We start from the raw sequence: 57,671 nt of genomic DNA on the forward strand, positions 1-57,671 counted from the left end.
TCATGTTGGAACTCAATCGGATTGCGAACCATTTGCTCTGGTTAGGTCCCTTTTTGGCAGATGTGGGCGCTCAGACTCCATTCTTCTATATTTTCCGCGAGCGCGAACTGATCTATGACCTCTGGGAAGCTGCCACAGGTTACCGGATGGTTAACAATAACTATTTCCGCATTGGTGGCGTTGCCGCTGACCTCCCCTATGGCTGGATTGATAAGTGCGAAGACTTTTGCGCCTATTTCTTGCCGAAGGTTGACGAGTATGAACGGCTGATTACCAATAACCCAATTTTCCGTCGTCGGGTTGAAGGAATTGGCACGATTACCCGCGAGCAAGCCATTAATTGGGGTTTATCGGGACCAATGCTACGGGCGTCTGGAGTGAAATGGGACTTGCGGAAAGTTGACCATTACGAATGCTATGACGACTTTGACTGGGATGTGCAATGGGAAACAGCCGGAGATTGCTTTGCCCGCTATCTAGTACGCATTCGTGAGATGCGAGAGTCGGTGAAGATCATTCGTCAAGCCATTAAAGGCTTACCTGGTGGACCTTACGAAAATTTGGAAGCGAAGCGGATGTCTTCGGGTCCTAAATCGGAGTGGAACAGTTTTGATTACCAGTTTATTGGTAAGAAAATCGCCCCAACCTTCAAAATTCCTAAGGGCGAACATTATGTGCGGGTGGAAAGCGGCAAAGGTGAACTGGGTATCTATATCATTGGGGATGATACGGTGTTCCCGTGGCGTTGGAAGATTAGAGCGGCTGATTTCAACAATCTTCAGATCCTGCCTCACATTCTCAAAGGCATGAAGGTGGCAGACTTAATCGCCATCTTGGGTAGCATCGACATTATTATGGGTTCGGTCGATCGCTAGACAATACCCGCAATAAGAGTCATGGCTTAATCCGCCACTAAATTTGATGTGGGTGCTGCACGAAGCGCAGCACCCACATCAAATTTATAGCTCAAATCAGCACCTGTTTAAGTACAATCTGACGTTGACCCTAGTCCCCCTAACGTGTGCAATGGTTTCTCATCACTCTTCTGTGAATTCTCGCTCTTTGCCAGAAACAGAATTTTATACCTGGCGGCGCTATCGCTGTGCCTACGAAGTCTGGCAGAACAATGGTGCTGCTGATTTGCCACCGTTAGTGCTCCTGCATCCGATTGGGGTGGGGTTATCTCGACGATTTTGGCATCGGTTTTGTCTGACCTGGTTGCAGTCTGGGCAACATCATCCCATCTACAGCCCTGATCTATTGGGCTGCGGTGAAAGTGCCATGCCCCATGTGGCATATCATCCCATTGACTGGGCAATGCAACTTCAGTATTTCTTGCAAACGGTGGTGCAAAGACCTGCCATTCTTGTAGTGCAAGGTGCCTTGCTGCCAGTGGCGATCGCCCTGACGCAATTGCAAACTACACCCAATCTGGTCAAAGGCTTGGTGTTATCGGGTCCCCCTGCCTGGGCGGTGATGACCCAGGCAACCTCGGTATCGCAACAAAAATTGAGTTGGAATCTATTTGATTCTTTACTGGGGCAGGGGTTTTATCGTTATGCCCGGCGGCGGCAGTTTTTGCAGTCTTTTTCTGCCAAACAACTGTTTACAGACCCAGCCCATATTGATGCCGAATGGCTGGATATGCTGGTTGCCGGGTCACAAGACCCTGCCAGCCGTCATGCGGTTTTTTCATTTTTAGCTGGCTTTTGGCGACAAAATTACGAACAGGCGATCGCCCAGATGACTCAACCGACTCTGGTTGTGATTGGCGATCAAGCGTCTAGCATCAGCCGTTCGGGGTTATCCGAAACTCCCGATCAACGGATGGCAGACTATCTCAAATACCTGCCCCGGGGTGACGGAATCAAGATGGTCGGTCGAAATGTCATGCCCTACGAAGAAACACAGCCCTTTGTCGAGGCGATCGCTCCTTTTATTCAGGCTCTATGAACGCAAATTCTAAGATTCGGTGTGGCTGGGTTAAGCATGATCCTTTAGACATGACCTATCACGATACGGAGTGGGGTGTGCCGCTGCATGACGATCGCAAGTTATTTGAATTCCTGATTTTAGAAGGTGCGCAAGCGGGTTTGAGTTGGAGCACAGTGCTGAAAAAACGCGACTGTTATCGCCAGGTCTTTGATCAATTTGATGCAGCCAAAATCGCACACTATGGCGATCGCAACGTGGAAGAACTGCTACAAAATTCTGGGATTATTCGCAACAAACTCAAAGTTAAATCAGCAATTTTGAATGCTCAAAGATTCTTAGCCGTGCAGGCAGAATTTGGTAGTTTTGATCGCTATATCTGGCAATTTGTAGACGGTCAACCCCTGCAAAATCATTGGGAATCATTACAAGACATTCCAGCAACCACCAAAGAATCGGATGCGATGAGTAAAGACTTAAAAAAACGTGGGTTTAAGTTTGTCGGCTCCACCATTTGCTATGCCTTTATGCAAGCGGTTGGCATGGTTAATGACCACACGGTGGATTGCTTTCGATATGCGGAATTGTTACCGCAGACATAAGAATTTGGAGGTTGCAGTCTAGCTACAACCTCCAAATCATGCCGATATAGATTACAAATATAGCGCTGTGCAGGTTGATTCAGTACGGTGTTGTGGGGCGCTCCGCGCCCCACAACACCGTTTCTGTACTTAACGAACTTGCACACCGCTATATAGTTCTACGCAATCTAGTTAGGACATCAGGGGGTGGGGGCACCGCCCCCACGCAGGGGTTTCACCCCTGCACCCCGTCCTAACCCTAATGCGTACCGCTATACAAATAGCCGTGAGAGAGCCGCGCGGAGCGCGGCTCTCTCACGACTACTTCACGTTATTATCGAGCCATATTAACGATGATTCCCGATGCGGTTGGCGAAGAATCACCCAGTTCAATCTTGACAGGATGAGCCTTCCAGATCTCCTTACAATATTGCCAAATTGTGCGATCGGAGGAGAATTTACCCATACGGGCAACATTCAAGATCGACATCCGCGTCCAGTGATCTTGATCCAGATAGGCCTGGCTTACTTGCTCCTGGCAATCAATATAAAACTGATAGTCTGCCAGCAGCATGTATTCGTCCTGATGCATCAGAGAATCGACAATGGACTTGAACAACGATGGATCTCTGGGATAGAAGTAGCCAGAGGCAATGCTGTCGATGACATTGCGCAATTCTGCATTGTTTTCGTAATAGTGCCAGGGATGATAGCCATGGGCTTTCATCATCATCACATCTTGAGCCGTCAGCCCAAACAAGAAGAAGTTTTCTGCACCGACCTCTTCCCGGATTTCTACGTTGGCACCATCTAGCGTCCCGATAGTCAGCGCACCGTTGAGGGCAAATTTCATGTTGCCTGTCCCCGATGCTTCTTTGCCAGCCGTGGAAATCTGCTCAGACAAATCGGCAGCCGGATAGACCAGTTCTCCCAACGACACGTTGTAGTTCGACAGAAATATGACTTTCAATCGCCCATTTACGTCGGGATCATGGTTCACCATATCCGCAACTGAGTTGATTAGTTTAATAAACATCTTTGCCATAAAGTAGCCAGGGGCTGCTTTGCCACCAAAGATGAAGGTGCGCGGCAGTACGCTAATGCCGGGATTGGCTTTGATGCGGTTATACAACGTAATGATGTGCATGACATTCAAGAGCTGGCGCTTGTACTCATGAATGCGTTTGACTTGCACATCAAACAAAGAATTGACATCCACTTCAATGCCATTGCTGCGCAGAATGTAATCTGCCATGTCTTGCTTAGTGGCTTGTTTGATCTGCCGCCAGCGATGTTGGAAATCGGCATCGTTGATAAAGGCTTCTAGATTTCTCAGCTCGTCTAGATTTGTGATCCAGCGATCGCCAATTTTTTCGGTGATCAGATTGGAGAGCCGTGGGTTGCTCATCAACAACCAGCGCCGTGGTGTGATCCCGTTGGTTTTGTTTTGAAACTTTTCGGGATACATTTCATAGAAATCGCGCATCAACTCTTGTTTGATCAACTCCGTGTGGAGTTCTGCCACCCCATTGACGGTATGACTGCCCACACAAGCCAGATGCGCCATCCGGACTTGTTTGTCGTCGCTCTCTTCGATCAATGACATCCGCCCCAACTTGGCTTCGTCATTGGGATATTTCAACCGAATTTCGCTAAGAAAACGGTAGTTGATCTCGTAGATGATCTCTAGATGGCGGGGCAGCAGTTTGCCAAACAAGCCGACCGACCAGCGCTCCAGGGCTTCAGACAAGAGCGTGTGGTTGGTATAGGCAAAGGTACGCTGGGTTACATCCCAGGCTTCTTCCCATTCCAATTGATGCTCATCCAACAACAGCCGCATCAGTTCGGCGATCGCCACGGCGGGGTGGGTGTCATTGAGCTGGATTGCTGCTTTTTCGGGGAACGCCTCAAACGTATCGTGCTGACGCAGATAGAGGCGAATAATATCTTGTAACGAACACGACACAAAGAAATATTGCTGTTGCAGCCGCAGTTCTTTCCCCTGGGGTGTCTGGTCATTGGGGTAGAGAACTTTAGAAATATTTTCGGAGAAGGTTTTATTAGAGACTGCCTGGGTATATTCTCCCGCGTTGAACACCTGGAAGTTGAAATCTTCGCCCGCTCTGGCACTCCAAAGCCGCAGCGTATTGACGGTGTTGTTTTTGTATCCCGGCACAGGCGTATCGTAGGGCGTCCCGTAAACGGTGGTACGGGGCAACCAGTGCACCCGATAATGCCCCTTCTCATCGATTACAGCTTCGGTGTGCCCACCCAGCTTAACTTCGACCATATAATCAGGTCGAGCAATTTCCCAGGGATTGCCAAACCGCAGCCAGTTGTCGGGATGCTCGTGCTGCCAACCATCGGCAATGAGCTGATCAAAAATGCCAAACTCATAACGAATGCCGTACCCCACCGCCGGGATTTCTAATGTCGATAGAGAATCCATAAAGCAGGCAGCCAGTCGTCCTAAGCCACCATTGCCTAAACCGGGTTCTTCTTCACGTTCTAATAATTCTTCCAGGCTCAACCCTGATTCTTTAAGTGCCTGCTGGATCGGCTCATAAATACCCAGGTTGACTAAGTTGTTGACCAGAAGGCGACCAATCAGAAATTCTGCCGACAGGTAGTACACCATTTTGGTGTCTTGTTTGAAATACGTCTGGGCTGTCTTAATGCGTCGATGGATCAGGCGATCGCGCACCGTATAAGCCAGCGCCATGTAGTAGTCGTAGAGCGTTGCAAAGGTTTCGTCTTTACCCTGAATGTAATAGAGATTGTCAGCAAAAGCCCGTTTCAGCGTGGCGAAAGAAATCCCGGTGCGATCGTCCTCAATGTGCATAAACTATCTCATTCTGATGGCTAGGGCTATTTTAGTAGCATGATGCAACTACCAAAATATCGATAAACTAATCTACGAACCGTACATCTGCTTGCGTCTGCAAAATCGTACTTAAAAATACATCATTAAAGGCTTTAGAGAAATTTAAGAAATCAGGTCAAGAAATAGGCTGGGATCGCTTAGTTTTGTCGATCGGCTAGCCAATACCCCAACAGGATACCTGTAAAACTCGCAATCAGATCGATCGGATCGAGTGAACGATTGGGCGAGAGAAATTGCATCAGCTCTTCTGACACTGTAAACAGCCCAAAAAGAACCGGAAAAAGCGGCAGTCTTAACCTATTTAGGTGAATATGCCGTCGATTTAGGACGCGGTGCCCTAAATAGCTAGCGATGCTGTAAAGCACGACGTGACCAATTTTGTCGTAATAAGGAATTTGGTTGAGTTGTCGTGGCAGATTGCCAGTATAAGCCAAGATGAGGATCACTAGAAAAGTTGTGGCATAAAAAACAGCGATCGCCCGCCATCCCCAGGTCTTTAAATTTAAGTTAGCAATTTTCATGTGAGATAAAGTCTCCGACTATTTAAGAGTGTCTTATCTCTCTGTCAGCTAAAAAATAGATTTTTTTGGGCTTTATAAGAGCTAATTTATGAAGCAAATCTTAAGTGTTGAGATGAAGACTATAGCTTGATCCCCCCTGCCGTTACCCTACGGGAATCGAAATCTTTGTTTACAAATCAGCTCTCACCCTTATCTCTTTTTGAATATCACTGTTGCGAACCCTTAACTTGAAGACAGCATAGCCGATTCCAGGGATTTGATCTCCCGGCAAGTCGCCTTGTTCGAGTTGTTCAATAACAGGTTGAACATCATCTCGAATGTTGCGATATTTTTTAGCAAGTGTGCGGAGATTTCGATTAAAGGTGGGCGAAGCCGCAACTTGAATAATCGGCTGATCAGTCATTTTCTAGACTTTCCCAAAGTTGCGCCACGGGAATAGTTTGTCCTGTCATTGCTTCATGCCAAGCTTGTTTGAAATCTGCTAATACTTCCGCATTTGAAATATTTCCGTGGTCTGCTACTTCTGGAATTAAAACAATGACTTCTACACGGCTATTTCTATCGGTAATGAGAGGGTGATCTAAGGTGAGTTGTCCCTACTCATCGATTGTTCCCATTACTTTCAGTGCTTTCATTGTTACTCCTATATGGTTTTAGGGGTTGTTTTTAAGAATGCTTCCTAATGCTTCTAATTGCTGATTAATCCAAATCGTTGCTGTCGCTTCATCGGCTTCGATCGCTCGTTTTACTGCTGTTTTAGCAATTTCCAGCAGTTTCTTGAATGATTAATTAGGATGGGGTGCAGGGGTTTCACCCCTGCACCCCATCCTAACCAGACCTTTGACTGCTATATTTCTCGCCAAAAGAATTGAAGTGCCTTACCCCACCAACAGCCTCATAGCGACTTGATTCTGACTACTAACAGATACGCTCTAAAGAGATTTCTGCTCAAGAAAATACCTGAATTCCCGCGTTTCGACTTCGCTCAACGCTCGGAGTTTGCGGGCTGAGCGAAGTCGAAGCCCAGATCAAACGGTAGATTTATTCCTAGAAATCTACTAAGAATTGCCACTCAAGACTTGCGGCATACTTCTTCTTAATTAGACGCTGTACCGTCGGCTCTAGCCGCAAGCGCGATCGGATCGACTGCTGCCCAGCCATTGGAGGTCATCTGCTGTACCTCAAAGTGAAGATGGGGCCCTGTCGAGTTGCCAGTACTGCCGACCCAGCCAATGACTGTGCCTCTCTCTACCCAGGTTCCGGGCTGGACTGCAATATTAGACAGATGGGCGTAGAGGTTCCGACGAGCCGCCTGACCATTTTCGATCACTACCGCTAACCCATAGCCTCCCATGCGATTGGCAACTACCACTTGGCCGGCATCCGATGCCAATACGGGGGTTCCATACGGAGCACCAAAGTCGATGCCATCATGGAAACGGCGATCGCCTGTAATTGGGTGAATCCGCCAACCAAAGGCTGAGGTAATCGACGCAGGAATAGGCAGTGGGAAAGCCATCCCCAGTTTATTTAATTGCTCTGACAGGGCTGACTGGACGTTGTTATAGATCAGGCTCAAGGTGCCCAGCCCAGAGTCGCAGTCAACATTTTGAGACGGATTCACGGCAGGTAACGCGGCAACTTTCACATCAGATTGCCAGTTTTTAGCAGAAACGCCTTTGCCTAATTTGCCGTTGTTAGCTGGAGTTGGCTCTAAATCACCAACCACGTCCTGACCAACCGTTAGGATTAAAGGGCTACCCAACGATTGCAGTTGGTCGGGAACAGTGGCGATCGCCGGAGTATCTGTGACATCCGCAGTCTCAAAGGGTAAGGGTTGCGGTGGAGTCAGGCTGGGAGGTTGAGCACCCAGGCGATCGCCTTGAGGGTTCTGATCTGGCGTGGGTGGTACGTTCCTGCCTGTTGGTGATGGGGGTTGAATGGTGGGAGGTTGGTCTAACGTGGCAGTTTTACTATCTGGTTTCATCCACCAACCGAATGCTGCCTGAATAGCCGGGGGAATGGTAGGCTGAAGCATCTGATCGGTTTCGTCTAATAGTTCAAAGAAAGCAGAACCGACCATACGGCGAACTTTCAGATTGACCGAGCCATTAACCGAACCCTGTACCGGGAGTTGTTCGGTGGCGGACTGAGCGATCGATTGAGGGGGTGTCGCTGGTTTCGTTGGAGCTAAGGGCTGCCCCCATTCAATTTGCCCGGTTGCCAGCTCAAAATCTTTGAAGGTGGGTGGCAAAGATGCCAGATCAGTAACCGCAGGACGCTCGATCAGTTGCCCCTGGCTCAGCTCCGTTGCTAGCTTGAGTACGGCAGTTTTGTCGAGGGCGGGTTGGGCAACGGCTGAATTGGGATCGTTACAGAGTTGCCCCGAATAGTTGATCGGTCGATAGTTTTGAGGAAAGTTACTATTTCTAGGGCTGGTGATGGGGGTCACCGTCAGCGGTTGGGCGGTGGCGATCGCCTGTGTTTCTGCTGTTGGTATTGGACTGGGGTGTTGTGCCTGAATTTCAGCAATTTTGGCAAGGGTTGCGGTCTGAATGTCGGTGGGCAATGCTGGATGCTGAGCCGTCAACCGTGCCTGATCAAAATCACCTGCCGTTGCATAGGCGATCGCCGCCGCCACTAAATTTTCTCGGAGTTCTGCTTCTTTGGCGGGTCTATCTCGTTCGACCATGGCAGCTAGCTTTTTGGCTAAGAGCTGCCTCACCGTTTCAACGGTATCTACGCTTGCGATCGCATCTAATGCCGGTTGAGGAGTCTCCGAAATTGTAGCTTCACCGCTTGTATCCAGTTCTGGCGCTGCCTGGGGTGCAGGACTGTCGGTGGGTAGCACCGTTTCAGGCAACTCAGATTTGATGGACTCTGGCAAGGTCAGAGTGCGTTCGGGAAGCGCAAACGTTTCCGGTGGTGCAATTAATTCCTGAGATGGGGCGGGCGGTACGCTTTCCTGCTCAGGGGAAGGATTGACTTCTACAGCTTGAGCTTGAGAAAGTTCTGGGTTGGTAGTTCCTGGAGCAGGTAAAGCATAGGCTTCGAGCACAGTAGAGGTCATCACAGCGGTAGTGAGACATTGCCCGATGGGTCTAAGGAATTGCTTCATTTCAAACCAGACAACAATAGAGTAAGGGGCAGGTTAAGCAGGCTCTCAAACGGCTCGTTCTGGTCGATGCCAACAAATAACCAGGTACACCATAACACTGTGCGGCTATAGTTTAGCTGCAAGAATGCAGAACCGTCTATAGTTCTATAGTCTCGGCATTAACCTGATATGAACCTGTGATGACGTGCGTGTGTAGTGCAACCAGGCATTGCTGATTGTGGGGATGATGAGTTGAACAGCAGCGCTCTGCCGATCGTTTTAATCCATCACCCTCCGGGGTCTGAGCACGTAGCGCTCCAAGCGTGGTTCGTCTAATCCGCTATTCGTCTAATCCGCCATCTACCGCATTACATCCGGATGGTTCAGTAATGGATAGTGAGATTCATGTAATGTTTTTTGGGGACTGCCTGGTAATTTACTGGGCGTTGCTGATTAGAGCTATGAAAGACGAATATAACCTTCCTCAATGATTCTCAAATCTTAAAAATGTTCCTGTCCCGGCAAGTACCGTTCACGCCGCACCCTTTGAACACCTGAGATTTAATAAAATTGAGGGTAGTCCTGGATATGTGATGATTTTTTGTGGCGCGGGCGACGCCCGCGCCACAAAAAATCATCACATGAATACCACTGAAACGTGCCGTAACGATGACGACCTTGATTGCACCGGATTTAAATACCTATATCAATGACCGCAATCGTTGGATGAATGGACTGGCGATCGCCTATGTTCTGGGGGGGTATGGGTTGGGGGTCTTTTGCCTGACTACGCCGAGTGTGTGGTTGAATCTGATTGGCGTTGTCCTGGTTGTCCATACCTTGATTGGCTCAGCCTACCTGGTTCATGAAGTGATCCATGGCAATATTTTTCGTAAACCAGAGTGGAATGCGGCATTGGGGCAACTGCTGGTGTTCCTCAATGGCTCTTGCTACTGCCGCTATCATGACCTGGCAGGAAATCACCTGGCACATCACAAAAATCGAGCTGATTTTTCGCCGTTTTCAATTCCCGATTTTTTGCGATCGCTCCCCCAACCATTGCGTCGTGCGATCGTGGCATTGGAATGGTGCTATTTTCCTGCTCTCAATTTTATTTTGCGGTGGATTGCCACCCTATCTCCATTCCTGGGTGAAAAGCGCCGCGATGAACGGCTGCGCAATACCGTTTTATTGCTGATTCGAGGCAGCTTGTTTACGGCGTTAGCCTTCTATTCTCCGCGTGCTGTCGTTCTCTACGGTTTTGCCTATATCTGTTTTATTAATAGTTTGCGATTTGTCGATTGCTTTCAACATACGTACACGGTGTTTCGCCTGGGACAACCGCTGCCTAAATATACGTTAGAACATGAGGAAGCCAATACGTTTTCTAACGTGATCTCTCGACGTTGGACGGGGCTAAATTTGTTACTCCTCAATTTCGGCTATCACAACGCCCATCATCGAGTCATGCGCTGTCCCTGGTATCTCCTCCCTCAGCTAGATGCCGAATTGTATCCGCGTGACTATCGCCAGTATTTAACTCTGCCAGAACTGGTGGGTAACTATCACCGCTTTCGGATCCATCGCTTATTTAATGGTCAGGGGCAAGTGGACGATGGCGATCGCGGTTTAAACATTGATCAATTTGTGGGTGGCATTGGCGTGTCATTTCTAATTCTGCGTGAACCATTGGACTGGTTGGACGTGAACGTTAGCGAATGACTATTGCCCAGATCCCCGACATTATAAAACTCCAGTTTGGCTGTGGCGCGGCTCTGCCGCGCCACAGCCAAACTGGAGTTTTATATTATTGCTATCAAATCCACGGCTCATCGTCGTCATCTTCATCATCGTCGTCCAGATCTGATGCCGATGCGGTTGTATCGATCGCCTTTGGTGGAATCGGTTCGGGTTCAGCTTTAGGGGTTGGTTTAGCCTGAGGCATAATTTCTGGCTCCACAACGACGGTTGGGGCTGCTTCGGCTTCATCTCCCCAAATATCGTCAAATTCGTCAAAGTCTTGTTTCTGCCGTTGATTTTGTGTCTGCAACGGCATGGTTGCTTTTGAGGATACCTCTGCCGGTTTCTCGTGCAGATGCTTGCCACTAGAAGCAGTGGATTGGACATTTAATTCATCCGGTTTCTGAGCTCGATCTTGCGGCTTTAACTCGTCAACATCATCATCAAAATCAAACTCGTCGTCAAACTCATCAGCAAACTTGTCTTGTAATTTATCACCAAACTCATCGTCAAACTCATCGCCGAACTCATTATCAAACCCTTGAGTCTGACGCGATGAATAGCGATCGCGAGTGTCTAGTGGATTGCTGAGGTGCTGAGTTTGCTCTTTGACTTGCTCGGCTAACTGCTGACTTTTTTCTTTGGCGTGTTCCAGCCAGGTTTTTGATTCTTGCTTCAGTGACTCGCCCAACCGTTCGGCTTTATATTTTGCTTGTTCTGACAATACTTGAGCCTGTTCTTTGGTCTGTCCCGTCAGATCTTGAAACTGTTCTTTAACCTTATGGGTGAAGTGCTGCGTGGTGCGGGCGATCGCCTGAAATTCTTGCGTTACCCCTTCCACCCCTTCTTTTAATAAATCGCCAACATCTGCCAGCTTTTGGGGAATCCCTTCTTGATAAAGGCTAATTTTTTGATTTGCTGCTTCTGAAACCAGTACTCGTTTCTGACCAAATTCTAAAAACAAGCGGGGTGAAATCTGATAAACTTCGCCTGCAATGCCACTCCAACCGCTGGAAACAAAGAGGTATTGGGTAATTACACCCGTCTGAAGATTAAACACACAATCAATAATTTTGCCCAGGCGATCGCCGGATTCTGTCCAAATTTCGTGATGGATCAGAGACTCTAGTTGTTGCACTTTGCTGGCATCCGTTGCATCCGGTGCGCCACTGGTCATCACCCCGTTGGAACCAACACCCTCAATCTGGCTGAGCTTGAAGGCTGCTTTTTGGCTTCCCAAAAATCCTGATTTACAAATAAACCCCAAAACCCGGTGCGCTTGAGGATACATCCACAACACCTCAATCCGCCCTCGTTCTTTTATGCTGTCCCGCGTCAGCACCAACTGGTTCAGCAAGTCGCTTTGCTTGATCACCGCTGGTTTTGTGGTCATAGTTTCCGTTCCCCAGTTTTTCCTGATTGATCTCTACCGTGAGACCGTACGGAGTATCTTCAGTGTTGCAAACACGAAGTTTTGCAACACGGGGGTTTGGGGGCTGTGCCCCCCCAAGAGGGGGTAACCCCCCTCCACCCCCTCTAAAACTTTTAAGTTGGTGTACTAGACCGTTATTCTATCAATTTCTTCTCGGACGATGTGCAAAACGACCTGCGGCGATCGCAGGTTTACCACCTGAGACCGAGATGAAATGATACCTGGTAGAACAAGCGATCGCTTCTATTGCCTAATTTGGCGTTAGCAACCGATGTGAAATTGATTACATCTTTTTTCTACGAGAAAGGCTCTAAGCTTGATGCCGTCTGGATTTCCGCGATCCAACCGGGAACCCATCCGCCGCAAATTTCATCTAGTTTATAGGGTCTGCGCCAGCAGTCATTCATTAACATGTGCAGCATGATTTTGGCATGGCTGATACTAACTCTGGATTTACCTGTAAATCTAGAGTTCTAACTTAACTAACGTTGAATTCAATCATCTGAAATGGGGCATCTTCTCTAGTTCTTCTCGATTCACTCCTATTCTAAAGAGCCAAGTTTGATAAACGCTTACTTAGTTCTGTCAGGAGTTAATTCCCATGACTCACTCCATTGCGATTTCAGTCAAACAACCGTTTCGGGTAGCAAGTACACTCAGGGATATTTGGCAGGGACGCATCGAACCCGTATCCTTGCTACCTAACAGTTATAGGGTGCTTGCTCCAGATCACAATGGTATAGCTATGGAAATTTTTCCGAATGATACGGAGTTTGTTTTATCTGAGAATGAACAAACCATCGAGTTCTTCTACGATATGCTGGCTTGCAGATTTACTGGGACGTATGACGCTATCCCAGTGCCAACGACCCAGGCACAAATCGAACTCATTGCTCAACAACAAGGTTGGAAAGTGGGATCTCGTAGTCGTGGGTTAACGAAAGGGGTTGAACTGTGGGTCGAAAACCAAATCTTACTGGTTTTGTGTCCTAAGGCGATCGCTCCTATCCCCGCTCAATTTGCTTTGCAATGGTGTACGCCACAGGTTGGTGTTTGAGATCTGCGCTTTGTATCGATCTTAACCATCGACCAGGGTTTATTTGAGTGCAAAGCGCTGTAAATCAATCATTCTAGATATCGATGGAGTTGGCTCATGGCACATATTCGTGAAATTGTCCGTCAGGCGATGACGACGGGTTATCTGAGCGTCTCCGCAGAAGAACAGTTGCGATTATTGCTCAGATCAAAATATGGTTCAGAAGATTTTGCTGCCTTTATGAAACTCCAACAGGCAGCTATGGAAGGGGCAGTTAAGCAAGAATCACGCGAGATGGTGCATGCCTCAGTCTGGGGGCAATAACCTCTCGTACACTTGCCTGACAGCACGGGTCTTACAGCAATATTCCATTGCTCAAGCCATAGATTTTTTGGTATATGCCGCGCAGAGCGCGGCATATACCAAAAAATCCTAAATTAGTGATTCTAAGAATCTATTCAGAGGATTGATTGTTTGTGCCTTTAGGCACAAACAATCAAAGCGTTCAATCACTGGGGTTTGTTTTAAAAGTTGTTTTTTCGTGCGCTTCGCGCACGAAAAAACAACCTTGCTTAGCGAGTTTTAAAACTCGCCCTGGTGTAAAAGCGTTGCTGAGTCAGGCTTGCCGCAAATACTCTAGTGTTAGCAGGGCACGAAGCGCTATAGTTATGATGCCTAAGCGAGGATGTATTTTAAACAACTTCTCGGGCTTAGGCATGACAGTCGATGAATATACGTCTCCGTGTCTTGATTCGAGTCGCGATCGCAGTTGGAATGATTTCTGCCACGGGTGTGGGGTATTGGCTAGGGCACGTCGTTGTCATGCCTGACGGATCGATTTCACAGAGCCTGCTCAACCCGCTTCAATGGCTTGAATTCATCGGACTTGGTTTGTCTGCCATCCTGTTCAGTATCTGGTTACGCCATCGGATCAAGGTGGAAGCGATACCAGACCCCATGCAAGTGCTGACATCGGCAAAACCGGATCTACTGCTGAGAACGATTACCCAACGGATTCGGCAATCCCTTGATTTAGAAGAGACTCTGACGACAGCAGTCAATGAAGTCCGGCATGTATTTCGAGCAGATCGGGCATTGATTGTTCGCTTGTACGCTGATGGTTCAGGACACGTTATTAAAGAATCCGTGGCTTCAGCCTATCCCATGACGGCTCAGATGCTGTGTCTGGATGGGTGTTTCCCGCCAGAGGGCTACGAGTATTACTGTCAGGGGCACCCGCACATTGTGTTAGATGCTGCCAGTGATGATGGGGCAGCGTGTTTGACCCAATTTATGCCCGACGTGGGGGTGAAGTCGAAGGTTGTTGCTCCGATTGTGCAAGAAGCCGATGCAAAGCTCTGGGGCTTGTTGATCCTGCATGCCTGCGCAGACTATCGCCAATGGCAAGCCGAAGAGGCTGATCTATTGCAGCAAATCAGTAATCAGTTGGCGATCGCCATCCAGCAATCTCAGCTCTATCAAACCGTACAGCAGCTCAATAGCAATTTAGAAGAACTGGTACAAGAACGGACTGCCCTATTTCAGCGGGCATTGGAATTTGAGGCATTGCTCAAGCGCATTACGGATAAAGTACGGGATTCTCTGGATGAAGCACAAATTTTAAAGACTGCTGTTCGTGAATTAGCCTTGGGGTTGGATACCTATAGCTGTGATACCGGCTTGTATGACCTGGAACACCAAACCTTCACCGTGATCCATGAGTATGTGCGGTATCCGGTGCCCCCGGTCGAAGGGCAAAGTGCTTGCATGGCAGACTATCCCGAACTCTATGTCACCCTGTTGCAAGGGCATTATCTTCAGTTTTGTTGGTTTCCCAATCAGATTCAGCCCATTCGCCAATCGCCCGAGCGCTTTTCCGTTCTGGTTCATCCGTTGATGGATGATCAGGGAATTATTGGCGATCTCTGGCTCTATCGACCTGCCGCCATGGGGTATGAAGAACTCGAAATTCGCCTGGTCGAGCAGGTTGCCAGCCAATGTGCGATCGCCCTACGCCAATCGCGGCTTTATCAAACATCTCAGGCGCAAGTTTTAGAGCTAGAACGGCTCAACACGTTAAAGGATGATTTCCTCAGCACCGTGTCGCACGAACTGCGCACGCCCATTTCCAATATCAAATTAGCGACGCAAATGTTGGAGATCAGCCTGAAAAAGGTGGACGATCTGGGCACTGCCGAACGTTCGATCCATCGCTACTTCGATATTTTGAAATATGAATGTCAGCGAGAGATTAGCTTGATTAACGATCTCCTCGATCTCAATCGTTTGGATGCAAAATGCGATGCGATCGCGTTAACTCGGGTTGAGCTGGCTGACCTGGTGGAACGTGTCAGTCAACCCTTTAGCGAACAAACGGACAAACAACGCCAGCATTTTCAAATCGATCTACCTGACTCATTACCGATCTGGATAACTGATAGGTCTTACGCCGAACGAATTGTGGCGGAGTTGCTCAATAACGCCTGCAAATATACCCCTGCCGGAGAAACGATCACCCTGGTTGCCCAGATGTTGGCACCGACTGCCACATCACCCCAACTCAGTCTCCAAATCCAGGTGACGAATAGTGGTGTAGAGATTCCGCCGGATGAGTGCGATCGCATTTTCGACAAGTTCTATCGCATTCCTAATAACGATCCCTGGAAACATGGAGGCACGGGGTTGGGGTTGGCACTGGTCAAACGCCAGATCGAACGCTTGCAAGGCACTATCACGGTCGATAGCCAGCGGGGATCAACTCGGTTTACGGTCACCCTACCCCTGCTGTCTGAGAATTTAATTCATGATCCCCAGCACAAACCTTCCATTCACTCACTAGAGTAGAAGTAGGGGTGATTCGGGAGAGACCGTTGACTAAAAATATTTTGAAATTAAGACTGTATCCTGCAATTTTGATTGCAGCCGTTGGAGTGGGTCTGTTCGCTCTCCTGCTCAGTCGATTTAGCATTACTGCCTGGATCGAGCCGATCCCCCCTGATTCCGTCGTTACGCCATCCGAGCCGAGTCCCTCACCCACGACCTCTGGACTAACCGAACTGCGATCGCCGTCTCCTCAACCCAGTCCCGCCGTAACACCCCTTGCTTCTGCTCCTGCAACTCCTGCGACTCCAGCCTCCGCCCCGTCAGAAGAGACCCCTACTGCTGTCATCCAGCTTGGCAAGCTGCGGGTCAGTAATCAGACCAACCAACCCGTAAGAGTTGCTCTGCTAACGCTAAAATCCAGTTCGACCTTAGATATAACCCCCTCGGCCGAGCCACCCCACCCCACCTATGCCGAACCCGTCCATTGGGATTTCGCTCCGCAAGAAGGCAGTGCGAAAGGATTGCTGCTGTCGTTGCCCGATGGCGACCTGCAACTGCAACAAGGCGACATTTTAGTTGCCTTTGCCCAGGATGGTTCCCGACGCTATTGGGGTCCCTATGTGGTTGGAGAAACACCAACTCCTGTCTGGAATGCGGACGGATCGGAATGGTTATTAATTTTGACGCCATAAACCCAAAGAGATTCGCCCGATCTTGACTGCATCTGTAATGCCGGCATTGTTTAATAGCGGGATGAATTTAGATGTGAACCCGAAGGGTTCACGTCCAAATTCATCCCCAAAATCAGCCATGCCGGAATTCCTGGTCAACGGCTGAATCCGTGATGCGATGGAATTTAGTGTGGGTGCCGCGCAAAGCGCGGCACCCACACTAAATTCCATCGCGAGATTATGCAATGCCTTCAGAGGTTTTCGGTTCTAAAGTGGCAGTAAGATGAGATCCGATATTGAGTAGGTTGCAAGAGATTGAGGATGCTAAGCCAGCTTAAAGCGCTCCCACCCAATTGGGAAAAACAGCCAACAGTCATCTGGACGGGTTCGATTTTAGGGATACTGCTTTTGTGTGGGCTGGCGTTTATCTGGCAGTTGGGTAGCACAGGGCTCATGGATGAAACCGAGCCCTTGTTTGCCGAAGCCTCTCGGTTGATGGTGGTGACGGGCGACTGGGTGACGCCCTATTTTAATGGAGAGACTCGCTTTGATAAGCCGCCATTGGTCTATTGGTTGATGGCGATCGCCTATCAAGTGATTGGGATCAACACCTGGGCAGTCCGGTTTCCGTCGGTTTTAGCGGCGTGTGGGATCACGGTCTTAGGATTTTTGACGCTACAGGCGTTTGGTACCTCAGCCACTCCTGGCGATCGCACGCAGGCAGAGAGCGATCGCCCACCTGTGAATGCTCAACGTCAACGCTGGCTAGCAGCATGGATTGGCACTGCCATTTTAATCTTCACGCCCCTCTCCCTTGCCTGGGCACGGATCGGGGTTTCAGATATGTTATTGAATGGCTGTATGGGATCCGCCCTCCTGGCATTTTTTTGGGGCTATGCCCAACCCCTGGGCACCCCGACCAAATTTCGCTGGTATCTGGCGTTTTACATCCTCAGTTCCCTGGCAGTACTGACCAAAGGTCCCGTGGGGATCGTGCTACCCATTCTCATCATTGCTGCCTTTTTGCTTTATCTGGGTAAACTTCGCGAAGTTTTACAGGAAATGCAATTGCTCTGGGGCAGTTGTATTTTTCTGGTCATGACTCTGCCCTGGTATATCCTCGTCATCCGCGCCAATGGCGAAGCCTATATCAATTCCTTCTTTGGCTACCACAACCTGGAACGGTTTACAGAAGTCGTCAATCAGCACAGCGCTCCCTGGTTTTTCTATGTCCTGATTGTTTTGTTGGGGTTTGCTCCCTGGTCATTCCATCTGCCCGTGGCGATCGCCCGTCTTCAATTTTGGCGACGACAAGACTGGCAACACCTGCCGCGCAGTAGCCATTTAGGATTGTTTGCGCTGATGTGGTTGGTTGTCATTTTTGGTTTTTTTACGATTGCAGCAACCAAACTTCCCAGTTATGTAATCCCGCTGATGCCTGCGGCTGCCATTCTGGTGGGGTTATTTTGGAGCGACCAGATGATCCAACGGCAATCGTCTCGCGGCGTTGTCGTCAGTAGCATCGTTAGCTTACTTTTTGCTGGAGCGATCGCGATCGCCACCCTCTACAGTCCCCATTTGAGCGGGGGTGATCCAGCCATGCCCCAGTTGCCAGAGCTGTTGCAACAATCGGGCATCCTCATCGGGGGAGCTGCCATTTGGATCATTGCCGTCCTGGCTGGCATCGGTTTACTGGTACGTCGTCAAGGTCATTGGCTGTGGTTGCCCTATGTTCTCGCCCTACTGCTCTACGTCATGGTGGCTGTCCTGCCTGCGGCAGCTTTGGTTGATTCCCAACGGCAACTGCCCCTACGACAACTGGCAAGCACCATCGTGCAAACAGCACAACCTGGGGAAGAAATCATCATGTTTGGCATGAAAAAGCCCAGTTTGTCCTTCTACACCGAAAAACCTATTACCTATCTGTCTACGATCAAGCAAACCACTAATCGTCTCAATCGCCTGACTCGAAGCCGCGCCAAAATTCCATCTGCGCTGGTGGTTGCCTATACCTACAAAATTCCTCAGTTGGAATTGCCACCCGATCACTACCAAGTGCTTGACCAAAAAGGTGCCTACGAACTGATCCGGGTGAACCTGCAATAGTCGGTCGTTGAGGAGCGAGGATTGAACCCCAATTCGTGTTGAGAGGACAACGGCAGAGCCGTTGCCCTCTCAACACGAATGACAAGTTCATGCATTCATCTGTGATCCTCAGGTTTATAGCGGTGTGCAAGTTCGTTAAGTACAGAAACGGTGTTGTGGGGCGCTCCGCGCCCCACAACACCGTACTGAATCAACCTGCACAGCGCTATAAATTCATACCAAATTTAAATGAAATTTTGGGCACATGGGACTTCAGGAGGGGCTTGGCACTGCCAAGCCCGTACAGAGATCTGTCGTGCTTTCAATTCACATTGGTATCAGTCGGCTAAAGGAGGGAGTTGCGTCGCAACTCCCTCCTTTATTCATGGAGAGAGTGATAGCGATATCGGGCTATACGCTCAGAAACCGTAGGAGGATCGGTCGAAAAGCAGCGCTCCGTGACGCTTTTCAACCTATCACCCGCCCTAACTCAGTGGCATCCAACTGTAGTCAAAAGCAAAAATTTATTATTTTTAATAAAATCCCCGATTACGACCAGGCTCTATCCTGCAAGCCTGCCTTTACCCAGCAACCTATAGATGAATCTAAGGCAAACCATAGCTAAATCTATAGGGATTGGGATTGATCCCCTGATGCGTTAGTTACCTCGTGAGGTAATCAAGCGTTTGCCTGGCTTGACGTTCATCCATTTTTAGTGAATAGCAGAGGATCGCGTGAAATCTGGCGATCGCATTTCTCTGACCCAGAATTTTTAGACGCTGAAAAAACCTGTTGCGCCCCATCTGTATAGAGAATATTTTTTGTCTTTTGTTCTGATTTTTATAAAAAACGGAGATTAAAATTTGATTTATAGGCTTTTTGAGATTTGAGAGCTGATTTGAATTAGTTTTTATCGATAATGAACATCTTTAAAATTCATAGCCTCTCCTTAGACCCACAAACGATAATCTAGACCCTTTCTTTTCCCCTGCAATTCATGAATAATGCAGTCATTAACCGATGAGGCAACGGTTGAGGTCAAGGGTTGTCACCGTCACGCGGTACGACCCTACTTGTTTCAAATCAACCTATAGGAGAGAACCATAGTGAAACTCGCAGTTTATGGAAAAGGCGGTATTGGCAAGTCCACAACGAGCTGTAACATATCGGTCGCTTTAGCCAGACGGGGCAAGAAAGTCTTACAAATTGGTTGTGATCCAAAGCACGATAGTACCTTTACCTTGACTGGCTTTTTGATTCCTACCATCATCGATACGCTGCAAGAAAAGGACTACCACTACGAAGATGTCTGGTCGGAAGATGTCATCTACAAAGGCTATGGTGGGGTCGATTGCGTTGAAGCCGGTGGTCCTCCCGCAGGCGCAGGTTGCGGTGGCTATGTCGTCGGTGAAACCGTCAAGCTGCTGAAAGAATTGAACGCGTTCGACGAATATGATGTCATTCTGTTTGACGTGTTGGGTGACGTGGTCTGTGGTGGATTTGCCGCACCCCTCAACTACGCGGATTACTGCATGATTGTGACGGATAACGGGTTTGATGCCCTGTTTGCCGCCAATCGAATTGCTGCCTCAGTCAGAGAAAAAGCCAGAACTCATCCCCTGCGTCTTGCCGGACTGATTGGCAATCGCACCTCCAAGCGTGATCTGATCGACAAATATATCGAAGCAGTGCCCATGCCTGTGTTAGAAATTTTGCCGTTGATCGAAGATATCCGTGTCTCGCGAGTCAAAGGCAAGACCTTGTTTGAGATGGCAGAAAGCGACCCGTCGCTGAATTATGTCTGCGACTACTATCTCAACATTGCCGATCAAATCTTGTCGTCTCCCGAAGGCGTTGTGCCCAACGATTCCCCCGATCGCGAACTCTTTAGTTTGTTGTCTGATTTCTATCTCAACCCGGCGCAACCCCCTGTTAAGACCGAATCTGAAGAACTAGATCTAATGATGGTCTAAAGGAGTGCAATAAGTGATGAGTTTTGAGTTATGAGTTTTAAGTTAGTCTAATTAACTCGACACCTTTATCTTAAAACTCATCACTTCTGGGGCGTCCCGTGAACATCGAACAGTTCCGTCAATCTCTTAAAGCGCAGTGGTTAGATTACTACCGCACCAACCGTCATTGGTTAACCCGTGTCGGAGTCTGGGTGAGTTGTGAAGGGCAGCGTCGTCCCTCTTCCAGCTTCATCCTGGCAACCCTATCGGTCTTAGAACCCCAACTAACGCACCTTCTTCCCCTGATTGTTGACCTGAGTAGCAATCCAGATCGCATCGTGATTGCTTTGGGTCTTAACTTTAACCCCGATGAAGCGCTAGAAGCCTTAGGGAAGGGAGAAGAGGCGATCGCAGAGAAAAACCCAAAAATGCTTCCGGGTGGAATTCCAGAGGTCGATTTTCTCACTCAAAAATCACCAGTTGCCGTTGCAGACGAGTCTTGTGAAGGCGTTCGCGGTAACTCGGATCAGAGAACCCGAGAAAGAGGCTGAGGGAACAGGCTGAATGCGAAAGGCTGAAGATTAAAGCGCGATTGGCTGACGTAGCATCTCCGCCAGGAGAAATCGACCAGGAGTCTGCTGCATTCCCGATTGATAAGGACGTGAGACCTGCAAACGTTCCAAATTCCTAACTCCTAACCCCTGAACCTTACTAAACGAGGAAACTGATACCATGACCCTTGCTGAGACTCAACCCCAGGCGTTAGATTTTGAATGCGAAACGGGTAATTACCATACGTTTTGCCCCATTAGCTGTGTTGCCTGGTTGTATCAAAAAATTGAAGATAGCTTCTTTCTGGTAATTGGTACCAAGACATGTGGCTATTTCTTGCAAAATGCGATGGGGGTGATGATTTTCGCCGAACCGCGTTATGCCATGGCAGAACTGGAAGAAGGCGATATTTCTGCCCAGTTGAATGATTACGAAGAATTAAAGCGCTTGTGTACGCAAATTAAACGCGATCGCAATCCTTCGGTCATCGTCTGGATTGGCACCTGCACCACCGAAATTATCAAAATGGATCTGGAAGGTCTGGCTCCTAAGTTAGAAGCTGAGATCGGCATTCCGATTGTGGTCGCGCGCGCCAATGGGCTAGATTATGCCTTTACCCAAGGTGAAGATACAGTGCTGGCAGCGATGGCGGCGCGTTGCCCTAGCAAAGAACAAGAATCAGAAAAAGAAGAACGCAATGCGATCGCCAAACTGCTGAACTTTGGTCGCAAAAAAGAAGACGTGGCAGCTGACGAATCTGAATATGCCGATCATCCACCCCTCGTACTCTTCGGCTCTCTGCCTGATCCAGTCGTCACCCAATTGACATTGGAGTTGAAAAAGCATGGTGTCAAAGTGTCAGGCTGGTTGCCAGCCAAGCGCTTTACTGAACTGCCTACTCTAGAAGAAGGGTACTACGTTTCTGGCGTGAATCCATTTCTGTCGCGCACAGCCACAACCCTGATGCGCCGACGCAAATGCAAACTCATTGGCGCACCCTTCCCCATCGGTCCCGATGGCACCCGCGCCTGGATTGAAAAAATTTGCTCCGTTTTTGGTATAGAACCCAAAGGTTTGGATGAACGCGAAGCCCAAATCTGGGAAAGCCTGGAAGATTACGTCAAACTTATTCGCGGCAAGTCGGTGTTCTTTATGGGCGATAACCTGCTAGAAATCTCTCTAGCACGGTTCCTGGTGCGATGCGGCATGACGGTTCCTGAAATCGGCATCCCCTATATGGACAAGCGCTATCAAGCGGCTGAACTCTCTCTGCTTGAGAAAACGTGTCACGACATGGGTGTACCATTGCCCCGCATCATTGAAAAGCCCGACAACTACAACCAGATCCAGCGCATCTACGACCTCAAGCCCGACCTGGTCATCACTGGAATGGCACACGCCAATCCTTTAGAAGCACGCGGTATCAATACTAAGTGGTCGGTGGAGTTCACCTTTGCCCAGATTCACGGCTTTACCAATGCGCGCGACATTTTGGAACTGGCAACCCGTCCACTGCGCCGCAATAATTCGCTGAAAGACCTGGGCTGGAGTAAGTTAGTCAAAGAAGAAGCAAATGTCTAAAAAATAGGCGTTGCTGATTTGGGCGGATTGACTGACCAATCTCTGTAAGGGCAGATCTAGCCAGTCTCTGATCACTATTTTTTTGTGGCGCGGGCGTCGCCCGCGCCACAAAAATCATTACATGAATACCATCACTCAGAATTCAGACCAGGATTCAGCAATACCAAAAAGTAACACAGGGGTCTACGGTGTTGCTCCAGGCTGCGTAGTCAGTAGTGTTAGTTGGTGGTGCGAATTACGACTGCACCATCAAACGCTAAGAATGCTGATAAAAATAAGTTGAATAACTTTGGGGAGAGTGCGGCGAAGCCGCACTCTCCCCAAAAGTTATGGTTTTTAATTTGGTAAGGATCCTGGGGCGTGCTTTAAAGCTCGCTAAGAAGGTTGTTTTTTCGGGTGCTTCGCGCCCGAAAAAACAACTTTTAAAGCACACCCTAAGGTGATAAACCAAAACAATCACAAACCTAATGTTTAGAAAGTACGTGCTTTCGGTGCATTTTTTCTAAACTTTTTTCTAAACATTAGGTGTTTTATTTTATCTGGGTACTTGTGGTTATCTTGATAGAGCGTCGGTAGCTGGCGTATAAATACGAATATTAACGTATGGCAAGGTCAGTATGAGAGTTAATAGTCTGCTGGGCGTATTGCTCATTCTGGGTTCAGTTGCTTATTTCGCCATATCTGTGGGTCAGATTAGTGCAGCGTTCAAAGCAGACCGCTCTGACGATGCCCTGATTCGTGTCCTACAGTTGAGTTTTGCGCCGCTGATGTTGTTTATATCAGGGGGAATTCTCTTTTTTCACGGGTGGCGGCAAGACCCACTGTTAATGTTTAAGGATCTGTTGATGAGTATTTTGATTGGTTATCTGATGGTTGTCGATTTGAAGAAATCAAACCGTATATCTTAACCCTCAGATTAAGCTTGTGCTTGGAATAAGGTAGCATTACAGATTGACTGACCCTAGAACTTGAATCGTAGAGACTGTCCATGCTAAACATTCCTCAACTGCTAGCAGACGAACTTTCCCTCAGACCCGGACAAATTGAAAATGCGCTGCAACTGTTTGCGGAGGGGGCAACGATTCCGTTTATTGCCCGATATCGCAAAGAACGCACGGGGGAAATGAATGAAATTCAGTTGAGAGATTTGTTTGATCGCTACACCTATTTGACGGAACTGGAGGAGCGCAAGCAGTCGATCTTAGAGGCGATCGCCCAGCAAGGGAAGCTAACCGATGAGTTGAAAGGGCAGATTGAAGCCTGTCTGCAAAAAAATGAACTGGAAGATCTCTATTTACCCTACCGTCCCAAACGTCGCACCCGAGCCACTATTGCTAGAGAAAAGGGGCTGGAACCCCTGGCAGCCTGGATTAAATCACTGAATCAAACAGGAAAAACCGTCACTGCGCTGGAGCCAGAAGCTGAAACCTATATTGCGGAAGAGAAGGGGGTTAAAACCGTTGAAGAGGCTCTTAATGGTGCGTCTGATATTCTGGCAGAAGCTGTGGCAGAAACCGCAGAGTATCGAGCATTTCTGCGCGATTATCTGATGGAAAACGGGGTGTTTACGTCGCACATGAAAGGTGACGTTGCCGACGGTACGACGAAGTATGAAATGTATCGCAATTTTCAGGCAAAGGTGAAGGCGATCGCTCCCCACAATTTGCTGGCACTATGCCGGGGTGAAACTGAGGGTGTGCTGGCGTTTGACCTGGCATTTGATGAAGACGCTGTGTTGTCCTATTTGGAATCTGAAGAGATTCAAACTAACGTCAAACCCGTGCGTGTCTTTTATCGCGCCATGCTAAAAGATGCCTTCAATCGGCTGATGAAAAATTCGTTGATCAGTGAAGTACGAGCAGCCAAAAAACTTGAAGCCGATATTGAATCGATCAAAACCTTTGAAACCAATCTACGTGAGTTATTGCTGTCGGCTCCGGCGGGGATGAAACCCACCCTGGCAATTGATCCAGGCTTCCGCACGGGCTGCAAAGTATCGGTGTTGGATCAGACGGGTAAGTTTTTAGAATACCAAACCATCTTTCCACATCAATCAGAAAACCAGCGCGCCCAGGCCGCTCGCACCCTGACCCAACTAATTGAAAAGTATCACGTTGAGTTGATTGCTATTGGCAATGGCACAGCAGGACGGGAAACCGATGAATTTGTTACCCTTGTCCTGCAATCGCTAGACCGCAAGCCGGTTAAGGTGATGGTGAATGAATCAGGCGCGTCGATTTATTCTGCGAGTGATGTCGCGATCGCCGAGTTTCCTGATTTTGATATCACGGTGCGAGGTGCCATCAGCATTGGTCGCCGCTTGCAAGATCCGTTAGCCGAACTGGTGAAAATCGATCCCAAATCTATTGGGGTTGGGCAGTATCAGCATGATGTCGATCAAAAATTGCTCAAGAAAAAGCTTGATGAAACGGTTGAAAGCTGTGTTAACTACGTGGGTGTCGATCTCAATTTGGCATCTAAAGAACTGCTGACCTTTGTCTCTGGCATCACCCCCACGATCGCCAATAATATTGTTGCCTATCGCAATAGCAACGGGGCTTTCAGCGATCGCCGTCAACTCCTAAAAGTCCCCAAGCTGGGACCGAAAGCCTTTGAACAAGCGGCTGGATTTCTGCGCATCCGGTCAGGCAAAAATCCGTTAGATAACACTGCCGTTCATCCTGAAAGTTATAAAGTCGTGGAGGCGATCGCCACCGACCTACAAGTACCCTTGACTCAAATTACGCAGATTCCTGCCCAACTCAAACCTGCCGATCTAAAAAAATACGTCACCGATACCATTGGCGAACCGACCCTGCGCGACATTCTGGCAGAACTGGAAAAGCCGGGACGCGACCCCCGCGCCGAATTCAAATATGCCACGTTCAAAGAAGGGGTGAAAGAAATCAACGACCTGCAAGTAGGCATGGAATTGGAAGGCATCATCACCAACGTTGCTAACTTTGGAGCGTTTGTTGATATTGGTGTCCATCAGGATGGACTGATTCATGTCTCCCAACTCTCCAACCAATTTGTCAAAGATCCGAAAGAAGTTGTGAAAGTTGGACAGGTCGTAAACGTGCGCGTTTTGGAGGTAAACGAAGCCCTCAAACGCATCAGCCTATCGATGAAATCGGCGGAAGCCGGAGCTGCCAAAGGCAGCAAAGACACCGCAGTTGCCAAAATCAACAAAGAAGCGGGAACACCCAAAATTAACAAAAAAGAACCGAAGAAAGAATCGAATCTCCGCTCAGAATCAAAGCCTGCCACATTGGAGGATCTAAAAGCAAAGTTTGGCAAAAAGAGATAGCTGTTTACTATCAGGATAAATTGAGGTGAAACCTTCGGTTTCACCTCAATTTATCTCCAAAATCATCAACGCTAAACCAAGATTCAAAATACTAAAAGTTAGGTACGAACGACAAACTTTGCAATATCCGCAACAGCACCCATCCCCATCCCAAAGTCACACCATTGGTCAACAGGCTGAGAATGCCTGCCTGTCGCCATGACACCACATCTCGATTGAGCGAGGCAAGTAACCAAGCTTCATACAGCATCACAATAATTACTGCAATCAAGCGTGGACTAGGAACCCAGTGTATTTGGTAAAGGGAGTTAACTGAGAAAATTACACTCATTCCCCAAAGTAGTGCCAAACCATATAGACCAATTAGTAAAACAAAATAAAAAAATACTTTCTGCCAACTATTTTGAGCACGGTTCATTCTCAAAATAAAACTACAACTACCCAGCAACGTAAGGGTAATGATGGATAGAACCACACTAATAAAAAAATCGCCAGAACGATAAGACTGATAAACAAATATTCCAGTCAGTACCGTGATCAATCCAGCCAAACAGATACTGATTAACAAAATGACTTTGCCTGCTCCTTGCCACCCTCTTGTTTTGGAATAAATCATGATCAAAATAAAGGTACATATTATGGCTAAGAGTCCCATCGGTGGAAAGCTATGTAGCCAAAGAAGACGACTCAAATATGATTCTGTCAGGTATAAGACTAATAATCCAAAGTGAAAGAACATGATCCCTATCAAGATAGAAACACGAAAAACTCTCCAACTTTGGGTTTCAGAGTTTTCAGCAATTAGAAGTAGGGCATATATGATGGCAACGCTTAGCCACATAACACCAAGAAATACAGCAGAGTTTTCCTGAAACGGAAGCAGCACAAGATTAAATGTAACTGGAGTGCTCAAAACATTTCCTAAGCCAATCGTAGTCAAGGTTTTACGAACAACTTGCCCACTAGTGTGCGATCGCCATAAGTACACCAGGGCAACAAACATCTCAATACATAAGATGAGTACTAGAGCAATCCAAAACGACGGACAAGACCAAAACCAACGCCAGTAAATATCGGGAAAAAATAAGGGCAGATTGGTGTCTGGAACTAGCGACAAACTAGAAGCGTTGACTTTTACTACCCAATACCGACTCTCAAAAATCGAAAAAGTATCGCTAACCCGTAGGCGATCGGAAAATTGTCCGATGAGTTTAACTGAACTATTAGAGTAAAAAACGTAAGTGTCATTGGCATAAGCATTTCGAACATCTTCAACCGCAAGACAAATATTGTCGCGGCAATTAAATTCAAAGGTATCTATGTTGTGAATCTGTTTCAGGCAACCAGGGTCGTAGCACTGTCCAGATTGACCGATCAATCTTTCCTTTGATGCATTAATCTCAACAATCTGAACTCCTAACAATATTCCGTGTGATGATTCATCAGCAAAACTAAACCAGTGATCGTCGAACCACCAGTTATGATCAGCCTGAGCAATCCCAGGGGTTAATCCGATCGCCAATACCGCGCAAAACAGGGCGATCGCCCATCTCAAACGACGCAACCAAATCTGCCTGAAAAATGACAGCATCATAGGCACCAGGTGAAGGACAGGGGATGCGCTGCATTTTGACCTGGTTTCACTCAGACTAATGCCAAATCATTGCACTGCGATCGCCCTATCTCTCATTCGTAGGAATTACCATTTTTTTGGATGTTGCTGATTTTGGGGATGAATTTGAACGCGAAACCAGAGGTTTCGCGTTCAAATTCATCCCCAAAATCAGCGATACCACTCTGAAACACCCTCTCAAACATGTAGCGTTACTGGATTGAATGGGAATACTGGGAAAAAGGCTCAAGCCGTCAAGCGCGAATTTTCTAATATGTGGCACAGAGTCAAAAACTCTATTCTCAGCCTCAAGACCTATGGCATTCTCAGTCCTGATTTACGAGTGCGTCAGGACGTGAATCGCTTACTCCGCGATCGCCCTTCTTTAAGTGCGGATGAATGGTTTGAGCTGCACTGCAAGCCACTGGGCATTCGCACCGCTGTTGCCCACTTTGCCTATAGCCATCTTGCTAAATATTCGGGACTAAAATTTTCGAAGGTCTATCCCAGCGATCGCCTGGAAGAAGATTTGTCGTGGACTCAGGTGTGTTGGTTTGACTGGGAAATTAATCTCTGTGATGACTTTTACAGATGCTTTGAAATCGATATTAGCGATCGCTTATACGACTGCAACCCAATAACCATAAAGGATTTGCTGCTATTTCTCAATTCCCTATTTGACGACTCTCACACGTAGAGATCAGGGGGGTGGCTCGGTGGTATGGTTGCTACATCACAATTCTCAGTTGGGTGAAGTACAAGTTGTCGTGTGGATAGTCTTAAAAATTACTCCATGAATACCACTACCGTCGTGTGAGAGCATTGCGGAGCGAGGCTCCCACACGACAACCATACTCTATCCAGGTGTGACGCGCTTTATAAACAAACAGGTGGCGCGTTCCAACGGAACGCGCCACCTGTTTGACCTATCACCCGATCTGACTCGATTGGGTAAACCTATAAATTGAGTTTAATCTGTTTCTGTATAAATACGTAGAAAATTATTCGTAAGTGATACCATCGGGAAGAATAGCTCCCGTCAAGTTAGCGTTGAGGAAGTTAACTTGATTCAGGTTGGCACTAATTAATACAGCTTCCGATAAATCTGCCTCGCTCAGATTTGCCCAACATAATTTGGCACGATAAAAGTTAGTCTTACAAAGATTGGCACCCCGCAGGGAAGACCAGCTTAAGTTTGCGCCCCGAATGTTAGCCCGGTTGAGGTTGGCATTCATTAAATTGACGCTAATCAACTTGCATCGACTCAGATCAGCATCACTTAAGTTGGCTTCTTCCAGGCTAGCGCCATTGAGTAAAGCATTGACCAAAATTGCCCCTTCTAAATTTGCCTCACTCAGCGTGGCATTGGTGAGATTGGCACCATCTAAAACGGCTCTGGAAAGGTCGCAGGCGATCAACTTTGCTCGACTCATGCTGGCTTCGCTCAAATTGGCTTCGCTCAAATTTGCCCGACTCAAAATTGCCTCTGCCAGATTTGCCTCGATCAACACGGCTTGACGCAAATCTGCCTCTACCAGCTTGGCACTGCGTAAACCTGTCCCGGTCATATTAGCTCGTTGCAGCAATGCCTGACTCAGATCTACCCCGATGAGGTTTGCCTCGCTGAGGTTGGCGTGTTGCAAATCTGTGCCCACTAACTTGGCTTCTCGCAAGTTAGACGAACTCAAATCTGCACCCTGTAAATTTGCACCTGAAAGATCAGCCCCCCGTAAATTGGCATTCCTTAGGTCTTTACCATTGAGATCTATGCCGACCAGATCCGCCTGCCTAAAATCTCTCAGCCCTGCTGTATAGCGTTGCAGCAGTTCTTCCGCATGCATGGTTAAAATCTCTTTCACTTTAATAAGAGTGTTACCTACTATTCTTAGATTGCCCAGTGATATCCTGAATTGCCCAAAGACACTTCCCTATAGCTTTTAACCTATCAGAACAGACCTCGTCGGGATAAACTATGCAAAAATTTTCTTCCAAGAATTTTTTATAATGACAAGTATGCACTACAAAAATACAGTTTTTGCTTCCTCGATTCCGGAAATTTATCAGAGCAATTCACCAAACACCAGCAAACTTGTTGCTGGATCGGGAGCCTGACCTACTGAGGATCACACTTTAGAGAAACCCGAACGTTTAGGTTGGGAAGCGTGTCGTCGCAGTGCTTTCAAACAAATCTTCGGTCTGACTACATCCACAATCCTCAATAAGCGGATGGATTTGGGCGTGAACCCAAAGGGTTCACGCCCAAATTCAGCCCAACATTAGCACTGCCAAATGCCACCTGGCAAAATAAATTGGGTGTAAAACGGAAAGGAAGCAGGACAGATTTGGTGAGCTCAGAACGTCTTATTGTTTTCACTCGCTACCCACACCCCGGTCAAACTAAAACTCGTCTGATTCCGGCGTTGGGTGCGGCAGGTGCAGCCCAATTACAACGGCAGATGACCGAACATACGCTGGCGCAAGCACAAGCCTTATCGGGGTCGGTTTCGGTGGAGGTGCAGTTTGCAGGCGGCAGTCCGCAATTGATGCAAGACTGGCTGGGATCGCAGTTTTGCTATCAGCCGCAGGCAGCAGGCGATTTAGGATCGCGGTTGGATCAGGCATTTAGCGCGGCTTTTGTGGCAGGCTGTGAACGGGCGATCGCCATTGGGATTGATTGTCCTGAGTTAGATAGCGCCACGATGCGGCGAGCGCTGGATCAGTTGCATCACTACGATGTGGTGCTGGGGCCAGCGACAGATGGGGGCTATTACTTGATTGGGCTGCGGCGTCCGGTGCCAGAGGTATTTGCTGGAATCCGTTGGGGTACCTCTGAGGTGCTTCAACAGACGGTGGCGATCGCGCAACAGTTGGGATTGGCGATCGCATATCTAGATCCCCTGACGGACGTCGATCGCCCGGAAGATTTAGTCGTCTGGCAACGTGTCCAGACCCAGATGCAGGCATCAGCGTCAGCCCATATATCCGTGATTATTCCGGTATTGAATGAGGCAACACTGATTGCTGAAACGATCCAACGATTACAGGGGCAATCGACGGTAGAGCTGATTATTGTCGATGGTGGCAGTCAGGATGAAACGGTGGCGATCGCCCACTCGTTGGGAGCATCCGTGATTCAAACGACTCCGGGACGCGCCCACCAGATGAATGTTGGAGCGCAGGCAGCAAGCGGTGACATTTTGCTGTTTTTGCATGGTGATACATGCTTGCCACCCAATTTCGCGACGTTGATTGATCAAACATTGGCTCAACCCGGTGTGGTCGCTGCCGCGTTTGAACTTGCCATTGCCGCAGAGATGCCGGGATTGCGATGGGTAGAATGGGGCGTCAAGTGGCGATCGCGTCTCTGGCAACTGCCCTATGGGGATCAAGCGATTTTCCTGACGGCACAGATGTTTCATCAGGTGGGTGGTTTTCCGGAACTGCCGATTATGGAAGACTTTGAGCTAATCCGACGGCTACAAAAGCGGGGACGAATTGCGATCGCTCCGGCTGCGGTGCTGACATCTGGACGTCGATGGCAAAAATTGGGCATCCTGAAAACCACGCTTGTGAACCAATGGGTGGTTATCGGTTATCTGTTGGGCATGTCTCCGAGCCAGATTCAGACCTGGTATAGAGCCAGCCAAAAGACGGATTAAATGTTAAGGAACACAAATTAATTAAAACCCGGACGTTTATGTTTGGAAGCGCGGCGGAGCCGCGCTTCCAAACATAGACGTCCGGGTTTATTAAATCCACGATCCATAAGTATGGAATTTGATGAAAGTGCCGCGCAGAGCGCGGCACTTTCATCAAATTCCATACCGGAATGAGGTTGTGTGAGAACCCTTGTCCTAATCAACCCCTTGACGGCTGCATGTGTTTATAAAATCCAGGTTTTCAGACAAGCAGCCGTAACCTGTTTTTTTTGCATCCTGTATACAATAGAAAAGGGAACGCAATCTCAAGGAGTCGAAACGGTGGTTCTCTCAGCCAAAAACGTACAGCGAAGTAAATCGCTTCACGAACAGATTTATCAAGCTCTACGGGAAAGCATTTTATCGGGAGATCTGGCTCCAGGCGATCGCCTGGTTGAGTTGCAAATCGCGGAGCAGTTGAATGTCAGTCGTACCCCCATTCGGGAAGCCATTCGACAATTGCAACGCGAAGAACTCGTGACCGCAGACGAAATGGGTTGGTTGCGAGTCACCACCTTGTCTACCGCAGAAACTATGCATTTGTATGATTGCCGCATTGCTCTAGAAGCGTTGGCAGTCAGAGGGGCGTGTGAAAATGCCAGTGAGTTTCAATTGCAGCAATTGCAAAGCTATATTGTTAAAGCCGGTCAACTCAGCACCCAGACGGCAGGCAATAGCTCTGATTTGCTAGAAGTCGATTATCAATTTCATGTGGCGATCGCCCACAGTTCGGGGAATACGTGCCTGGTTTCGTTGCTCGATCAAGTCTTTGGCAAAATGGCATTAATGCGCGCCCAGACGACTCGCCACAATCCCCGCGTGCTGGAGATTCGAGACGAACATCAAACCATCTATGACGCGATCGCCCAGGCTCGTCGATCTCATGACACGGATGACATAGACGCTGCCGTTCAAGCCATACAATCACACCTGACGGCTAGTAAAGCCAGAGTCGCACACGAATTAGCAAGCCTTCAGCATCAGCGATAACCATAATCTGGCGCTTCGCAACTGAATAGATTGTCTGGTTTGAGAGAGCCGCGCTCGGCGCGGCTCTCTCAAACCCTCTTACAAAACGTAGTGTTGGTGATATTAGTTGCTGGCAGCGATCGCGGTTTGGGTCGCGTCACAATCGAGCTTCAGCACTAAGACCGCTAACGGTGGCAAGCACAGGTCAATGGAATAGGGACGGTTGTGGTAAGACCACTCATCCGACCATTTGCCGCCCAGATTGCCCATATTGCTGCCGCCGTATTCCCGCGAGTCGCTATTAAACAACTCTTTGTAAAATCCGGGTTCTGGCACACCCACACGATAGTGAGAATGAGGCTGGGGAGTAAAGTTGCAAACGGTAATGACACATTCGGAAGAGTCTTTTGCTTTGCGGATAAACGACACCACACTATGGCGATTGTCGCTACAATCAATCCACTCAAACCCGTCATAGCTAAAGTCCTGGCTATAGAGAGCCGCTTCCGTGCGATATAACTCGTTCAACTTACTAAAGAAGTGTTTGAGTTTTTGGTGCGGTTCAAACTGAAGCAATTGCCATTCCAGGTCGCCCCACACGTTCCACTCACTCCACTGCCCAAACTCCATACTCATAAACAGAGTTTTCTTACCGGGGTGGGTAAACATGTAAGAAAATAGGCATCGCAAGTTGGCAAACTTTTGCCACTCATCCCCTGGCATTTTGCCAATCATGTTGCTCTTGCCATGCACCACTTCATCATGGGAGAGCGCCAGCATGAAGTTTTCGCTGAAGGCATACATGATGCTGAAGGTGACGTTGTTCTGGTGAAATTGGCGGAACCACGGATCCATGTTGAAGTAATCCAGCATGTCGTGCATCCAACCCATATTCCACTTCAGGTTAAAGCCCAACCCCCCCACATACGTGGGCCAGGACACCATCGGCCATGCAGTTGATTCTTCGGCAATAGTTAATACGCCGGGAAAATAGCTGAAAACTAGATGGTTCATCTGGCGCAAAAAGTCTGCGGCTTCGATGTTTTCCCGACCCCCATATTGGTTGGTAACCCATTCCCCTTCTTTGCGGCAATAGTCCAGGTAGAGCATAGAGGCGACCGCATCGACTCGAATTCCGTCGATATGATACTTGTCAAACCAAAATAGAGCGTTAGCAACCAGAAAGTTACGAACTTCGTTGCGGGCGTAGTTAAACACCAGCGTGCCCCATTCTTTGTGTTCGCCTTTACGCGGATCGGCATGTTCATAGAGGGCAGTACCATCAAAGAATGCCAGCCCGTGCCCGTCTTTCGGGAAATGACCCGGAACCCAGTCTACAATCACGCCAATGCCGTTTTGGTGGCACTGATCAACAAAGTACATAAAGTCTTGAGGTGTTCCGTAGCGGGAGGTGCAGGCATAGTAGCCCGTCACCTGGTAGCCCCATGAGCCATCAAAGGGATGTTCTGCAATGGGCAGAAGCTCGATGTGGGTGAAGCCTAATTCTTTGACATAGGGAATGAGTTTGTCAGCCAGTTCGCGATAAGTCAGGAACCGGGCACCGGGTTTAAGATCGGCGACGATGACTGCCGGGGCTTCGGTGCCATCGGGATATTGGTAAGGTTCTGCGGAAGACGCATGCAGCCAGGAACCGAGATGAACTTCGTAAACTGAAACGGGATGGGTCAGGGGTTCTGTATGCCGACGCTGTTCCATCCATGCGCCATCATGCCATTGATAGGCATCCAGATCGGCGACGATGGAAGCCGTTTTGGGTCGAACTTCCTGCTGAAAGCCGTAGGGATCTGACTTTTCGTAGATATGTCCTTCCCAATTTTTAATTTCAAATTTATAGGCTTCGCCCACGCCAATATCGGGGATGAAGATTTCCCAAATGCCATTATCTCGTTTGCGCATCTGGTGCTTGCGCCCATCCCAACTGTTGAAGTTGCCGAGTACAGACGCATTACGCGCATTAGGTGCCCAAACAGCAAAGTAAACGCCTTTGACACCCTCGACTTCTGTCAGGTGTGCGCCCAGTTTTTCGTAAATCCGGTGGTGATTGCCTTCAGAAAAGATATGAATATCAAAATCTGTGAGCAGGGGTGAACGGAAGGCGTAAGGGTCGTATGTGATGCGTTCATGCTCGCCTTCTTTGATCTTCAGTTGATAGTTTGCTAACTTTTCAACCTCTAAAATTGCCTCAAAGAAGTGAGGATTGTGGCTCGACTGCATCGGATATTCTTGCCGTTCCTCTGGACAGACCACCCACGCTGCTTCGGCATTTGGCAGATAAGCACGCACGACCCAAACGGTTTTGCCGTTTTGTTCGATTTGATGGGGTCCCAAAACTTCATAGGGGTCGTGGTGCTGATTCCAAACGATCCGTTCAATCTGGTCTGGAGCAACGGTCATTGTCATGTAACTTACCTGCCTAATCTATATGAAAATTGTGAACTGGAAGATGTTAAGGATAAGGATTCCATGCGGTCAGCAGCGGGTCAATTTGAGAACTGCGTGTCTGCATTGGGTGGTTGAAGCTTATCAGGGATTTGCAGAATATGCCTTGCGATCGCCCTCCTGCGAAACATTTGCACTATCCAGGCTGGTTGCCGGAGTTGTAAAGTTATGTATAAAGTTATTGAAAATTATGTAATAAACCGTAGCAAATTACGGCTAAACTCTCAAACTTTATTTGGCAGATTTCTTACAAAAAGCTACTGATAATAGTTTTAATGCTACGGATAGACCGAGTGAATTGCTCGGCGAAGTGTCATCCCCACCTGGAAAATCAGCCTTAAGATGGCAAATTCAATAAAATCTAGTGTTGCAAACACGAAATTTTGCAACATGGGGGTTTGGGGGCTGCGCCCCCAAGAGGGGATTTTACCCCCTCCACCCCCTCTAAAACTTTAAGTTGGTGTACTAGACGGCGTTGCCAGCATGGCAACGCTGCCCTGACAAAAACAAACCTGGCGGGTTATCAACTCTCCGATCCATTCGACACGGCAATAGATTAAGCAATACGATATTTTTTTGACTTTATCCTCTTTTGACCATACCTGTTTTTGACAACACATAGGCTAAGGACTTTGGCTGAACTATTTTAGGGATATAGCAATTCTTAAGGGCGCGACGTCCATTGGCGAGAGCCGATGGAACAAACTTGTAAAAAGTATCTGACATTTCTCGCAGTTTACCGCCAGGTGGAGTAAGTTATTCTGAACTAGTGATTTGTCAAAACTGGGGTAAGCATGGAACTGGCATCTCGGCTGAGTCAGGTTGCGCCGTCAATTACTCTCGCGATCGCAGCGAAAGCGAAAGCCTTAAAAGCAGATGGGGTCGATGTTTGTAGCTTTAGTGCAGGGGAGCCAGATTTTGATACCCCCAAACATATTGTTGAAGCGGCTAAGGTAGCACTCGACCAGGGTAAAACTCGTTATGGAGCGGCGGCAGGGGAGCCAGGGTTGCGGCAGGCGATCGCCACCAAACTGCAAAATGATAATCAACTCTGCTATGGCTCAGACAATGTGGTGGTTACCAATGGTGGTAAGCAGTCTTTATTCAACCTGATGTTGGCGTTGATTAATCCGGGTGACGAGGTGATTATTCCCTCTCCCTATTGGCTCAGCTATCCGGAGATGGTGCGGCTGGCAGAAGGGGTGCCGGTGATTTTGTCCACTACGGTAGAAAGTGGCTTCAAAATGACGCCAGACCAGTTACGTCAGGCTATTACACCTAAAACTAAGTTGTTGGTGTTTAATTCGCCGTCTAACCCCACCGGCATGGTGTACACACCCGATGAGGTCAGGGCGATCGCGGCGGTGATCGTCGAAAAAGATATTTGGGTGGTGGCTGACGAGATTTACGAAAAAATTCTCTACGACGGGGCAACTCATCTCAGCATTGGGGCAGTGGGACCGGAGATTTACGAACGAACCGTGGTCAGTAGTGGGTTTGCTAAAACCTATGCGATGACGGGGTGGCGAATTGGATTTTTGGCAGGGCCGGTGCCGCTGATTCGGGCAGTCACGACAGTTCAAAGCCACAGCACCTCCAACGTTTGCACGTTTGCTCAATATGGGGCGATCGCCGCTTATCAAGGCTCTCAAGACTGCGTTCACGAAATGCTGAGTGCGTTTTCAGCCCGTCGGCAGGTGATGTTGAAGGCGCTCAATACTATTCCGGGGCTAACCTGTCCTAAACCCGATGGGGCATTCTATATGTTTGCTGATGTCAGCAAAACAGGGATGACGTCACTGGAATTTTGTAACCAACTTTTGGAAACCCAACAAGTTGCAGCGGTTCCAGGCATTGCTTTTGGGGCAGATGACTGTGTCCGGTTTTCCTACGCAACGGGCATGGACACGATTGAAAAAGGCATGGAACGTCTGGCTAAATTTGTGGAATCTGTAATTTAAGGCTTCGATCAAAGTGATGTGAGGAAAAACTACGCTCCGCGTAGTTTTTCCTCACATCACTCTATTGACAGCACTTCACGCTTGGATATGGTTAGATTTTTTGTTGTGTGCCGCGCTCCGCGCGGCACACAACAAAAAATCTGTGGCTGAAGCAATTGAAAATGGCTGTAAGACCTGGATGAGGTTGAGCGATCGCCCGTCAGGTGCCAGGAAGATGGCGGAGATGATCGGGAAGATGATAGCGATCGCCTAACACTTCTAGCAACGGACCATGTTCACCAAATTCGATGATGCTAACCGAAGCAACCAGGGCATTAATGCGATCGCGATAGCGTCCTAAATCAATTCCTAGCAAATTGCACAAAATGATCCGAATGGTGGCTTTATGGGAGACGACTAGAACGTTGCCTGACGAATATTTTTCGGTGATTTCGGCGATCACTAGCGAAGCACGACTGGCAATTTCGATCGCCGTTTCACCGCCCGTGGGTGCATTCCATGCCGGTTCGGTCATCCAACGAATATATTCCTCCAAAAAATGTTGTTTGACATGCTCTTGAGTCTGCCCTTCCCATTCGCCATAGTGGATTTCTTTTAATCCATCGCGCAGCTGCATGGATAGTCCTGTTGCCTGACATAACGGCTGGGCTGTCGCGATCGTGCGTTTCATCGGGCTAACGTAAACCGCCGTCCAGGGGATGGCAGCATAGGTGTTGGCAAACGCTTCTGCCATTTCTACCCCGACGGGTGTTAAATCGGGATCGAGTGCGCCACAGTAGCCGCCGGTTTTGCTATAGGGTGTTTCCCCATGTCTCAGCAGATAGAGTCTTAAGCCCATTGTCTCCACTCCGGTAACGGTATTAGAAGCGGTTTGAAAAGTCCCACTATAACGCTACAGGCTCAGAACCGGGATGGTGATGGGTAGAAAAACGACGCTCCCCCAGACCTCCGAGGTTTGAAAACCTCGGAGGTCTCATTATTTGACGGATAACCCTGCGGTTGCCTGAACGTAGTCTTTGAGTTCGATGGGCACAGGAACAACCTGCCAGATGTCGTGACAATATTCGCGAATGGCACGGTCTGAGGAAAATTTGCCAATACGAGCCACATTAAGAATTGCCATGCGTGTCCATTGGTCGGGGTCGCGATAGGCTTGCCCGACTCGTGCTTGGCAATTGATATACGCCTGGTAGTCGGCAAATAGGAGATAGGGATCGCTCTGTAACAGGGAATCGACCAGGGGTTTAAATAGAGTGCGATCGCCTTGAGAGAAGTAGCCAGAGGCAATCAAATCGATCACGTCTTTTAATCGCGGATTGCTGTTGTAGTAATCCCAGGGATTGTAGCCGCTCGATTTAAGCGTTTGCACCTGGTCTGCGGTCAAGCCAAACAGAAAGAAATTGTCTGCGCCTACTTCTTCTCGAATTTCTACATTGGCACCATCTAAAGTACCAATGGTAAGCGCACCGTTCATAGAAAACTTCATATTGCCCGTTCCAGAGGCTTCCTTTCCGGCAGTCGAAATTTGCTCAGACAGGTCAGCGGCGGGATAAATGCGTTGACTATTGGTGACGTTGTAATCGGGAATAAAAACGACTTTAAGGCGATCGCTAACGTCAGGGTCACGGTTGACGATATCGGCGACAGAATTGATCAACTTGATGATCAGTTTTGCCATGAAGTAGCCCGGAGCAGCTTTTCCACCAAAAATAAAGGTACGGGGGGTGATATCAAGGCTGGGATTGCGTTTGATCTGGTTGTAAAGCGTAATAATATGCAACACATTTAGATGTTGACGCTTGTATTCATGAATGCGCTTAACTTGAATGTCAAACAAAGAGTCGGGGTTGACCAATACCCCTTGCTGTCGATGAATTCGGGTTGCCAGGTCACATTTAACCGCCTGTTTGATCTGTCGCCATTCATGGCGAAATTCAGCATCTTCAATGAATGCTTCGAGTTGCTGTAAATCTTCTAGGCGTTTGATCCAACTATCGCCAATCTTGCGGGTGATCAGTGCCGTTAATCGAGGATTGCTGACGACTATCCACCGACGCGGAGTGACCCCATTGGTTTTATTACTAAATTTTTCTGGAGACAGTTCGTAAAAATCTTTCAGTACCGTTTGTTTTAATAATTCCGTATGTAATGCTGCCACCCCATTAATCGCAAAACTGCCCACACATGCCAGATTCGCCATACGAACATAGCGATCGCCCGTTTCATCAATCAGTGACAACCGCGAGACTTTGCCACTATCCCCCAAATACTTGATCCGCACCTGGTCTAAAAATCGTCGGTTGATTTCATAAATGATTTGCAAATGCCGGGGTAATAATCGACCAAACAGATCAACTGACCATTTTTCTAACGCTTCGGGCAATAACGTGTGATTGGTATAGGCAAAGGTGTGCTGGGTAATATGCCATGCTCGATCCCACTCAATATGGTGTTCATCTACCAGTAATCGCATTAACTCAGCCACCCCTATAGACGGATGGGTATCATTCAACTGAACCGTAAATTTTTCGTGGAAGGTGTCCAGGCTCTGTCCTGCAAACAGGTGAATCCGGATCATGTCCTGCAACGAACAAGAGACAAAGAAATATTGTTGTTCTAACCGTAACTGCTTACCTTGAATGGCTTCGTCATTGGGATAGAGAACTTTAGTCACGTTTTCGGAGATAACTTTTTTGTTAACCGCGCCGTAATAATCGCCCACATTAAACGCCTGAAAGTCAAAAGATTCAGGGGCTTCAGCTTTCCAGAGCCGCAGCGTATTCGCCGTGTTGACGTGGTATCCCAGAATTGGTGTGTCGTAGGGAATGCCTTTGATCAGTTGGTTCGGAATCCAGCGGACTCGATAGATGCCGTGTTCGTCTGTATAGGCTTCGGTGTGACCGCCCCATTTCACACTGACCGATTGTTCGGGATGGGCGATCTCCCAGGGGTTGCCAAACTGCAACCATTTGTCTGTAATTTCGACCTGCCACCCATCCCGAATTTCCTGGTCAAAAATGCCAAATTCGTAACGGATGCCATAGCCGATCGCCGGGATTTCTAAGGTGGCTAGAGACTCCATATAACAGGCTGCCAGACGCCCTAACCCGCCATTACCCAGACCGGGTTCTTCTTCCTGGGCGATCAGTTCTTCCAGGTCTAACCCCGATTCGGTGACGGCTTGCCGAATTTGCGCTTCGATGCCTAAATTGACCAGATTTTTGGCGAGATGGGGTCCCAGCAAAAATTCCGCAGACAGGTAAGAAACCACCCGTACATCGCGTTTGAAATAGGTTTGCGTGGTCGTCAGCCAATGTTGTAACATGCGATCGCGCACCGTATACGCCAACGCCATGTAGTAATCATTGAGAGTGGCGATCGCCGGATATTTGCCTTGAATGTAAAAAAGATTATCGGCTAAAGCCCGTCGCAACGTTTCAATACTTAATCCCGTGCGATCATCTTCAATCTGGATTTGGAGTGGAGGCGTTGGATTAGCTGGATTCATGAGTTGATTCCATAACGTGCCATTTGACAAGAATCATACAAGGGTGGGGGACTATGCCGCTCGCGTAGACTGATCGGGATCGAGAAAAAATTATAGATAAAGAATCATTAAATACAGTTGCAGCTTCTTGAAACGGGACACTATGTTTTTCAAGATTTAATGCTGGTTTATCAGCACTGCCCATGTCACCTCTTATCCTCGTCTCGGTAATGGTTTAGATCTGATGTTTGGCAGGGCGTGCCGAAGGCGCGCCCTGCCAAACCTTGTCATCGATCGCGCTGGCAATGCCAGACGGCTGGATCGTATCCACAGTAGGGGGTTCACCGTTGTATCTGGAATTTCAACGCTGATTGATGATGATCTCTACTCTGGTTTATGGCTGGTGCGATCGCTGATGATCACACATTCAATACAATCCACGCTCCTTAGTCTGATCGGGTGATTTTGGGGCGATCGCAGACCTCAATCAGAACGGACTCTGTACAATATTTGAGTGCAGAGATTTGAGTTTAGAAGGTCAACGGCATCAAGACGGTCTGCTTATTTTCCTGTGGTTGGAGAGGTTTTATGGTAGAAGAGAGATTTATTAGAACGCTTGTTTTGTTTTGTATTCTCACGATTGTTTTTGGCATCATCGAACACTATTGGCCCAGCATTCCCAATCAGCCCCGCTTACGACGTGGGCTTGGGACAGACATTCTCTACTGGTTTGTGACGCCGATGGTGAGTCAAATCCTTGCTGTCATTGCTGCTTCGATTGTGCTGCTGCCCCTTTATCTATTGCTCGGCAGATCGATCGAATTGAATAGCATCCTGGCAGGGTATGGTCCTGCTGCTAAATTACCCCTGTGGCAACAAGGGTTAATCTTAATTGTTATCGGCGATTTTCTTGGCTATTGGACCCATCGGATCAACCATCGCTTTCCTTTCCTGTGGAACTTTCACGCCGTTCACCACAGTGCAGAAGTTGTCGATTGGCTGACGGCAGTTCGCATCCATCCCTTTAATGACATGTTTTCTAAGGGAATTAAGGTTGTGATCGTGATGTTGCTGGGGTTCTCCCCGGTTGCAGCCGACCTGTATACACCCATTCTGTCTAGCTACGTGGCGCTCATTCATGCGAACGTGCCCTGGGCATATGGCTCATTCCGGTATCTAATTGCCAGCCCTGCTTTCCATCGCTGGCACCATGAAATGGATGAAAAAGCATGGGGTAAAAACTACGCGGGGTTATTCCCGGTTTACGATTTGATTTTTGGCACATTCTATATGCCCCGTGACCAACAGCCTAAGGAATTTGGCATCTATGGGGAAACGATGACAGACAATTTCTTGGGTCAAATGATGTATCCCTTCCGCAATTGGAAATTCCCCAGACGAAATCTAAAGACGGGTGAGCCAGCTCAGTAGGCAAACTATCCACATCTCAATCTATAGCGCCGTGCAGGTTGATTCAGTACGGTGTTGTGGGGCGCTTCGCGCCCCACAACACCGTTTCTGTACTTAACTAACGTGCACACCGCTATAAAGAAACGGGAAGGGGCGATCGCCCCTTCCCGTTTCTTTATAGCGATTTACACTACCCAAGACCTTGGGGGTTTTCCAAAACCTCCGAGGTCTCAACGAGGTTTTAACTCAAAAAATTATTGAAAATGATTTGCAACTACGACATGGATATCGTATCTTGGAATGAGAGGCTTGCTTATTGACTCTCTTTATCAATAAGATTCGATGAAAAATTCTATCAAGATTTCGTAAACTGTCTTCGAGAAACGGTTATAGCCTTTTTATGAACAGCGATCGCTGGATATAGCTTAAAACTATTGCATTTTGTAACTTAAACGCATCCAAGACCATCCTATTTGACCTGCTAATCCTAAATTCCCATGAATTCTTTTCCTTCCCCCCTGCCCTGTACGACTGAATTTAACCAAATCCTCTCGGTGCCCCGTTGCGATCGCTGGCAAATCTATCACCGCTTACAAGAATTAGATATTCCCTGTCATTGTCTTGCTGACGGCAGGCTACAGGTTGAGCTTCGTAGCGCGATCGCCTTTTCTCAGGTATGGAGCGTGTTACAGCAATTTACGGCATCTCGCAAACAACTAGTCAATTGGCTGGAGCAATGCTGGTAGATATCGTCGCCAGGATCGTGACCAGGTTAGTTTTACTCACAATGGCTTAGATGTGGGGCAGTGCCTTTAGAGCTACTCCACTCCTGAACAAGAGGTTCCTTATGAGTCAACGGCAATCGGATAAAGCGCCAGAATTTCAGTTAGAAGGTCGCTTTCTCAACTTCATTCTCAAAGATGGCTACAAAATTCGATATTTGCGCTTGTCTACTCCATCTGGAGAATATGTCATCAAACTGTCTAAAGAAGCGAGAGCTTTGTTGGGGCAAACCCTGGTGCCAGGTGACTGGGTGCAGGTGACAGGGTCGCAAAAGCTGGACGATAAAAAAGGAATCATGTCCTTCAAGGCTTACCAGATCACCAAAGTTGCACCGCGCTCTGGACAGCCGACCCCGTCGAACCATGACTTAACTGCTCCGGCTGGGATGAAACCTGACCGGGACAGCACCCCACCTGAATTGGCAACACCTGCTAAAGCCACCATTTTGGTTTGTCAAAAGTCAGACTGTTGTAAACGCGGTGGAAGAGCCGTCGTTCAAGCCCTGGAGACAACGTTGAAAGATCGAAATTTAGCCGATCAGGTTGTGATTCGGGGAACGGGCTGCATGAAGCGCTGTAAGGCGGGTCCTAATCTCGTCATGCCAGATAAAACGAAATATAGCCAGATTCGTCCCCACGAAATTCCCGCTGTGATTGATCAACATTTTCAGCCAACACGCGCAGCGACTGTCCCTAACAGGTCGTCATGAAACGCGAGCGTTGCTTAGGCGTGTGAGAGCCGCGCTCTTCGCGGCTCTCACAATCTATCCAGTGCGAAGCATTGGATTTCAAAGGACATCTTTAACGATCGCTGCCAATTTTTGTGCGGCTCCGGGTTCACCCCGGACTTGACGCAGGCGATCGCGCATGTGGTCTAATTTTTCGGGATGTTCCAATAAATCCAGAGCAAACTCAGCCACCTGTCGGGGTTGCAGTTTACCCAACAGTTCGGGCACGATCATTTCTTTTGCCCAGATATTAGGCCATGCCAGTAAGCGAGATTGGCGCACATATAACCACTTCAGATAATGGTTGATCAGCCTGGCAAAGAGCGAACCCAAGCCCGGTAGATTGGCGAGTAATCCGGGTAAGCCATCCCATGCCCGCATCGCATCCATTTGCTGGGTGGGCAGTAAGACAATCATTGGCACGGTCAACGCCGCTAATTCAGCTGTATTGGCTCCGATTGTGGTCAGGCATAGACGGCAATGTCTCAGGAGATCATAGGCTGGAAAGGTCGTCCACAATGCTACTTGCAAACCATCAGCCGTTTTCAAAAAAAATTCCCCCGACTCTTCTATTAACACAGCCGATATCTGCCCAAAGTATGTCGCGATGGGGTTGCGTTGCGGATCAGCAAATCGAGCCAATGTTTTTAGATCTAACGTAGGCGCAACCGGGATGACAAATTGAGTATGTGGCAAAACGGCATGAATGTGTTGTGCGATCGCCAGAGTCAAGGGCACTCCCTGAGCCAACTTAGCAGCCTTGGAGCCGGGGAGAATCCCGATCAATAACGGCGGAGAACCCGCAGATAAAGACGGAAAGCCAGGAAAACGAGAAACCTTCACCCCTTCATCCCTTAACCCCTTCACCCCTTCATCCCTTAACCCCTTCACCCCTCCATCGACCCCACTCTCCACCACATCTGCCATCAAATCGCCGACCACCGTAAACTTGCGTCGAAATCGGGGGCGAACCCGTTCGACAAGGGCAGGTTGCATGACCCCAAAGCGATCGATCCAGCGCTGCCAGCGGGCTTCCCATTCGCCATAAATCACCGTGCGATATCCCATGCGTTTGCCAATCACAAGGGTATAAAACTGATCCCCGCCGAGAAACAAAACCACACCGCGATCGCGCCAATCCCACCGATCTGCCGTTTTTCCCCAGAGCAAAAATGGGAAGAAGTGCTTTGCGGCTTGAATTCGGTCAATTTCAGGATAGCTACGAGCGATCGCGACTTCTTTGCCCGTGGCATTGGGGCAAGGTGACAGAATCAGAGAGATTCTAATCTGCTGGCGATCGCCGCCCAATCGTTCTCGTAACGCTTTCACGACAGGTCTAACCCAGGTCGTCAGCTCTCCCGGTCCATTGGAGAGAATCACAATATCAGTGGGCTGTCGCTGGTTTTCGTAAGGGTAGCGATCGAAATGGTGAGAATGAATGTCTGTTACGTCCATCGTTGTGCGGATTCAAGCCATTGACGTGACGTTGCCAATTCGGAGGATGACTTGGTATACAAAACCTGTGGTCTTGAGTTCCGACGTATCCTATCGTTCAGCAATGTCCCTAATACACACCAGGGTCTGTTTTAAGAGTTGTTGTTTCGGGCGCTTCGCGCCCGAAACAACAACCTTCTTAGCGAGTTTTAAAGCACGCCCTAAGACTTTATCAGCAATCAAGGGGTGAACTAGAGAAATCGTTGGGTATCGGCATTAAGCCACATCGCCAATAACGTAATTCTGAATAGCGTTCGCCAATAACGTAATTCTGAATAGCGTGAAGTACACGATATTGAGTGAGAGCTGCGCAGAGACTGACTCCCATTAACACCCATCATTTATCCAGGCACAAAGCCCTATCTATCGCCAATATCAATATATTGTAAATAGAGTCTAATCAGTTGAAATAAAATGAGTTCAACTGTTCACAGAGGTTGCTTTGACTGATTGTAAACGCTGATCTCATAGGGATTTGATGAAACGCTTTGTAACAGCGAAACGGTTTGCCAAATCCTCATCCTCACCCAATCGCTTAAGGCAATCCGTACCTCAATTAAATTAAAAACTCAACGTAAAACTTTGTGCTACCCGCTGCGTGGGCGGCGCAGAGGCTTAAAGCTTTATGGCAAATGGGAGGACTACCATCCATGTCAGATTTAGTATTAGCAGCGCAGCAGGGAGATTTACCGCAATTACACCGTCTTTTGGCAGAAGGTCGATCTGTAAATGAACGCGATTTCCATGGCACAACGGCTCTCAGTGCCGCTGCTGAAGCCGGTCATCTCGATAGCGTGGAGCAGTTGATTGCCGCTGGTGCAGATGTCAATCTAGCAGATCCGGAAGGCTGGACTGCATTAATGGGGGCTGCTGCCGCAGGGCATCAAGCGATCGCCCGACAATTGCTAAACCATGGAGCAAACGTCAATGCTAAAACTAATTTTGGCTTAACGGTGTTGATGAGTGCGGCTGCTCAGGGGCAGCCAGAAATTGTCCATTTGCTTTTAGAACACGGCGCAGATATTAATGCCAAAGATGACAATACCTGGACAGCTTTGATTTGGGCAGCCGCCGGAGAGCATCAAGAGGTCGTTGCGCTATTGAAACAGGTGCGATCGCAGCAAGCACTGACTCAACCGAGTTGAAACATTGGTTCCTGTAGGTTCCTTTAAAGCAGCTCAGTCATGGGAATTACAGCCATTTTCAGTTGATTAAGCCACAGATTTTTTGTTGTGTGCCGCGCGGAGCGCGGCACACAACAAAAAATCTAAACATATTCAAGCGCGAAGCGCTGTAAATCACGTCGATGATGGGTTGTACGGGCAAACGATCGCTCGCCCCTGCAAATGATGCAATAGTCGATCTGATTCAATCCCCGATCCTGAGCTACGCAAGGCGATCGCCAGAGACCTTAATCGATCGAAGCACGAGAGAAAACCGTCACAGGGTGAAACTATGCTGACCAAGACACCACCGAGATCTACCACAAAACCAAAGTTACAGGGTATACGACTGATTTGTTTGATACTTTTACTCGTCGGCATTCTGTTTCGCTGGGTCAATATTGATAAAAAAGTCTACTGGCACGATGAGGTTTACACATCCCTGGCAATCACTGCCCATACTCGTTCTGAATTAATTAAAAACGAGTTTACCCATCAAGAAGTAAGTGTTGCCGATCTGCAACAGTACCAGAAGCTGGATCCAGATCGCACTGTCTGGCAAGCTATCCGCTTTTTAGGAACCGAAGATAACCAGCACCCGCCATTGTTTTATATACTCACGCGATATTGGGTGATGCTGTGGGGCGATTCGGTGATGGCAACCCGTAGCATTGCCGTATTGTTTAGCTTATTTACTTTTCCTTGTCTATATTGGCTGTGCCTGGAATTATTTCAATCATCGTTGACAGGATGGGTTGCGATCGCCTTGATGGCAGTTTCTCCGTTCAATCTGCTCTATGCCCAGGAAGCTAGAGAATATAGTTTGTGGATGGTCATGGTGTTAGCATCCAGTGCCTTGCTATTGAGAGCCATGAAGACTTCAAACAGACGCAATTGGGGACTCTATACCCTCAGTTTGTCGATGGCTTTTTATACCTGCTTACTTAGCCTTGTGGTTGCAGCATGGCAAGGTATTTATGTGTTGTTGAACAATCGAGTTGATACGTTATCCATTGCAGGGGTGCGGTTAACCCAACGCACGATGGCATATTGCGTGGCAATGGCGATCGCTTTACTTTCGTTTTCGCCCTGGCTGTATTTGATCTACATCAACTTCAACAGCTTGCAAGCGACAACAGCCTGGACAGGTGCTGCGCAATCACCCCTGGTATTAGCACAAAATTGGGTGTATAACCTCAGCCGCATCTTTATTGATGTAGGGTTTGATGCCTTCCAAAATGATAGCCCTTTTGCCTATCCGCTGATTATCTTGACCCTGCTTTTAGAAGCGTGCGCCATCTACTACATCTGCGTCAAAGCCCCCAGAGATGCCAAAATCTTTTTGTTAACCCTGATAGCTTCAACTACCGTAACCTTCATCCTGCCAGATTTAATCGCAGGGGGTCAACGGTCTATCACGGCTCGATATATGATTCCTAGTTTTCTAGGAATTCTGATTGCCGTTGCCTACTTTTTATCTGAAAGTATGGTTGCGCTCAACCTGCATCGGCGGTACTTTTGGCGATCGATTTCAGCGGGTGTGGTGATGGCTGGATTGCTCTCCTGTATCCTAATTTTGCAAGCAGATACATGGTGGAATAAAGTAGTGAGTTATCACTACCCCGCCATTGCCAGAGTGATCAATCAAAGCGATCGCCCCCTGATTTTGAGTGATGCCTATGCTATCAATCCTGGAAATGTGGTGGCGTTAAGTTATTTAGTCGATGAAAAAACAACCTTTTTCTTAATGCCTGAAATTGGTCAATCCTTAACCGTGCCCAGCATTCCTCCCCGCTTTACAGATACTTTTTTGCTTTACTTGCCTGATGTGTTTAGAAACGCCTTTCAGCAACGATACCAATCCAGCATCGTTCCTATAACCAGCGATCTGTGGAAAGTTAAATCGTAAAGTTCTGTAACCCGATAGTTTTGAGCCTGAAACCAAAGGTTTCAGGCTCAAAACTATCCCATCGTTAAGGGATGCATGGTTTATTCGGAATCTAAATGGGGAACCCTGTAGATAGTTCTGTTAGTCAGCACACTTTATCGGTCGGGCGAATTACGGAGAACTGTTGATGGGCATTTTCAACAAGATTATGGGCGAGTTCGTCGATATTATCGAGTGGCTCGACTCCAGCAACGACACCATGGTCTATCGCTTTGAGCGATACAACAACGAAATTAAAATGGGGGCAAAGCTAACGGTACGCCCCGGACAAAAAGCCGTCTTTGTCAATGAAGGTCAGATTGCGGATGCCTTTGAACCGGGCATGTATCAACTCACCACCCAAAACCTGCCCATCCTCAGCACTATTTTGGGATTTCCCTACGGCTTCAACTCTCCCTTCAAAGCAGAAGTCTACTTTTTTAATACCAAAATTTTTACCAATCTCAAGTGGGGTACCTCCAACCCAATTACGGTTCGAGATCCAGAATTGGGCATGGTGCGTTTACGGGCATATGGGTCTTACAACATCCGTGTCGCCAACCCCAGACAGCTTTTACAAGAATTGGTGAGCACCGACGGTCTGTTCCAGGTCGATGAAATTAGCGAACAGATCCGCAATATGCTGATCACTGCCTTCGCTACCTGGTTTGGCCGCTCTAACATTCCCTTTGCCGACTTTGCTACCCACTATAGCGAATTGGGTGAAACCATTCGCACCGGGATTCAATCAGATATCCAGCAGTTTGGCTTAGAACTGACGCAAATTCTGGTTGAAAATATCTCCCTGCCCCCCGAAGTCGAAGCCGCACTGGATAAGAAAGCATCGATAGGAATTTTGGGCAACATGCAGCAATATGCCCAATATCAGGCAGCCAATGCGATCGAAGCCTCGGCAAACAATCCCAATGGCGGCAATATGGCACTCGACTTTGGCGTTGGCATTGCCATGGGACAACAACTTGCCCAATCGTTTCAAGCAGCTCCAGGCTCAGCCCCTGGTTCACCTGCTACTCCTCCACCCCCACCCGTTGCTCCCCAGTGGTACCTCTCCCGCGATGGACAAAATTTTGGTCCTTTCCCGGTACAACAACTGATTGCCAACGGCTTAACCGCTCAGACCTATGTTTGGCGAGCAGGCATGGCAAACTGGCAACGCGCTGCCGAAGTTGCTGAATTGGCACCCGTTTTAGCCTCTGTTCCACCGCCACCCCCCATGGGTTAGGGATGAGGAATGGGGGTAAAGGGATAGAGGGATGAAGAGATAGAGGGGTAAAGGGATAGAAGGATAGAGGGGTAAAGGGATAGGGGAGTAAAGAGATAAAGGGACGGAGGGATGAAGGGTTAGGAGATTTCTAGCCGACAAATTTCCTCTTGGTTTCGGCTCCGCTGGTTTCGGCTCCGCTCAACCAGCGTGTAGGCTGGGGAAAGTTAAAGGTTAACTGAATGGCTAAGGAGATTTCTGAGAAAGATGTTACCCCTGTGAGGGCAAAGCATTCGTTAGATAATCCCTGGTAAATGGCAAAAAATCATTGTCCGAATGCTTTGCCCCTACGATTCACTGATATAACCTTTTCTAGACATTACCTAAGGTTTGAATTCTAAATTAAACCTTTCACCGTAACACTTAAAACTCACCCCTCCACCCCTTCACCCCTTCACCCTTCATCTCTTGATCCCTCCATCCCTCCATCCCCTCACCTTTCATCTCTTGATCCCTTCACCTCACCCTCCCCACCTCAACCTTTAACCCTCAATACCCTTCCCCATGTCCAATGCTCAGCCGCTGTTAAAGCAATTTCCCTGTCCGGGGTGTGGAGCGTCCCTGGAGTTTCATCCTGGGATAGCGCAGTTGAAATGTCCCTATTGTGGGCGAGAAGAGGCATTGCCTCAAAGTACCCAGAAGGTTGTTGAGCGATCGCTAGATGAATTTGCCAATACCAATCGCACCCAGATTGCACTGTTATCGGTCAATGCCCTGGAGGTGAGTTGTCCGGGATGTCGGGCACAGTTAACTTTTCAGCCACCCGATGTGGCAGGTAAATGCCCCTTTTGTGCCACGAATATTGTGGCGCAACCCCATACCCCCAATCCTGTGATGACGCCAGAAGGGGTTTTGCCCTTTAGCCTGACGCAAAAAGCTGCCCGTGCCAGCATTCGCAAATGGTTGAGTACGCGTTGGTTTGCACCCAATGGCTTGAAGAAAATGGCGCAGCAGGAAGGCATCCAGGGTGTCTATCTGCCGTTTTGGACATATGATTCTCAAACCGAAACGCATTACACCGGGCAACGGGGCGAACACTATTACACCACTGAAACTTATACCATCACCAACGCTGAAGGTAAGTCTGAAACCCGCACCCGGCAGGTGCGCCATACCCGTTGGTATCCAGCATCGGGTCGAGTTAGTCGCTGGTTTGATGATGTTTTGCAGCCAGCCGTGCGATCGCTCAATACCAAACGGCTAGAGCAATTGGAACCCTGGAATTTGTCGAAACTGGTGCCCTATGACCCGTCTTATCTAGCAGGGTTTAAAGCACAGCGCTACCAAATCAGCTTGAAGGAAGGGTTTGAACTGGCTAAGAGCAAAATGGAACCCACGATTCGATCGGATATCCATCGTGATATTGGCGGCGATGAACAGCGCATCAGCTCCATGTCTACAACCTATAGCAATAATACCTTCAAGCATTTACTATTACCGATTTGGATTTCGTCCTATCGCTTCAACAAAAAGCAATATCAAGTCATGGTCAATGCTCAGACGGGTGAAGTATTGGGCGATCGCCCCTATAGCGTCTGGAAAATCTCATTAGCCGTTATCTCGGCGGCAGCGGTTGTAGCTGCATTCTTTGGGGTCAAAGACTATCTCCAAAATCCTCGCCCTTTATTTGAACCCCAACCCTCGTACCCTTCACCCACATTTGCACCCTCGACTCAATGGACACCACCAGCAATACCCGCTACTAGACCCTCAACCGCAGCCCCAACCAACACAAGCTTTCGGGCTGCCGTTAATGCAGCTAGTCAAGCTGCCACCCTGACGCAAACAGCTCAGACTCAAGCCGATTGGGCGCGTGTAACCAATACATGGCTACGGGCAGTTGAGCTAATGAAAGCAGTACCCGCGTCTGATGCCAACTATGCGATCGCGCAGCAAAAAGTCTTGGAATATCAGCGCAACCTCAACTACGCCCGCCAAGAACTGGCTAAACGATCATAACCTCCACTTTCAACTGATATCCTCGTTGGGCAATCCCAACCCAAGAAAAAACAAGCCTAATGCTTTGTTTGAGCGCTTGTTAGTTAGCTTGAATTCAACCTCAGCAGCTTTCACTCGTTCACTGCCACGTAGTATTCGGTGGTTGACAAAAGTAAACTAACCTATCCCAAAACAGAAGCTTTGGGGTTAACTGCAAACTCTAGCCGTGAACGGTAGAAGCAAACATCAAACTCCATAAAGAAGTTTACCTGCCCCAAGATAAGCGGTACGTTGGTAGCTCGTGTCCAGGCAAATACCAGTTGCACAGGCTCAAATTGCCCAACGACTGCTTGAACAAGTACGACACGCGCTTCATATTGAGCTAAATTTCCTGTCAAACTCAGTGCTGTTGTTTGCCGATCCCATTTGTACCCAAGTTCAACTCCTATCGAATAGGGTAGTACGTTGACACTTGCTCCAGTATCCAATAAAGCTGATGAGGCGACGGAAACTTGCTGGTGAAACAGCACAAATGGCAAGTACGGACGAAAACTGGCTTCGCCTAATGCCGTATCACTAGAAACAAAAGGATATCGTTCAGAATTAGGCATGGTCTTGAGTTTTAGCAGCCTGTAGGACTTTCAACATCGTATCCGCTGCCTCAACTGCATCATAAGGCGACCACACTGGATATGACTGGTTAGGTTGAATTAGCTCTGTTTCTTGCTGAGCGAGTTCCGAGATCAGGATTTGCATAATATAGAGCTTGTCTGAACGGCTCATTTCTCTCAATGTCGAGATAAATTCTAAAGAAACCATTTTAAGCACTCCGAGCAAGCCAGATTTGTTCTCCATTTTAAGCGCCTAGTTCACCGTCGTGAAATGCTAAATTACTGGCGTTCAAAAGCTTGTTTGAAAATTGACAATTCTATTTACTACTTCAGCAAAATCATGTTCTCGTAAGGTATCTAGCTTCTCTCCGAGGAAAGAGCGATCGCTCTTCTAATGTGCCTTGATTAAGACTAACATCCACTTCCAACCGCCACCCTCATTGTACAGTTTTAACCAAGAAACGAAGCTAGCTAAGAGCAAAACGTAGCTTTTGAGGTTGTCTTTGGATAGCCTCAAAAGCTACTTGCCTTGAACCGTCCACTGCTTTGATGGATTGGGCTGCCAACAGGAACATTACTTTATGATTTTATCTGAGATTACAGAGTGTCGTTTCAGAGCAAGCTTTACCAAACGGTTCATTAAAGATACTAGAACCTGTACAAGTTCTGCCTTCGTTCCATCCAGTTGCAGTCATGCTTGAAGGATCAAATTGTACAGACACTGGTTGGCAGTCAGTATTATCATTCTTCCATTCAAAACTAATGAGGTTAGATCCTTGAACAGGTTCACCTAGTTCCTGACGAATTTGGTCATTGACAACCGTATCGGGCATGCGACCTAACAAAGCAACAACCTCTTTATAAGTCATCCCCGTTTTAAGCTGAGCAGCTTGCTGAGATATCGGTAACTCTTGCTTAGTAGATTGCTCTGGTTGTTGGACTACATTAGCTGGTGTTGTACTATTGCGCTGAGCGTACTCAAGATTACTTTGATATTCAACTGCTTTTTGTTGTGCAGTTTCGTAATTTGTACTAGATTCTGGGACATCTTTCATAAGGTTGACAGCTTGCTGCCAAGTGTCAGCAACCTTACTCCATTCCTCAGGGGTTTTAGCCGTTTGTGTAAGATTAGCGGCTTCCATAGCTTTATTTACCGCATCTCTAAATGGATCAGTTGCACTAGGTTGACTAGAGGTACTTGTCTGAGTAGATTGAGGTTGGTCTGTCGATGGCTCGGATGTTTCGCTACTAAAATTACATCCATGCAAGAGTAACAATGAGATTGTTGTCAATGCTGCGATTAGATGCGTAGATAACTTCATGATACTTACTCGTTGTTTGTATTCAATTACACGAGAGACTTTGTTTTGCCTATCGAAAGTTTCCCCACTGTAGATTTCTCCTATTGAGCGTTAGCATAACCTCAGATAATTTTAAGCAGCTAATAAATAGCCTTTCTAAATGCTTGGGCAACACAACAATCTAATCAAACAGATGAATTCCGTGTAATTTCCTAATTGGGGGAGTGATATGGAATATGTACAATTCATACTCTATTAATGAGGAGTTAGGTGGAAATTTATATAAACTCTATAGCGCGATCGCTTTTTATACGGTCTGTATGCAAGCGGATTATTAGACCACTACATTTAGAGTAGGTAGCCAGGGAATATCTGTAACGCCTGGTTCATAGCCAAGTTGATTGAGCAATGTTGTGATCTGTCCTCGATGATGCGTTTGATGATTGAACATATGGGTCACCAAAATCGAGGCAGGTAGCACACGGCGTTTTCCGTCTACGTTGCTTGTGTACTCAAAGGGTTGTCTGAGCCACAACGGATCAAGCTTGATCGACCATTCTAAAATTTGCTGATCCATCTTCTCTCGCTCTACTCTTAGCTCTTCAAAATCCTCATATAGCTCCTGCCCGATCGCTGCGACTGAGAATGGGTTGTTGGTAAAACGTCCCATCCATGCCTTGTCGCCATAAAGTAAGTGATTCAATGTTCCATGAATAGACTTAAAGAAAGCACCCAAATCTTGTTTGCGTTTTTCGTCAGGAATCATCAAACAAACTGAATACAGACTCTGATTCATCCAGCAATTGTATTCAGCCATTAGTTGGTAGTAGCTACCGTCATACATACTCATCAACTTCTAATCATTGCGGTTGAACTGACTCAATTGTGCAAATGTATCTTGCGATCGCATCTTACAACAATCTTTTGATTATGCCGCAATTGAGGGGAGTGCCCCAAAGGTAAGGACAGCTGAAACTCATGGACTGCTTCAATAGGCTGAATCAATCACCTGAATCAATCACCGAGCATCAGGGCGGTGTGGGTGCTGCTACTTGCAATTACTTTAGCAAGATTTCGAGTTCTGTCTGGGCTTGAACCAATCGTTCTGAAAACAGTGTATTCATGAAGTCGCTGAGTTGGTTGGCGAGTTGCGGATGTTCTTGCTGCATTTTTTCGAGTGCCGTTGCCGACAGGAAGTGAAGTGTACTTGAGCTGTCTGCGATCGCCGAAACTCGATAGGCGCGTTGGGCATAGAAGTCTGTTTCACCGACAATCGTTCCGGGCCCCAGGGTTTCGCAGGGGTGTCCATTGGGCAGATTGTCGCGATCTCGAATCATGCTGATCTGCCCATATTCTAAGAAATACAAACCAGTAGGGCGATCGCCTTGATGAAATAGATAGCTGCCTTTGGGGAGGTTGATGGCGGTTAAGTAATTGAGAAATTGATGGATATGGTCTTGATCTTTCGTGAAGAAAATTTGTAATTGCAAGGCTAAAGGCAATGTTCGGCGGCGGCGAAACTTACTGTTTTCTAATACCTGGTTTTCGCACCAGGTGATACCTTCATCTAAAGTCGGCATGACCTGGATATCTGCCAACAGTCCTTCATGCTGAAACTGCTGGTGAATTCGGTCTGAAAGGTTGGTAAGAACCAGAGTCAGCGATCGCTCTTGTGCCAATTGTTTGAGCTTGAGGAAGCTAAGAATAGCAGATGAATCAAGACCACTGACTAAGCGAAAGTCTAAAACAAGAAATCGGATTGAAGCTTTTTGGTTGCTTAATTGCTGGCGAATTTGCTTCAGCAAGGTGTGGGCAGTCCCAAAAAAAATAAAGCCCTGAAGCTGCAAGATATGAATCTGATTGCCTTCTCGACGCAGCAAGCGTTCTTGATTGGGCGATCGCCGCAACCGGCTCATATAGTTGAGTCCCGATAACGCATGGCGGGTGACGTTGATCTGGCTATACTTCAACACAAATAGTGCGATCGCCGCAATCAGTCCTACCGTAACGCCTTCCATGAAGCCAACGGTGGTGACAATCCCGGTAATCAGCAACATGATGGCATAATCAACCCGAGATAGCTTGAACCAGCCTTCATAGACCCACGATAGGATTAGGGGAATGCCAATAAATAAGAGCGAACCACCGGCAACAAAGCGGGGAAAAAAGGATAGAAGGGATAGTCCGGCAAACAATACAACCAGGTAAAACCCAGAGACAATCACCCCGGTCATCCGACGATTGCCCCCAATCTGGCACGCCAATAGGGTTGCACCGATGGTATGGCTGCCCACAATGCCACCCAACAAGCCCGAACAGATATTGGCAATCCCTGCGGCTTTCAGCTCTCGATTCAGATCTAGATCTTGATTCATCACCAATTCAATGCCGCTAGATACTAGCAAAATCGACAAGGCTGTGATTAACATCAAGGCAAACATCCCCGGAAGTTGGGTGAGGATCAGCATCCAGTTGACCTGGGTTAGATGAAAGAGGCTGATGGGTTGCCAGAGTTGACCGGAGGGAAAGGGACCCAGTAACCATCGGTGTTGAAAGGCATCGGCAATCGATGTGTGGGTCAGGGAGAGAACCAGGTAAAACAAGCTGGTGACGGTGAAAAAGCTGATGGGGATAACCAGAACGTTTTTGTAACGATGGGTGAGGACGAGTAAGGCGATCGCAAACACAAAACCGGGGACCCACTTCAACACGACATCGGCTTGAAATAACAGTGGCAATTGGGCGATCGTTCCTACATCTGCCATCACTTGCAAGCCGCCCAGCGACAACAAGCAGCCCAGCCCAGCCAGATAGCCTCCGACAACGGGATAGGGCAAAAAGCGAATTAATTCGCCCAGCCGCAACTGCCCTACTACCCATAAGAAAATGCCGACCAGTAAAGAGGTCAGGGCGATCGCCGCAAGAATGGTGAGAATCATCTCTTCCGGTGTTGCCGAACTCGGTAACTGTCGCGCCACAGCACTCAAAATGATAGCCAGGGTCGCCATTTCTTCGGCAACGGGGAAGGCAATAATGCCTTTGAACGAACTGCGTAACGCGATGATTAACCCAATAATGGCGGAACTAAACAGGTTAATGCCAATGCCCATTGCTACAAATGGCTCAAGATTGCCAGAAAACACAAAGGCTGCCATAGGGATAATATCGGTGAGCGTGGCAATTAGCCCTGCGACGAAACCAGCCATAATGCCGGGTAAAAGCCTATCGATCCGCAGCTTTTGTGTGAGCGCAGATGTCACTATGGTTCCTCCATTAATCTGGCTGATGCACGATTATTTCTGGTAGCGTCTGATGAATAAGTTTTGCGCGGAATTTAAGTAAACGGACTTTACCAAATCACACTCGAATATGTGAAAAATCTTCAATAATCTTATTTCATTCAACGCTAAGGCGTCTGGTACATAGCGCTGTGCAGGTTGATTCAGTACGGTGTTGTGGGGCGCGAAGCGCCCCACAACACCGTTTCTGTACTTAATGCGCTATGGCAACCGTCGAGACGGTCATTCAGAGAGAGCCGCACGGAGTGCGGCTCCCTCTTCACACCTTATACTTGACGCCATCGAGAAGTTCTGAGCTTAGGCTTTTGCAAAACTCATGCGGCTGAGGAAGGTCTTCAGGCGATCGCTTTTAGGATGGGTTAACACTTGTCGAGCGGCACCTTCTTCTTCAACGCAGCCCTGGTTTAAGAACATCACTCGATGTGCGACCTCTCGGGCAAACTGCATTTCGTGAGTGACGATCGCCATTGTCATGCCTTCTTCTGCCAGTTGTTGCATGACCGTCAGCACTTCGCCGACGAGTTCTGGATCGAGCGCACTGGTCGGTTCATCAAACAACATAATTTTAGGTTTCATACACAGCGAACGCGCGATCGCCACCCGTTGCTTTTGCCCGCCCGACAACTGATCAGGGTAAGCCTCTGCCTTTTCGAGTAAACCCACCTTATCCAAATAAAACCGGGCAATCCGGTTACTTTCCTTCGCAGACTCATTCAACACCTTACGGGGAGCCAGCGTCAGGTTTTGCAGCACCGTCATGTGGGGAAACAGGTTGAATTGCTGGAATACCATGCCCACCTCTGTACGCAGTTGGCGTAACTCGCTATTGTCTAAGTGGGGATGAGATAAATCGATGCCGTTGACAACTAAACGCCCGCCATTAATCGTTTCTAATCGATTAAAACAGCGTAACAGTGTGCTTTTGCCACAACCGGACGAGCCAATAATGGCAACGACTTCACCCTGGCTAATCTGTCCACTGATGCCCTTTAAAACTTTGAGAGGTCCAAAGCTTTTCTCTACCGCTTCACAAACAATTACCGGGGTGCCAGCATTCATGGTTTAAAATTCAGCACAATAATAGATTTCAGCTTTTGCTTAGCACAGATTATACAGGGTGCTGTTCGAAGAGGAAATGTTTTGTAGAATTACAGAATTGTGCAATCTCAGTTACAGCAAGCGACCATATCAACCGCTTTGATTAATGGAGACACTTTAATTTAATGACTATGTTTTCTCGCTCCCAGCTCCTCCGTCGAATTTTTCCCGGCGTTCTCAGTCTAATTTGCGTCGTCTTATTCGCCGCCTGTGGAGGTGCCCCAACCGACGAAACAGCCAGCCCTGGAACGGGT

Annotated in this window: 43 protein-coding genes and 2 pseudogenes (2 of these 45 cut by a window edge); 26 read left to right on the top strand and 19 right to left on the bottom strand. The window is 48.0% G+C overall.

Annotated elements, in window-relative coordinates; genetic code table 11:
- The 3 genes from ACR6Z4_RS11155 to ACR6Z4_RS11165 all read left to right on the top strand — a co-directional run.
- Positions 1-875, top strand: partial view of an NAD(P)H-quinone oxidoreductase subunit H gene (locus ACR6Z4_RS11155; protein WP_479717342.1) — the 3' portion only. Its footprint begins 310 nt before the window's first position; the window shows 875 of its 1,185 coding nt (coding positions 311-1,185); its start codon lies off the left edge, out of view; the stop codon is at positions 873-875.
- A 151-nt stretch (positions 876-1,026) separates the two neighbouring features.
- Positions 1,027-1,953 (top strand): alpha/beta fold hydrolase, encoded by a 927-nt coding sequence (locus ACR6Z4_RS11160; protein ID WP_479717343.1) that lies wholly within the window; start codon positions 1,027-1,029, stop codon positions 1,951-1,953.
- Positions 1,950-2,534: a DNA-3-methyladenine glycosylase I gene (locus tag ACR6Z4_RS11165; RefSeq protein WP_479717344.1), complete on the top strand. Its 585-nt coding sequence runs from the start codon at positions 1,950-1,952 to the stop codon at positions 2,532-2,534. Before ACR6Z4_RS11160 ends, ACR6Z4_RS11165 begins: the two co-directional genes overlap by 4 nt.
- A 313-nt stretch (positions 2,535-2,847) precedes the next feature.
- On the opposite strand, the gene ACR6Z4_RS11170 is transcribed toward ACR6Z4_RS11165, so the two are convergent.
- From ACR6Z4_RS11170 to ACR6Z4_RS11190, 5 genes and pseudogenes are all read right to left on the bottom strand, one after another.
- Positions 2,848-5,355 (bottom strand): glycogen/starch/alpha-glucan phosphorylase, encoded by a 2,508-nt coding sequence (locus ACR6Z4_RS11170; protein WP_479717345.1) that lies wholly within the window; start codon positions 5,353-5,355, stop codon positions 2,848-2,850.
- 179 nt (positions 5,356-5,534) lie between these two features.
- On the bottom strand, positions 5,535-5,918 hold the full coding sequence (locus ACR6Z4_RS11175; RefSeq protein ID WP_479717346.1) for a VanZ family protein: 384 nt from the start codon (positions 5,916-5,918) through the stop codon (positions 5,535-5,537).
- A gap of 196 nt (positions 5,919-6,114) precedes the next feature.
- Positions 6,115-6,321, bottom strand: a pseudogene (locus ACR6Z4_RS11180) (type II toxin-antitoxin system RelE/ParE family toxin); the annotation flags it as partial.
- A pseudogene (locus ACR6Z4_RS11185) lies at positions 6,314-6,553 on the bottom strand (type II toxin-antitoxin system RelN family antitoxin). The pseudogenes ACR6Z4_RS11185 and ACR6Z4_RS11180, both read right to left, overlap by 8 nt.
- A gap of 461 nt (positions 6,554-7,014) precedes the next feature.
- Positions 7,015-9,036, bottom strand: a complete 2,022-nt coding sequence (locus tag ACR6Z4_RS11190; RefSeq protein ID WP_479717347.1) for a M23 family metallopeptidase — start codon at positions 9,034-9,036, stop codon at positions 7,015-7,017.
- A 648-nt stretch (positions 9,037-9,684) separates the two neighbouring features.
- Between ACR6Z4_RS11190 and ACR6Z4_RS11195 the strand changes: the two genes are divergently transcribed.
- Positions 9,685-10,737 (top strand): fatty acid desaturase family protein, encoded by a 1,053-nt coding sequence (locus ACR6Z4_RS11195; protein ID WP_479717348.1) that lies wholly within the window; start codon positions 9,685-9,687, stop codon positions 10,735-10,737.
- 94 nt (positions 10,738-10,831) lie between these two features.
- On the opposite strand, the gene ACR6Z4_RS11200 is transcribed toward ACR6Z4_RS11195, so the two are convergent.
- Positions 10,832-12,148 (bottom strand): PRC-barrel domain-containing protein, encoded by a 1,317-nt coding sequence (locus ACR6Z4_RS11200; protein WP_479717349.1) that lies wholly within the window; start codon positions 12,146-12,148, stop codon positions 10,832-10,834.
- Positions 12,149-12,788: 640 nt separating this feature from the next.
- Here ACR6Z4_RS11200 and ACR6Z4_RS11205 point away from each other — a divergent pair.
- From ACR6Z4_RS11205 to ACR6Z4_RS11250, 10 genes are all read left to right on the top strand, one after another.
- A complete protein-coding gene (locus ACR6Z4_RS11205) occupies positions 12,789-13,244 on the top strand; it encodes a hypothetical protein (RefSeq protein ID WP_479717350.1) in 456 nt (151 codons plus the stop codon).
- Positions 13,245-13,340: 96 nt separating this feature from the next.
- The gene (locus ACR6Z4_RS11210) at positions 13,341-13,547 is read left to right on the top strand and encodes a hypothetical protein (RefSeq protein WP_479717351.1); all 207 of its coding nucleotides are present in this window, start codon (positions 13,341-13,343) and stop codon (positions 13,545-13,547) included.
- 402 nt (positions 13,548-13,949) lie between these two features.
- Positions 13,950-16,067: a sensor histidine kinase gene (locus ACR6Z4_RS11215; RefSeq protein ID WP_479717352.1), complete on the top strand. Its 2,118-nt coding sequence runs from the start codon at positions 13,950-13,952 to the stop codon at positions 16,065-16,067.
- 26 nt (positions 16,068-16,093) lie between these two features.
- Entirely contained in the window at positions 16,094-16,738 is a 645-nt protein-coding gene (locus ACR6Z4_RS11220) for a hypothetical protein (protein ID WP_479717353.1), read from the top strand.
- A gap of 300 nt (positions 16,739-17,038) precedes the next feature.
- Positions 17,039-18,823, top strand: coding sequence for an ArnT family glycosyltransferase (locus ACR6Z4_RS11225; protein WP_479717354.1), 1,785 nt, complete (start codon positions 17,039-17,041; stop codon positions 18,821-18,823).
- Positions 18,824-19,908: 1,085 nt separating this feature from the next.
- Entirely contained in the window at positions 19,909-20,775 is an 867-nt protein-coding gene (gene bchL, locus ACR6Z4_RS11230) for a ferredoxin:protochlorophyllide reductase (ATP-dependent) iron-sulfur ATP-binding protein (protein WP_479717355.1), read from the top strand.
- A 98-nt stretch (positions 20,776-20,873) separates the two neighbouring features.
- Positions 20,874-21,305 (top strand): DUF5331 domain-containing protein, encoded by a 432-nt coding sequence (locus ACR6Z4_RS11235; protein ID WP_479717356.1) that lies wholly within the window; start codon positions 20,874-20,876, stop codon positions 21,303-21,305.
- A 181-nt stretch (positions 21,306-21,486) separates the two neighbouring features.
- Complete coding sequence (locus ACR6Z4_RS11240) at positions 21,487-22,887, top strand: ferredoxin:protochlorophyllide reductase (ATP-dependent) subunit N (protein WP_479717357.1); 1,401 nt, start codon at positions 21,487-21,489, stop codon at positions 22,885-22,887.
- A gap of 617 nt (positions 22,888-23,504) precedes the next feature.
- The gene (locus ACR6Z4_RS11245; RefSeq protein WP_479717358.1) at positions 23,505-23,795 is read left to right on the top strand and encodes a hypothetical protein; all 291 of its coding nucleotides are present in this window, start codon (positions 23,505-23,507) and stop codon (positions 23,793-23,795) included.
- A gap of 80 nt (positions 23,796-23,875) precedes the next feature.
- Positions 23,876-26,197: a Tex family protein gene (locus ACR6Z4_RS11250; protein ID WP_479717359.1), complete on the top strand. Its 2,322-nt coding sequence runs from the start codon at positions 23,876-23,878 to the stop codon at positions 26,195-26,197.
- A 91-nt stretch (positions 26,198-26,288) separates the two neighbouring features.
- Here ACR6Z4_RS11250 and ACR6Z4_RS11255 read toward each other — a convergent pair whose 3' ends face one another.
- Positions 26,289-27,719, bottom strand: coding sequence for a hypothetical protein (locus tag ACR6Z4_RS11255; protein ID WP_479717360.1), 1,431 nt, complete (start codon positions 27,717-27,719; stop codon positions 26,289-26,291).
- Entirely contained in the window at positions 27,682-27,825 is a 144-nt protein-coding gene (locus ACR6Z4_RS11260; protein WP_479717361.1) for a hypothetical protein, read from the bottom strand. Before ACR6Z4_RS11260 ends, ACR6Z4_RS11255 begins: the two co-directional genes overlap by 38 nt.
- Positions 27,826-28,029: 204 nt before the next feature.
- Here ACR6Z4_RS11260 and ACR6Z4_RS11265 point away from each other — a divergent pair, with 204 nt between their 5' ends.
- Entirely contained in the window at positions 28,030-28,506 is a 477-nt protein-coding gene (locus ACR6Z4_RS11265; protein WP_479717362.1) for a hypothetical protein, read from the top strand.
- A 304-nt stretch (positions 28,507-28,810) separates the two neighbouring features.
- Here ACR6Z4_RS11265 and ACR6Z4_RS11270 read toward each other — a convergent pair whose 3' ends face one another.
- Complete coding sequence (locus tag ACR6Z4_RS11270) at positions 28,811-29,650, bottom strand: pentapeptide repeat-containing protein (protein WP_479717363.1); 840 nt, start codon at positions 29,648-29,650, stop codon at positions 28,811-28,813.
- A 504-nt stretch (positions 29,651-30,154) separates the two neighbouring features.
- Here ACR6Z4_RS11270 and ACR6Z4_RS11275 point away from each other — a divergent pair.
- Complete coding sequence (locus ACR6Z4_RS11275; protein ID WP_479717364.1) at positions 30,155-31,468, top strand: TIGR04283 family arsenosugar biosynthesis glycosyltransferase; 1,314 nt, start codon at positions 30,155-30,157, stop codon at positions 31,466-31,468.
- 321 nt (positions 31,469-31,789) lie between these two features.
- The gene (locus tag ACR6Z4_RS11280) at positions 31,790-32,497 is read left to right on the top strand and encodes a GntR family transcriptional regulator (RefSeq protein WP_479717365.1); all 708 of its coding nucleotides are present in this window, start codon (positions 31,790-31,792) and stop codon (positions 32,495-32,497) included.
- Between the two features lie 102 nt (positions 32,498-32,599).
- Here ACR6Z4_RS11280 and glgB read toward each other — a convergent pair whose 3' ends face one another.
- Complete coding sequence (glgB, locus tag ACR6Z4_RS11285; protein ID WP_479717366.1) at positions 32,600-34,897, bottom strand: 1,4-alpha-glucan branching enzyme; 2,298 nt, start codon at positions 34,895-34,897, stop codon at positions 32,600-32,602.
- An 833-nt stretch (positions 34,898-35,730) separates the two neighbouring features.
- Between glgB and ACR6Z4_RS11290 the strand changes: the two genes are divergently transcribed.
- Positions 35,731-36,897, top strand: a complete 1,167-nt coding sequence (locus ACR6Z4_RS11290; protein ID WP_479717367.1) for a pyridoxal phosphate-dependent aminotransferase — start codon at positions 35,731-35,733, stop codon at positions 36,895-36,897.
- Between the two features lie 199 nt (positions 36,898-37,096).
- Here the strand turns inward: ACR6Z4_RS11290 and ACR6Z4_RS11295 are convergent, their stop codons facing one another.
- Positions 37,097-37,735 carry a histidine phosphatase family protein gene (locus ACR6Z4_RS11295; RefSeq protein ID WP_479717368.1) on the bottom strand — a complete coding sequence of 213 codons (639 nt, stop codon included), beginning with the start codon at positions 37,733-37,735 and terminating at the stop codon, positions 37,097-37,099.
- A gap of 138 nt (positions 37,736-37,873) precedes the next feature.
- Positions 37,874-40,405 carry a glycogen/starch/alpha-glucan phosphorylase gene (locus ACR6Z4_RS11300; RefSeq protein ID WP_479717369.1) on the bottom strand — a complete coding sequence of 844 codons (2,532 nt, stop codon included), beginning with the start codon at positions 40,403-40,405 and terminating at the stop codon, positions 37,874-37,876.
- Between the two features lie 567 nt (positions 40,406-40,972).
- On the opposite strand from ACR6Z4_RS11300, the gene ACR6Z4_RS11305 reads away from it, so the two are divergent.
- From ACR6Z4_RS11305 to ACR6Z4_RS11315, 3 genes are all read left to right on the top strand, one after another.
- On the top strand, positions 40,973-41,815 hold the full coding sequence (locus ACR6Z4_RS11305) for a sterol desaturase family protein (RefSeq protein WP_479717370.1): 843 nt from the start codon (positions 40,973-40,975) through the stop codon (positions 41,813-41,815).
- 476 nt (positions 41,816-42,291) lie between these two features.
- The gene (locus ACR6Z4_RS11310; protein WP_479717371.1) at positions 42,292-42,540 is read left to right on the top strand and encodes an Asr1405/Asl0597 family protein; all 249 of its coding nucleotides are present in this window, start codon (positions 42,292-42,294) and stop codon (positions 42,538-42,540) included.
- Positions 42,541-42,641: 101 nt separating this feature from the next.
- On the top strand, positions 42,642-43,286 hold the full coding sequence (locus tag ACR6Z4_RS11315) for a (2Fe-2S) ferredoxin domain-containing protein (protein ID WP_479717372.1): 645 nt from the start codon (positions 42,642-42,644) through the stop codon (positions 43,284-43,286).
- Between the two features lie 78 nt (positions 43,287-43,364).
- On the opposite strand, the gene ACR6Z4_RS11320 is transcribed toward ACR6Z4_RS11315, so the two are convergent.
- Entirely contained in the window at positions 43,365-44,759 is a 1,395-nt protein-coding gene (locus tag ACR6Z4_RS11320; protein ID WP_479717373.1) for a glycosyltransferase family protein, read from the bottom strand.
- Positions 44,760-45,448: 689 nt separating this feature from the next.
- Between ACR6Z4_RS11320 and ACR6Z4_RS11325 the strand changes: the two genes are divergently transcribed.
- The 4 genes from ACR6Z4_RS11325 to ACR6Z4_RS11340 all read left to right on the top strand — a co-directional run bounded on the left by ACR6Z4_RS11325 (position 45,449) and on the right by ACR6Z4_RS11340 (position 51,129).
- Positions 45,449-45,943: an ankyrin repeat domain-containing protein gene (locus tag ACR6Z4_RS11325; RefSeq protein WP_479717374.1), complete on the top strand. Its 495-nt coding sequence runs from the start codon at positions 45,449-45,451 to the stop codon at positions 45,941-45,943.
- A 310-nt stretch (positions 45,944-46,253) separates the two neighbouring features.
- Positions 46,254-47,870 (top strand): glycosyltransferase family 39 protein, encoded by a 1,617-nt coding sequence (locus tag ACR6Z4_RS11330; protein WP_479717375.1) that lies wholly within the window; start codon positions 46,254-46,256, stop codon positions 47,868-47,870.
- A 166-nt stretch (positions 47,871-48,036) separates the two neighbouring features.
- Positions 48,037-49,131, top strand: a complete 1,095-nt coding sequence (locus tag ACR6Z4_RS11335) for an SPFH domain-containing protein (RefSeq protein WP_479717376.1) — start codon at positions 48,037-48,039, stop codon at positions 49,129-49,131.
- A gap of 543 nt (positions 49,132-49,674) precedes the next feature.
- Complete coding sequence (locus ACR6Z4_RS11340) at positions 49,675-51,129, top strand: TFIIB-type zinc ribbon-containing protein (protein WP_479717377.1); 1,455 nt, start codon at positions 49,675-49,677, stop codon at positions 51,127-51,129.
- 161 nt (positions 51,130-51,290) lie between these two features.
- Here the strand turns inward: ACR6Z4_RS11340 and ACR6Z4_RS11345 are convergent, their stop codons facing one another.
- The 6 genes from ACR6Z4_RS11345 to ACR6Z4_RS11370 form a co-directional block, all read right to left on the bottom strand.
- Positions 51,291-51,719: an aspartyl protease family protein gene (locus ACR6Z4_RS11345; protein ID WP_479717378.1), complete on the bottom strand. Its 429-nt coding sequence runs from the start codon at positions 51,717-51,719 to the stop codon at positions 51,291-51,293.
- Positions 51,712-51,927, bottom strand: a complete 216-nt coding sequence (locus tag ACR6Z4_RS11350) for a hypothetical protein (RefSeq protein ID WP_479717379.1) — start codon at positions 51,925-51,927, stop codon at positions 51,712-51,714. The genes ACR6Z4_RS11345 and ACR6Z4_RS11350 overlap by 8 nt, the downstream gene beginning before the upstream one ends.
- A gap of 379 nt (positions 51,928-52,306) precedes the next feature.
- Positions 52,307-53,041 (bottom strand): hypothetical protein, encoded by a 735-nt coding sequence (locus ACR6Z4_RS11355; RefSeq protein WP_479717380.1) that lies wholly within the window; start codon positions 53,039-53,041, stop codon positions 52,307-52,309.
- Positions 53,042-53,354: 313 nt separating this feature from the next.
- Positions 53,355-53,864, bottom strand: a complete 510-nt coding sequence (locus ACR6Z4_RS11360) for a DinB family protein (RefSeq protein ID WP_479717411.1) — start codon at positions 53,862-53,864, stop codon at positions 53,355-53,357.
- A 214-nt stretch (positions 53,865-54,078) separates the two neighbouring features.
- The gene (locus ACR6Z4_RS11365; protein ID WP_479717381.1) at positions 54,079-56,280 is read right to left on the bottom strand and encodes a SulP family inorganic anion transporter; all 2,202 of its coding nucleotides are present in this window, start codon (positions 56,278-56,280) and stop codon (positions 54,079-54,081) included.
- Between the two features lie 336 nt (positions 56,281-56,616).
- The gene (locus ACR6Z4_RS11370; RefSeq protein WP_479717382.1) at positions 56,617-57,378 is read right to left on the bottom strand and encodes an amino acid ABC transporter ATP-binding protein; all 762 of its coding nucleotides are present in this window, start codon (positions 57,376-57,378) and stop codon (positions 56,617-56,619) included.
- Between the two features lie 170 nt (positions 57,379-57,548).
- Here ACR6Z4_RS11370 and ACR6Z4_RS11375 point away from each other — a divergent pair, with 170 nt between their 5' ends.
- A protein-coding gene (locus ACR6Z4_RS11375) for a basic amino acid ABC transporter substrate-binding protein (RefSeq protein ID WP_479717383.1) crosses the window boundary here: on the top strand, positions 57,549-57,671 show its 5' portion. It continues 717 nt past the right edge of the window; the window shows 123 of its 840 coding nt (coding positions 1-123); it begins with the start codon at positions 57,549-57,551; the stop codon falls past the right edge of the window.

It is taken from the genome of Calyptranema fuscum S582 (assembly GCF_055793305.1).

Excerpts from the sequence above, each read along its gene's own strand:
- ACR6Z4_RS11160 (WP_479717343.1), top strand. The coding sequence starts at position 1,027 with ATGGTTTCTCATCACTCTTCTGTGAATTCTCGCTCTTTGCCAGAAACA.
- ACR6Z4_RS11165 (WP_479717344.1), top strand. The coding sequence starts at position 1,950 with ATGAACGCAAATTCTAAGATTCGGTGTGGCTGGGTTAAGCATGATCCT.
- ACR6Z4_RS11170 (WP_479717345.1), bottom strand. The coding sequence starts at position 5,355 with ATGCACATTGAGGACGATCGCACCGGGATTTCTTTCGCCACGCTGAAA.
- ACR6Z4_RS11175 (WP_479717346.1), bottom strand. The coding sequence starts at position 5,918 with ATGAAAATTGCTAACTTAAATTTAAAGACCTGGGGATGGCGGGCGATC.
- ACR6Z4_RS11190 (WP_479717347.1), bottom strand. The coding sequence starts at position 9,036 with ATGAAGCAATTCCTTAGACCCATCGGGCAATGTCTCACTACCGCTGTG.
- ACR6Z4_RS11195 (WP_479717348.1), top strand. The coding sequence starts at position 9,685 with ATGACGACCTTGATTGCACCGGATTTAAATACCTATATCAATGACCGC.
- ACR6Z4_RS11200 (WP_479717349.1), bottom strand. The coding sequence starts at position 12,148 with ATGACCACAAAACCAGCGGTGATCAAGCAAAGCGACTTGCTGAACCAG.
- ACR6Z4_RS11205 (WP_479717350.1), top strand. The coding sequence starts at position 12,789 with ATGACTCACTCCATTGCGATTTCAGTCAAACAACCGTTTCGGGTAGCA.
- ACR6Z4_RS11210 (WP_479717351.1), top strand. The coding sequence starts at position 13,341 with ATGGCACATATTCGTGAAATTGTCCGTCAGGCGATGACGACGGGTTAT.
- ACR6Z4_RS11215 (WP_479717352.1), top strand. The coding sequence starts at position 13,950 with ATGAATATACGTCTCCGTGTCTTGATTCGAGTCGCGATCGCAGTTGGA.
- ACR6Z4_RS11225 (WP_479717354.1), top strand. The coding sequence starts at position 17,039 with ATGCTAAGCCAGCTTAAAGCGCTCCCACCCAATTGGGAAAAACAGCCA.
- ACR6Z4_RS11240 (WP_479717357.1), top strand. The coding sequence starts at position 21,487 with ATGACCCTTGCTGAGACTCAACCCCAGGCGTTAGATTTTGAATGCGAA.
- ACR6Z4_RS11245 (WP_479717358.1), top strand. The coding sequence starts at position 23,505 with ATGAGAGTTAATAGTCTGCTGGGCGTATTGCTCATTCTGGGTTCAGTT.
- ACR6Z4_RS11250 (WP_479717359.1), top strand. The coding sequence starts at position 23,876 with ATGCTAAACATTCCTCAACTGCTAGCAGACGAACTTTCCCTCAGACCC.
- ACR6Z4_RS11260 (WP_479717361.1), bottom strand. The coding sequence starts at position 27,825 with ATGCAGCGCATCCCCTGTCCTTCACCTGGTGCCTATGATGCTGTCATT.
- ACR6Z4_RS11270 (WP_479717363.1), bottom strand. The coding sequence starts at position 29,650 with ATGCATGCGGAAGAACTGCTGCAACGCTATACAGCAGGGCTGAGAGAT.
- glgB (WP_479717366.1), bottom strand. The coding sequence starts at position 34,897 with ATGACAATGACCGTTGCTCCAGACCAGATTGAACGGATCGTTTGGAAT.
- ACR6Z4_RS11290 (WP_479717367.1), top strand. The coding sequence starts at position 35,731 with ATGGAACTGGCATCTCGGCTGAGTCAGGTTGCGCCGTCAATTACTCTC.
- ACR6Z4_RS11295 (WP_479717368.1), bottom strand. The coding sequence starts at position 37,735 with ATGGGCTTAAGACTCTATCTGCTGAGACATGGGGAAACACCCTATAGC.
- ACR6Z4_RS11300 (WP_479717369.1), bottom strand. The coding sequence starts at position 40,405 with ATGAATCCAGCTAATCCAACGCCTCCACTCCAAATCCAGATTGAAGAT.
- ACR6Z4_RS11305 (WP_479717370.1), top strand. The coding sequence starts at position 40,973 with ATGGTAGAAGAGAGATTTATTAGAACGCTTGTTTTGTTTTGTATTCTC.
- ACR6Z4_RS11310 (WP_479717371.1), top strand. The coding sequence starts at position 42,292 with ATGAATTCTTTTCCTTCCCCCCTGCCCTGTACGACTGAATTTAACCAA.
- ACR6Z4_RS11315 (WP_479717372.1), top strand. The coding sequence starts at position 42,642 with ATGAGTCAACGGCAATCGGATAAAGCGCCAGAATTTCAGTTAGAAGGT.
- ACR6Z4_RS11320 (WP_479717373.1), bottom strand. The coding sequence starts at position 44,759 with ATGGACGTAACAGACATTCATTCTCACCATTTCGATCGCTACCCTTAC.
- ACR6Z4_RS11325 (WP_479717374.1), top strand. The coding sequence starts at position 45,449 with ATGTCAGATTTAGTATTAGCAGCGCAGCAGGGAGATTTACCGCAATTA.
- ACR6Z4_RS11330 (WP_479717375.1), top strand. The coding sequence starts at position 46,254 with ATGCTGACCAAGACACCACCGAGATCTACCACAAAACCAAAGTTACAG.
- ACR6Z4_RS11335 (WP_479717376.1), top strand. The coding sequence starts at position 48,037 with ATGGGCATTTTCAACAAGATTATGGGCGAGTTCGTCGATATTATCGAG.
- ACR6Z4_RS11340 (WP_479717377.1), top strand. The coding sequence starts at position 49,675 with ATGTCCAATGCTCAGCCGCTGTTAAAGCAATTTCCCTGTCCGGGGTGT.
- ACR6Z4_RS11345 (WP_479717378.1), bottom strand. The coding sequence starts at position 51,719 with ATGCCTAATTCTGAACGATATCCTTTTGTTTCTAGTGATACGGCATTA.
- ACR6Z4_RS11350 (WP_479717379.1), bottom strand. The coding sequence starts at position 51,927 with ATGGTTTCTTTAGAATTTATCTCGACATTGAGAGAAATGAGCCGTTCA.
- ACR6Z4_RS11355 (WP_479717380.1), bottom strand. The coding sequence starts at position 53,041 with ATGAAGTTATCTACGCATCTAATCGCAGCATTGACAACAATCTCATTG.
- ACR6Z4_RS11360 (WP_479717411.1), bottom strand. The coding sequence starts at position 53,864 with ATGTATGACGGTAGCTACTACCAACTAATGGCTGAATACAATTGCTGG.
- ACR6Z4_RS11370 (WP_479717382.1), bottom strand. The coding sequence starts at position 57,378 with ATGAATGCTGGCACCCCGGTAATTGTTTGTGAAGCGGTAGAGAAAAGC.